Source organism: Streptomyces sp. NPDC037054 (genome assembly GCF_055606745.1).
In genome coordinates, this window is the sequence record NZ_JBVJSJ010000005.1 from 450,781 (window position 1) to 506,779 (window position 55,999).

General features: G+C 72.7%; 51 protein-coding genes (2 of these 51 running past the window's edge). 25 read left to right on the forward strand and 26 right to left on the reverse strand.

The window, feature by feature from the left end; all coding sequences use genetic code 11:
* Positions 1-238, forward strand: the 3' portion of a protein-coding gene (locus tag ACZ7D7_RS15490; RefSeq protein ID WP_470824751.1) for a hypothetical protein. Its footprint begins 74 nt before the window's first position; the window shows 238 of its 312 coding nt (coding positions 75-312); the start codon falls outside the window, past its left edge; it ends in the stop codon at positions 236-238.
* Between the two features lie 9 nt (positions 239-247).
* Here ACZ7D7_RS15490 and ACZ7D7_RS15495 read toward each other — a convergent pair whose 3' ends face one another.
* The 3 genes from ACZ7D7_RS15495 to ACZ7D7_RS15505 all read right to left on the reverse strand — a co-directional run bounded on the left by ACZ7D7_RS15495 (position 248) and on the right by ACZ7D7_RS15505 (position 3,820).
* Entirely contained in the window at positions 248-1,024 is a 777-nt protein-coding gene (locus tag ACZ7D7_RS15495; RefSeq protein WP_470824841.1) for a hypothetical protein, read from the reverse strand.
* A gap of 312 nt (positions 1,025-1,336) precedes the next feature.
* On the reverse strand, positions 1,337-2,557 hold the full coding sequence (locus tag ACZ7D7_RS15500; RefSeq protein WP_470824752.1) for an acetyl-CoA C-acetyltransferase: 1,221 nt from the start codon (positions 2,555-2,557) through the stop codon (positions 1,337-1,339).
* Positions 2,558-2,770: 213 nt separating this feature from the next.
* Positions 2,771-3,820 (reverse strand): SGNH/GDSL hydrolase family protein, encoded by a 1,050-nt coding sequence (locus ACZ7D7_RS15505; protein WP_470824754.1) that lies wholly within the window; start codon positions 3,818-3,820, stop codon positions 2,771-2,773.
* A gap of 162 nt (positions 3,821-3,982) precedes the next feature.
* Here ACZ7D7_RS15505 and ACZ7D7_RS15510 point away from each other — a divergent pair, with 162 nt between their 5' ends.
* Complete coding sequence (locus ACZ7D7_RS15510) at positions 3,983-5,371, forward strand: cystathionine beta-synthase (RefSeq protein WP_470824755.1); 1,389 nt, start codon at positions 3,983-3,985, stop codon at positions 5,369-5,371.
* A 334-nt stretch (positions 5,372-5,705) separates the two neighbouring features.
* Here ACZ7D7_RS15510 and ACZ7D7_RS15515 read toward each other — a convergent pair whose 3' ends face one another.
* Positions 5,706-6,134 carry a hypothetical protein gene (locus ACZ7D7_RS15515; RefSeq protein WP_470824843.1) on the reverse strand — a complete coding sequence of 143 codons (429 nt, stop codon included), beginning with the start codon at positions 6,132-6,134 and terminating at the stop codon, positions 5,706-5,708.
* A gap of 142 nt (positions 6,135-6,276) precedes the next feature.
* On the opposite strand from ACZ7D7_RS15515, the gene ACZ7D7_RS15520 reads away from it, so the two are divergent.
* Both ACZ7D7_RS15520 and ACZ7D7_RS15525 read left to right on the forward strand, forming a co-directional pair.
* Positions 6,277-7,119 (forward strand): MurR/RpiR family transcriptional regulator, encoded by an 843-nt coding sequence (locus tag ACZ7D7_RS15520; protein WP_470824757.1) that lies wholly within the window; start codon positions 6,277-6,279, stop codon positions 7,117-7,119.
* 124 nt (positions 7,120-7,243) lie between these two features.
* The gene (locus tag ACZ7D7_RS15525) at positions 7,244-7,825 is read left to right on the forward strand and encodes a hypothetical protein (RefSeq protein WP_470824759.1); all 582 of its coding nucleotides are present in this window, start codon (positions 7,244-7,246) and stop codon (positions 7,823-7,825) included.
* Between the two features lie 20 nt (positions 7,826-7,845).
* Here the strand turns inward: ACZ7D7_RS15525 and ACZ7D7_RS15530 are convergent, their stop codons facing one another.
* The 5 genes from ACZ7D7_RS15530 to ACZ7D7_RS15550 all read right to left on the reverse strand — a co-directional run bounded on the left by ACZ7D7_RS15530 (position 7,846) and on the right by ACZ7D7_RS15550 (position 11,478).
* Positions 7,846-8,220: a roadblock/LC7 domain-containing protein gene (locus ACZ7D7_RS15530; RefSeq protein WP_470824760.1), complete on the reverse strand. Its 375-nt coding sequence runs from the start codon at positions 8,218-8,220 to the stop codon at positions 7,846-7,848.
* A 14-nt stretch (positions 8,221-8,234) separates the two neighbouring features.
* A complete protein-coding gene (locus ACZ7D7_RS15535; protein WP_470824761.1) occupies positions 8,235-8,648 on the reverse strand; it encodes a roadblock/LC7 domain-containing protein in 414 nt (137 codons plus the stop codon).
* A 34-nt stretch (positions 8,649-8,682) separates the two neighbouring features.
* Positions 8,683-9,519 (reverse strand): transcriptional regulator, encoded by an 837-nt coding sequence (locus tag ACZ7D7_RS15540; RefSeq protein WP_470824763.1) that lies wholly within the window; start codon positions 9,517-9,519, stop codon positions 8,683-8,685.
* A complete protein-coding gene (locus ACZ7D7_RS15545; RefSeq protein ID WP_470824765.1) occupies positions 9,516-9,908 on the reverse strand; it encodes a hypothetical protein in 393 nt (130 codons plus the stop codon). The genes ACZ7D7_RS15540 and ACZ7D7_RS15545 overlap by 4 nt, the downstream gene beginning before the upstream one ends.
* A gap of 139 nt (positions 9,909-10,047) precedes the next feature.
* Positions 10,048-11,478: a type III PLP-dependent enzyme domain-containing protein gene (locus ACZ7D7_RS15550; RefSeq protein ID WP_470824766.1), complete on the reverse strand. Its 1,431-nt coding sequence runs from the start codon at positions 11,476-11,478 to the stop codon at positions 10,048-10,050.
* Positions 11,479-11,607: 129 nt separating this feature from the next.
* Between ACZ7D7_RS15550 and hutU the strand changes: the two genes are divergently transcribed.
* From hutU to hutI, 4 genes are all read left to right on the forward strand, one after another.
* A complete protein-coding gene (gene hutU, locus ACZ7D7_RS15555) occupies positions 11,608-13,272 on the forward strand; it encodes a urocanate hydratase (protein ID WP_470824767.1) in 1,665 nt (554 codons plus the stop codon).
* Between the two features lie 110 nt (positions 13,273-13,382).
* Positions 13,383-14,585, forward strand: a complete 1,203-nt coding sequence (locus tag ACZ7D7_RS15560) for an allantoate amidohydrolase (RefSeq protein WP_470824768.1) — start codon at positions 13,383-13,385, stop codon at positions 14,583-14,585.
* The gene (locus ACZ7D7_RS15565; protein WP_470824769.1) at positions 14,582-15,922 is read left to right on the forward strand and encodes a formimidoylglutamate deiminase; all 1,341 of its coding nucleotides are present in this window, start codon (positions 14,582-14,584) and stop codon (positions 15,920-15,922) included. The genes ACZ7D7_RS15560 and ACZ7D7_RS15565 overlap by 4 nt, the downstream gene beginning before the upstream one ends.
* 20 nt (positions 15,923-15,942) lie before the next feature.
* The gene (gene hutI, locus ACZ7D7_RS15570; protein WP_470824770.1) at positions 15,943-17,115 is read left to right on the forward strand and encodes an imidazolonepropionase; all 1,173 of its coding nucleotides are present in this window, start codon (positions 15,943-15,945) and stop codon (positions 17,113-17,115) included.
* Between the two features lie 139 nt (positions 17,116-17,254).
* Here the strand turns inward: hutI and ACZ7D7_RS15575 are convergent, their stop codons facing one another.
* Positions 17,255-18,826, reverse strand: a complete 1,572-nt coding sequence (locus tag ACZ7D7_RS15575; protein ID WP_470824772.1) for an RICIN domain-containing protein — start codon at positions 18,824-18,826, stop codon at positions 17,255-17,257.
* A gap of 263 nt (positions 18,827-19,089) precedes the next feature.
* Complete coding sequence (locus ACZ7D7_RS15580; protein WP_470824773.1) at positions 19,090-20,016, reverse strand: RNA polymerase sigma factor SigF; 927 nt, start codon at positions 20,014-20,016, stop codon at positions 19,090-19,092.
* Between the two features lie 239 nt (positions 20,017-20,255).
* Between ACZ7D7_RS15580 and ACZ7D7_RS15585 the strand changes: the two genes are divergently transcribed.
* Positions 20,256-20,633, forward strand: a complete 378-nt coding sequence (locus tag ACZ7D7_RS15585) for an STAS domain-containing protein (protein WP_470824775.1) — start codon at positions 20,256-20,258, stop codon at positions 20,631-20,633.
* Positions 20,634-20,876: 243 nt separating this feature from the next.
* On the forward strand, positions 20,877-21,494 hold the full coding sequence (locus tag ACZ7D7_RS15590; RefSeq protein WP_470824776.1) for an ATP-binding protein: 618 nt from the start codon (positions 20,877-20,879) through the stop codon (positions 21,492-21,494).
* A 165-nt stretch (positions 21,495-21,659) separates the two neighbouring features.
* On the opposite strand, the gene ACZ7D7_RS15595 is transcribed toward ACZ7D7_RS15590, so the two are convergent.
* Positions 21,660-23,156: an oligopeptide:H+ symporter gene (locus tag ACZ7D7_RS15595; protein ID WP_470824777.1), complete on the reverse strand. Its 1,497-nt coding sequence runs from the start codon at positions 23,154-23,156 to the stop codon at positions 21,660-21,662.
* A gap of 348 nt (positions 23,157-23,504) precedes the next feature.
* On the opposite strand from ACZ7D7_RS15595, the gene ACZ7D7_RS15600 reads away from it, so the two are divergent.
* Both ACZ7D7_RS15600 and ACZ7D7_RS15605 read left to right on the forward strand, forming a co-directional pair.
* On the forward strand, positions 23,505-24,182 hold the full coding sequence (locus ACZ7D7_RS15600) for a response regulator transcription factor (protein ID WP_470824779.1): 678 nt from the start codon (positions 23,505-23,507) through the stop codon (positions 24,180-24,182).
* Between the two features lie 66 nt (positions 24,183-24,248).
* Positions 24,249-25,526 (forward strand): ATP-binding protein, encoded by a 1,278-nt coding sequence (locus ACZ7D7_RS15605; RefSeq protein WP_470824780.1) that lies wholly within the window; start codon positions 24,249-24,251, stop codon positions 25,524-25,526.
* Positions 25,527-25,547: 21 nt separating this feature from the next.
* On the opposite strand, the gene ACZ7D7_RS15610 is transcribed toward ACZ7D7_RS15605, so the two are convergent.
* Complete coding sequence (locus ACZ7D7_RS15610) at positions 25,548-26,054, reverse strand: GtrA family protein (protein WP_470824844.1); 507 nt, start codon at positions 26,052-26,054, stop codon at positions 25,548-25,550.
* A 163-nt stretch (positions 26,055-26,217) separates the two neighbouring features.
* On the opposite strand from ACZ7D7_RS15610, the gene ACZ7D7_RS15615 reads away from it, so the two are divergent.
* The 4 genes from ACZ7D7_RS15615 (at position 26,218) to ACZ7D7_RS15630 (ending at position 30,375) form a co-directional block, all read left to right on the forward strand.
* Entirely contained in the window at positions 26,218-27,357 is a 1,140-nt protein-coding gene (locus ACZ7D7_RS15615; protein WP_470824781.1) for a 5-(carboxyamino)imidazole ribonucleotide synthase, read from the forward strand.
* The gene (gene purE, locus ACZ7D7_RS15620; protein ID WP_470824783.1) at positions 27,354-27,881 is read left to right on the forward strand and encodes a 5-(carboxyamino)imidazole ribonucleotide mutase; all 528 of its coding nucleotides are present in this window, start codon (positions 27,354-27,356) and stop codon (positions 27,879-27,881) included. Before ACZ7D7_RS15615 ends, purE begins: the two co-directional genes overlap by 4 nt.
* Before the next feature lie 5 nt (positions 27,882-27,886).
* Positions 27,887-29,074, forward strand: a complete 1,188-nt coding sequence (locus ACZ7D7_RS15625; RefSeq protein WP_470824785.1) for a dipeptidase — start codon at positions 27,887-27,889, stop codon at positions 29,072-29,074.
* 143 nt (positions 29,075-29,217) lie between these two features.
* On the forward strand, positions 29,218-30,375 hold the full coding sequence (locus ACZ7D7_RS15630; RefSeq protein WP_470824787.1) for a dipeptidase: 1,158 nt from the start codon (positions 29,218-29,220) through the stop codon (positions 30,373-30,375).
* 39 nt (positions 30,376-30,414) lie between these two features.
* On the opposite strand, the gene ACZ7D7_RS15635 is transcribed toward ACZ7D7_RS15630, so the two are convergent.
* A complete protein-coding gene (locus tag ACZ7D7_RS15635; protein ID WP_470824788.1) occupies positions 30,415-30,804 on the reverse strand; it encodes a VOC family protein in 390 nt (129 codons plus the stop codon).
* A 12-nt stretch (positions 30,805-30,816) separates the two neighbouring features.
* A complete protein-coding gene (locus ACZ7D7_RS15640; RefSeq protein ID WP_470824790.1) occupies positions 30,817-31,176 on the reverse strand; it encodes a VOC family protein in 360 nt (119 codons plus the stop codon).
* Positions 31,177-31,312: 136 nt separating this feature from the next.
* Here ACZ7D7_RS15640 and ACZ7D7_RS15645 point away from each other — a divergent pair, with 136 nt between their 5' ends.
* A complete protein-coding gene (locus ACZ7D7_RS15645) occupies positions 31,313-31,819 on the forward strand; it encodes a CGNR zinc finger domain-containing protein (RefSeq protein ID WP_470824791.1) in 507 nt (168 codons plus the stop codon).
* Between the two features lie 121 nt (positions 31,820-31,940).
* Here the strand turns inward: ACZ7D7_RS15645 and ACZ7D7_RS15650 are convergent, their stop codons facing one another.
* Positions 31,941-33,284 carry a UDP-glucose dehydrogenase family protein gene (locus ACZ7D7_RS15650; protein ID WP_470824792.1) on the reverse strand — a complete coding sequence of 448 codons (1,344 nt, stop codon included), beginning with the start codon at positions 33,282-33,284 and terminating at the stop codon, positions 31,941-31,943.
* A 209-nt stretch (positions 33,285-33,493) separates the two neighbouring features.
* On the opposite strand from ACZ7D7_RS15650, the gene ACZ7D7_RS15655 reads away from it, so the two are divergent.
* Positions 33,494-34,651: an acyl-CoA dehydrogenase gene (locus ACZ7D7_RS15655; protein WP_470824793.1), complete on the forward strand. Its 1,158-nt coding sequence runs from the start codon at positions 33,494-33,496 to the stop codon at positions 34,649-34,651.
* A gap of 64 nt (positions 34,652-34,715) precedes the next feature.
* Here the strand turns inward: ACZ7D7_RS15655 and ACZ7D7_RS15660 are convergent, their stop codons facing one another.
* On the reverse strand, positions 34,716-35,273 hold the full coding sequence (locus ACZ7D7_RS15660) for an acyl-CoA thioesterase (protein ID WP_470824794.1): 558 nt from the start codon (positions 35,271-35,273) through the stop codon (positions 34,716-34,718).
* A gap of 118 nt (positions 35,274-35,391) precedes the next feature.
* Here ACZ7D7_RS15660 and ACZ7D7_RS15665 point away from each other — a divergent pair, with 118 nt between their 5' ends.
* On the forward strand, positions 35,392-36,705 hold the full coding sequence (locus ACZ7D7_RS15665; RefSeq protein ID WP_470824795.1) for an LCP family protein: 1,314 nt from the start codon (positions 35,392-35,394) through the stop codon (positions 36,703-36,705).
* Positions 36,698-37,324, forward strand: a complete 627-nt coding sequence (locus ACZ7D7_RS15670; RefSeq protein WP_470824797.1) for an HAD-IA family hydrolase — start codon at positions 36,698-36,700, stop codon at positions 37,322-37,324. The genes ACZ7D7_RS15665 and ACZ7D7_RS15670 overlap by 8 nt, the downstream gene beginning before the upstream one ends.
* Before the next feature lie 23 nt (positions 37,325-37,347).
* On the opposite strand, the gene ACZ7D7_RS15675 is transcribed toward ACZ7D7_RS15670, so the two are convergent.
* Entirely contained in the window at positions 37,348-38,847 is a 1,500-nt protein-coding gene (locus ACZ7D7_RS15675) for an LCP family protein (RefSeq protein WP_470824798.1), read from the reverse strand.
* Positions 38,848-38,974: 127 nt separating this feature from the next.
* Here ACZ7D7_RS15675 and ACZ7D7_RS15680 point away from each other — a divergent pair, with 127 nt between their 5' ends.
* Positions 38,975-40,000 carry a glycosyltransferase family 2 protein gene (locus ACZ7D7_RS15680; RefSeq protein WP_470824799.1) on the forward strand — a complete coding sequence of 342 codons (1,026 nt, stop codon included), beginning with the start codon at positions 38,975-38,977 and terminating at the stop codon, positions 39,998-40,000.
* Positions 40,001-40,063: 63 nt separating this feature from the next.
* On the opposite strand, the gene ACZ7D7_RS15685 is transcribed toward ACZ7D7_RS15680, so the two are convergent.
* From ACZ7D7_RS15685 to ACZ7D7_RS15700, 4 genes are all read right to left on the reverse strand, one after another.
* Positions 40,064-41,671, reverse strand: coding sequence for an LCP family protein (locus ACZ7D7_RS15685; protein WP_470824800.1), 1,608 nt, complete (start codon positions 41,669-41,671; stop codon positions 40,064-40,066).
* 184 nt (positions 41,672-41,855) lie between these two features.
* Positions 41,856-43,607, reverse strand: coding sequence for an LCP family protein (locus tag ACZ7D7_RS15690; RefSeq protein ID WP_470824801.1), 1,752 nt, complete (start codon positions 43,605-43,607; stop codon positions 41,856-41,858).
* A gap of 232 nt (positions 43,608-43,839) precedes the next feature.
* Positions 43,840-45,048 carry an LCP family protein gene (locus ACZ7D7_RS15695; RefSeq protein ID WP_470824802.1) on the reverse strand — a complete coding sequence of 403 codons (1,209 nt, stop codon included), beginning with the start codon at positions 45,046-45,048 and terminating at the stop codon, positions 43,840-43,842.
* A gap of 121 nt (positions 45,049-45,169) precedes the next feature.
* Positions 45,170-45,925 (reverse strand): TIGR03089 family protein, encoded by a 756-nt coding sequence (locus tag ACZ7D7_RS15700; protein ID WP_470824803.1) that lies wholly within the window; start codon positions 45,923-45,925, stop codon positions 45,170-45,172.
* Between the two features lie 150 nt (positions 45,926-46,075).
* On the opposite strand from ACZ7D7_RS15700, the gene ACZ7D7_RS15705 reads away from it, so the two are divergent.
* Together ACZ7D7_RS15705 and manB are read left to right on the forward strand one after the other, a co-directional pair.
* Positions 46,076-47,434, forward strand: coding sequence for a peptidoglycan recognition protein family protein (locus ACZ7D7_RS15705; protein ID WP_470824804.1), 1,359 nt, complete (start codon positions 46,076-46,078; stop codon positions 47,432-47,434).
* A gap of 146 nt (positions 47,435-47,580) precedes the next feature.
* Positions 47,581-48,663, forward strand: coding sequence for a mannose-1-phosphate guanylyltransferase (manB, locus tag ACZ7D7_RS15710; protein ID WP_470824805.1), 1,083 nt, complete (start codon positions 47,581-47,583; stop codon positions 48,661-48,663).
* A 325-nt stretch (positions 48,664-48,988) separates the two neighbouring features.
* Here manB and ACZ7D7_RS15715 read toward each other — a convergent pair whose 3' ends face one another.
* The 4 genes from ACZ7D7_RS15715 to ACZ7D7_RS15730 form a co-directional block, all read right to left on the reverse strand.
* Positions 48,989-50,008, reverse strand: coding sequence for a DNA-3-methyladenine glycosylase family protein (locus tag ACZ7D7_RS15715; RefSeq protein ID WP_470824806.1), 1,020 nt, complete (start codon positions 50,006-50,008; stop codon positions 48,989-48,991).
* Positions 50,009-50,011: 3 nt separating this feature from the next.
* On the reverse strand, positions 50,012-51,322 hold the full coding sequence (locus tag ACZ7D7_RS15720; RefSeq protein ID WP_470824808.1) for a coenzyme F420-0:L-glutamate ligase: 1,311 nt from the start codon (positions 51,320-51,322) through the stop codon (positions 50,012-50,014).
* Entirely contained in the window at positions 51,319-52,278 is a 960-nt protein-coding gene (cofD, locus tag ACZ7D7_RS15725) for a 2-phospho-L-lactate transferase (protein WP_470824809.1), read from the reverse strand. Before cofD ends, ACZ7D7_RS15720 begins: the two co-directional genes overlap by 4 nt.
* Positions 52,279-52,378: 100 nt before the next feature.
* A complete protein-coding gene (locus tag ACZ7D7_RS15730) occupies positions 52,379-52,891 on the reverse strand; it encodes a cysteine dioxygenase (protein ID WP_470824810.1) in 513 nt (170 codons plus the stop codon).
* 655 nt (positions 52,892-53,546) lie between these two features.
* On the opposite strand from ACZ7D7_RS15730, the gene ACZ7D7_RS15735 reads away from it, so the two are divergent.
* Together ACZ7D7_RS15735 and ACZ7D7_RS15740 are read left to right on the forward strand one after the other, a co-directional pair.
* Positions 53,547-53,810, forward strand: a complete 264-nt coding sequence (locus ACZ7D7_RS15735; RefSeq protein WP_010034659.1) for a WhiB family transcriptional regulator — start codon at positions 53,547-53,549, stop codon at positions 53,808-53,810.
* A gap of 195 nt (positions 53,811-54,005) precedes the next feature.
* Positions 54,006-55,999, forward strand: partial view of a glycosyltransferase gene (locus tag ACZ7D7_RS15740; RefSeq protein WP_470824811.1) — the 5' portion only. The gene runs 1,687 nt beyond the window's last position; only the first 1,994 of its 3,681 coding nucleotides appear in the window; its start codon is at positions 54,006-54,008; its stop codon lies off the right edge, out of view.

A 55,999-nucleotide genomic window follows, 5' to 3' on the forward strand; every position in this document is an offset into this window, starting at 1 on the left:
GCTCCAGCGAGGGGCCGCCGCCGAGGCGCTGGCACTGGCGCGGGAGTTGGCCCGGCGGGCCCAGCTGCGGGAGTTCCCCGGCGCGGAGCCGCGGGAGATGCCGGACGCGGGGATGTTCGCCGCCGCCGACCAAATCACCGTCGCGGGGCACGACTTGGCGCTGGTGCTGACGACCGGGGCCGACGTCGAGGAAGCGGTGCGGCTGGTGGAGGAGGCCCGGCAGCGGGCCGGGGTGTAGCCGGTCTTCTCAGAGCGACGCGATGACGCGGTCGGCCAGGATGTAGACGTTCTCCTCGCCGCAGGCGAAGGTCAGCGTGTAGGCGCCGGAGATCCCGGAGCCGCCGAGCAGGTACGGGCTCTCGCCGGCCCGGAGGGCGGCGGCCAGCCGGTCCGCGGTCTCGCGGTGGCCCGGCGTCATGCACAGGGTCGTGCCGTCGGCGAAGACGTACACGTCGAGGGTGCCAAGCGGGCCCGGGCGGACGTCGGTCAGCTCGACGCGGGACGTGGCCAGCTCCTCCAGCGTGGCGACCGTGCGCTCGTGGTCGTTCACGACGGGTGAGGGGGCCGGGACGAAGTCCGGGTGCGAGGGGTGCCGGCGGCGGGCCGCGGCCAGCTCCGCGGACTCACCCGCGGTCTCCTCGGTGTCCCCGCCCGGCTCGGTCACCGGCTCCAGGTGCTCGAGTCCGGCGAAGTCGGCCTGCCGGGGCAGGAACAGCTCGCTGTCGGGCAGGCCCAGCAGCGTCGGCGTGTCGGCGGCGTCGCGGGCCTCCTGCGCGGCCCAGAAGGCACGCGCCTCGGCGAGCTCGCGCTCCCGCTCCTCGGCCAGCGCCTCGGCCACGGCCGTGCGTATCTCATCGGCCTCGGCGGTGGCGCGGGCGGCGGGGATGGCCGCACGCGTGGCGCGGCTCTCGGCCAGCTCGGCGTGGAGCGCCGCGACCTGGCGGCGCAGCACCACGAGGGTGCGCAGGACGGCGACGCCCACGGCGCCCGTGGCGGCCGTGGTGATCAGCAGGGCGATCGGCATGGCGCTCACTGACGTACTCCCGGTTCAAAGTCGACCCCCGACTTCCTACATCAGCTTGAAGGGCGGACTAACCCCCTGTCAGTGCGTAACGTCACGAAAGGGACGGGACTTTGGCCCCGCACCCACCATGGCAGCGGCCCTGACCTGCGGGAATCGCCGGGCGGAGGGAGATAGGTCACATCCTGAGGGAGATTGGATCACAAAACGGCCCGGCGCCCCGGTGGTTCCGGGGCGTCGGGCCGATGCGGTGACGCTGGGTTCAACTCCCGTCACGCGGACGGGATCAGATGCCCGGTGCGGGCGCGCGCTGTCTCAGCTGAGGCGCTCGATGACCATCGCCATGCCCTGGCCGCCGCCGACGCACATGGTCTCCAGGCCGAACTGCTTGTCGTGCCACTGGAGCGAGTTGATCAGCGTGCCGGTGATGCGGGCGCCGGTCATGCCGAAGGGGTGGCCGACGGCGATGGCGCCGCCGTTGACGTTCAGCTTCTCCAGCGGGATGCCGAGGTCGCGGTAGGAGGGGATCACCTGGGCGGCGAACGCCTCGTTGATCTCGACCAGGTCGATGTCGTCGATGGTCAGGCCGGCCCGGCGCAGAGCCTGCTGCGAGGCCTCGACCGGGCCGAGGCCCATGATCTCGGGGGACAGGCCGGAGACGCCGGTGGAGACGATCCGGGCCAGCGGGGTGAGACCGAGCTCGCGGGCCTTGGTGTCGCTCATGATGACGAGCGCGGCGGCGCCGTCGTTGAGCGGGCAGCAGTTGCCGGCGGTGACCAGGCCGTCGGGGCGGAAGACCGGCTTGAGGCCCTGGACGCCCTCCAGGGTGACGCCGGGGCGCGGGCCGTCGTCCTTGGAGACCACGGTGCCGTCGGGCAGCGTGACCGGGGTGATCTCCCGCTCCCAGAAGCCGTTCTTGATGGCTTCCTCGGCGAGGTTCTGCGAGCGGACGCCGAACTCGTCCATGTCCTGGCGGGTGACGCCCTTCCAGCGGGCGAGGTTCTCGGCGGTCTGGCCCATCGCGATGTACGGGTCGGGCAGCAGGCCGTCCTCGCGCGGGTCGTGCCAGGTGGTGCCCTCCTGCTGGGCGACCTCCGCCGTGCGGGCCTCGGCCTCGGCGAACAGCGGGTTGCGCGTGTCCGGGAGGCTGTCCGAGTTGCCCTTGGCGAAGCGGGAGACGGTCTCGACGCCGGCCGAGATGAAGACGTCGCCCTCGCCGGCCTTGATGGCGTGCAGGGCCATGCGGGAGGTCTGCAGGGACGAGGAGCAGTACCGGGTGACCGTGCAGCCGGGCAGGTGGTCCATGCCCATCTGCACGGCGACGACGCGGCCGAGGTTGTTGCCCTGCTCGCCGCCGGGCAGGCCGCAGCCCAGCATCAGGTCGTCGATGTCCTTCGGGTCCAGCTCGGGGACCTTGGCGAGGGCGGCCTGGATGATCGTGGCGGTGAGGTCGTCGGGGCGCAGGTCCTTGAGGGAGCCCTTGAAGGCGCGGCCGATGGGGGAGCGGGCGGCTGAGACGATCACGGCTTCGGGCATCACGGCTCCATTGGCATGCGTACGGGATCGGCAGGGTTGTCTGGGAAGTTACCCGTACGTATGGCCCGGGTCACGGGTCGGGCGGTGTGACCCGCGCCGCAGTTTTCTAAGCGCTTGCTTTTCCCGCTTGCGTGATCCGCCCGCTCCGCACCGTCACGACACCCGTCACGACACCCGTCACGGCGACCGGGACGACACCCGTCACGACCGCCGTCACGACGACCGGGACGACGACTGCCCGGAGGGCTGCCCCGTCGGTGCCGGCTCCGCCTCCGGCACCCGGCGCCTGCGCCGCCGCTTGAGCAGCGCCCACGGGCCCCGGGGGCCGCTCGGCATCGCCGCCGCGACCTCCGTACCGGCCTCCGAGGCGGCCTCGGCCGCCGCCCGCGCCACCGGCAGGAAGCCCTCGCGGCGGGAGACGTCCGGACGCTCCTCCTCCGCCGGCCACAGCCCCAGCGCCGCGCACACCGTCGGCAGGACCGCCATCGCGGCCGTCGCGTACCCCTCGGCCGACGGGTGGTAGTTGTCCGGGCCGAACAGCTCGCGCGGGTTGGCCGCGAACTCCGGGCCCAGCAGATCGCCCAGCGACACCGTGCGACCGCCCTGCTGGACGGCGCCGATCGTCTGCGCGGCGGCCAGCTGCCGCGAGGCCCGGCGGGCCAGCCAGCGCAGCGGCTGCCGCACCGGCTCGATCGTGCCCAGGTCGGGGCAGGTGCCGACCACGACCTCCGCCCCGGCCGTCCGCAGCCGCCGTACCGCCGCCGACAGACAGCGCACCGAGCGGGTGGCCGGCATCCGGTTCGTCACGTCGTTGGCGCCGATCATGATCACGCAGACGTCCGGCAGCCCGCCCGTGTCCGCGAGCACCTGCGACACCTGGCGCTCCAGATCGTCGGAGCGGGCCCCGGGAACCGCGACCGAGCGCAGCATCACGGGGCGCTCCGCGACCGCGGAGAGCCCCGCCGCCAGCAGCGCGCCCGGCGTCTGCCCCGCCCGGTGCACGCCCTGCCCGGCCGCCGTGGAGTCGCCCAGCATCGTCAGCCGCAGCGGCGGCTCACCGGAGGCGGGCAGTGACGCGCCGTACAGGCCTTCCGCGTTCGGCACCCGGGGCGGCGTGCCGTTGCCGACACGGCGCCGGGCCAGCTGCATCTCGGCCACCAGCAGCCCGACCGTGGCCGCGCCCGCCAGGCCGATCCCGCCCCCGCCGTACGCCGCCCCGGCCGCGATCCGCCGGGCCGCCCTCGCCCTCGACATGCTCGTCATGCGTCGCCGCCACCTCCTCGATGCCCTACCTCCTGCTTGCCCCGTACGGCCCGTCGGTCAATCGCAACAACCTGTGAACAGCCCGTCCGAGTCGCCCGAGGCCATAGGCTGGCTGCACATCACGACCACACCATTTGCCATTTGCAGCATCCGGAGACAACGGTGCAATTCCACGACTCGATGATCAGCCTCGTCGGCAACACCCCGCTGGTGAGGCTCAACAGCGTGACCAAGGGCATCAGGGCGACCGTCCTGGCCAAGGTGGAGTACTTCAATCCCGGCGGTTCGGTGAAGGACCGCATCGCCCTGCGCATGATCGAGGCCGCAGAAAAGAGCGGCGAACTGAAGCCCGGCGGCACCATCGTGGAGCCGACCAGCGGCAACACGGGCGTCGGCCTGGCGATCGTGGCCCAGCAAAAGGGCTACAAGTGCATCTTCGTGTGCCCCGACAAGGTCTCCACGGACAAGATCAACGTCCTGCGCGCCTACGGCGCCGAGGTGGTCGTGTGCCCCACCGCCGTCGACCCCGAGCACCCCGACTCGTACTACAACGTCTCCGACCGGCTGGTCCGCGAGACGCCGGGCGCCTGGAAGCCGGACCAGTACTCCAACCCCAACAACCCGCTCTCCCACTACCACTCCACCGGCCCGGAGCTGTGGGAGCAGACGGAGGGGCGGATCACCCACTTCGTCGCGGGCGTCGGCACCGGCGGCACCATCTCCGGCACCGGCCGGTACCTGAAGGACGCCAGTGACGGCAAGGTGAAGATCATCGGCGCCGACCCGGAGGGCTCCGTCTACTCGGGCGGCTCCGGCCGGCCGTACCTGGTCGAGGGCGTAGGCGAGGACTTCTGGCCGACCGCCTACGACCGGACCGTCGCCGACGAGATCGTCCCGGTGTCCGACAAGGACTCCTTCCAGATGACCCGCCGCCTCGCCAAGGAGGAGGGCCTGCTGGTGGGCGGCTCCTGCGGCATGGCCGTCGTCGCCGCCCTGCGCGTCGCCGAGCGGCTCGGCGAGGACGACGTGGTGGTCGTCCTGCTGCCGGACAGCGGCCGCGGCTACCTCAGCAAGATCTTCAACGACGAGTGGATGGCCGACTACGGCTTCCTGGAGGACACCGGCCCCAGCGCCCGCGTCGCCGACGTGCTCGACGACAAGGTGCACGGCGCCATCCCGTCCCTCGTCCACATGCACCCCGAGGAGACCGTCGGCCAGGCCATCGAGGTGCTGCGCGAGTACGGCGTCTCCCAGATGCCCGTCGTCAAGCCCGGCGCCGGCCACCCCGACGTCATGGCCGCGGAGGTCGTCGGCTCGGTCGTGGAACGGGAGTTGCTGGACGCGCTGTTCAACAAGCGGGCCTCCCTGGACGACCCGCTGGAGAAGCACATGTCGGCCCCGCTGCCGCAGGTCGGCTCCGGCGAACCCGTCGAGGACCTGATGTCGGTGCTGGGCTCGGCCGACGCGGCGATCGTCCTCGTCGAGGGCAAGCCGACCGGCGTCGTCAGCCGGCAGGACCTGCTGTCCTTCCTCGCGACGAACGGGAAGTGACGGCAGACGTCCGGTGAACCACGAGGGCCGGCGCCGAACTTGCGGTGATCAACGACCTTCGTGGACTTCGCGGAAGTGGTACGAGCGCGTCACGTCCGCGCAGCACCCGCTTAACACGTGTAGGGCACATTGGAGGTGTCGGCAAGGGCGGGAGCGGCTCCCCGCTCGGGCCGGCACCGAACGGCGCCAAGGACCTCCGGAGCGGCTCCCGGACCTCCATGGACGCCACGGACGCGCAAGCCCGGCCCTGACCCGGCCCGCGTCCCACGCGGGGACCGCCGTCGTCCCGCCCCCCGTCACAGGGGGTGCGGCGGTCCCCGCCTACTCCTTCCGCTCACTCGGTCCAATCGGTGTCTTCGGACCGCTTCTTCCGCCCGCCCCCGAACAACGCCGGGTTCTGGCGGGCCGCCTGGACCACGTTCACCCCGGCGATGCCCGCCCAGGCGACCAGCAGGCCGGGCAGTTCCGCGACGCCGCCGCCGATCGCCGACAGCGGGACCGCGAGGACCAGCGAGACGATGCCGAAGCCGAAGCGCTCGCCCCAGGAGTCCGTCGGCCGCGGCGAGCGCGCGTCCCGGGCCACCACCATCTGCTGCTCGGCGAACTGCCGGCGCACCCGCCGCTCCACCGCCCCGTCGATGCGCTGATCGACCTTCTCCAGGAACGACTCGACCAGCGCCGACTCATACTCCTCGCCCAGCTCCCTGCGCGCCTGCAAGGTGGCGTCGAGTTCCTTCTTCAGATCGGTGTCCCGCGCGTCCATTCCGGTCATGCTCACCACGCTAGGCAGCGGCCCGGCCCGACGCACTGGGGCTAACCCCCCTCTCCGCACGGGGGCCGGCTCGCGTCTCTGTATAACGGCATGCAGACTTCTGATGGCTGAAGAGGATGAGGGGGAGCACGTCATGAGCGGGACCGACAGCCCTGCGGCTCGATTGCAGGCGCTCTTCGAGGGGCACCGGCTGACGCCGACCCAGCGGCGCATCGCGCACAGCATGGTGCGCCGGGCCGCCGACGTGCCGTTCCTGTCCAGCGTGGAACTCGCCGAACTCGCCGGGGTCAGCCAGCCGTCCGTCACCCGCTTCGCCGTCGCCCTCGGCTTCGACGGCTACCCCGCGTTGCGCCGCCACCTGCGCGAGGTGGCGCCCCCCGAGCAGACGGCGGACACGGCGTCGTTCAACGAGTTCCAGCAGGCCGTCGAGGCCGAGATCGAGAACCTCCGCCATCTGTCGGAGGCGCTGGCCGACCCGCGTCCGGTGCGCCGGGCGGGCCAACTGCTCGCCGCCTCCCGCCCGTTGCCCGTCCTCGGACTGCGCGCGGCGGCGGCGCAGGCGTACGGCTTCGCGTACTTCGCCGCCAAGGTCCATCCCGACGTACGGCTGCTGGGCGAGGGCGGCACGATGGTCCAGGACCGCATCGACGCCGCGGTCCGGGCCGGCGCCACGGCGCTGATCTGCTTCGCGCTGCCCCGGCACCCCCGCGAGGTCGTCGACACGCTCACCTACGCCAAGGAGGCAGGCCTGGCCGTGGTCACGGTGGCCGACTCCGCGTTCGCGCCGGTCGCCAAGGTGTCCGACCTGCTGCTGCCCGCCGCCGTCGGCACGGCGCTCGCCTTCGACACCGCCTGCGGCCCGATGCTGCTGGGCCGGGTGCTGCTGGAGGCCATGTGCGACGACCTGCCGGACGCGCAGGCGCGGCTGGAGGAGTTCGACGCGCGGGCGGCGGCCCGCGGCCTGTTCGTGGAGTGAGCCTCCGCGGATTCTCAGATTCGTCTCACCTTGCCCCGCTAGCGTGCGTGTCCTAAAACTCCGTTACATCCTTCGGACACTTCGCACTGCGCGAACTTCGACAGACGTGAGACGGGAGGCTGACGTGGCGCGCGGAGGACAAGGGCTTGCTCGGGTGGCCGTCGTTCTACGGGCCGGGGCGGCACCGCTGTGGTGGCTGGGCGTCCTGGCGGCGGGCATCGGCATGGCGGTGCCCGGACTGACCGGACGCCGGATCGGGACACTGGCCGGGGCCGCGCTGTTCCTGGTGGCGGCGGCCGTCGTGGCGTACGCCCGCCGGGGCAGGTACCGGACGCTGGCCCGCTCGGCGGTCCGCGCCGGCAAGCATGACGTGCTCCAGGACCGGGCGGTGACCGGCCGCACCTGGCGCCGGGGACACCGCTGGTGGCTGCTGCTCGCGTTCCTGGCGGCGCTGGGCAGCGCGTTCGCCGTACCGGTCGCGGGCGGCATGCTGCTGGCCGGGACGGGCGTCGGACTGTGGCTGAAGGCCGCGTGGTTCGGGCGCCTGGAGCGGGCCGACGACGTCCTGCTGTGGGCCCGTGTCGACTGGCTCGCCGCGGGTGGCAGCCCGGCCGGCAAGGCCGTGAAGGGCTACCGCAGCACGGGCATCGCGGCGGGCGACGCGGCCCCCGGAGGAGCCCGCCGCCGCACCGCCGCGCTGGTCTGATCCCGGCCCCGGACCGGGCCTCAGACCTCCAGCTCCTCCTCGATCCTCTTCAGCTGGTGGCGGGCCATCGCCAGGTTGGCCCGCTTGGCGTCGAGGACGAGGTAGAGGAAGAGGCCGTTGCCGCTGCGCCCGCTGAGCAGGCGGATCAGGTGGTACTGGTCGGAGAGCGTGATCAGGATGTCCTCGATGCTGCTCTTGAGCCCGAGGTGCTCGATGGTGCGCATCTTGGCGCGCACGACGTCGGTGTTGCCCGCGGCGGCGACGTTCAGGTCGAAGGTCTTGCCGCCGCCCATCGTGCCCAGGGCCATGCCGCTGGTGTAGTCGACGAGCGCGACTCCGGTCGCGCCCTCGATGGAGGCGAGGGCTTCCTTCAGCGCGGTCTCGGTGTTGGCCATGACGGTGGTTCCTCTCAGTTCTGGACGTGTTCGGTGTGCTGTGCGGGTTCGGGGTTCGGTGCGGTGTCGACGAGTTCGCCGATGCGGGCGCCCGCGCGGCGGCCCTCCAGGTGGAGGCGCCCGACGTTCACGCGGTCCTCGGCGAGGAGCGTGAGGACGGCGGAGCGGCCCGCCGCGTACGTCGCGACGTAGCCGCGCGCGCCGCGCACCAGCAGTTCGCGGAAGCCGCCCTGGCCGGTCGCGTCGGTCAGCCGCGCGGTGACGCCGAGCGCCGCCGCGGTGAGCGCCGCCACGCCCTCGGGTTCGACGCCGGGGGCGTCGTGGGCGATGACCAGGCCGTCGACGCTCGCGGCGAGGGCGCCCGTGAGCTGCGGCACCCGGGTCTTGAGGCGCCGCAGCTCGTCCAGGACGTCGGCCTCGGTTGCCATCAGGTTTCTCCTCTCGGCACGCGTCCGCTGCCGTTCACAGCGCCTCCAGCGCATCCCTGAGCCTCTTCAGCAACGTGATGTCGGGGTCGGTGACCACGGGCAGACCCGCGCCCACGGCGGTCGGGGCGTTCGGGGCGTTCGGGCCGGGGTGGGCGGCGGGCGGTGTGGTCGGGGCGGACGTGAGGATGCCGGCCGCCACCAGCCGGCGTACGTCGACCAGCGTGTGGAACGCCGGCCGGCTCAGTTCCCGCGCGATGTCCTGTGCCGTGCGGACGCCGTCCACGAGGGCCAGCACGGCCCTCTGACGGGGCGTCGGCGCGGGCGCGCGGGCGGCGTCCCCGGCGCGGAGCAGGGGCGCGGTGTCCGGCGCCGGGTCGGGCCACACGCGGCGCAGCAGCGCACGGCGGCGCAGGACGCCGCGCTCCAGGTCCTCGACCGGCACCGGCGGTACGACGCCCGGCGCGTGCGGTGTGCCGTGGTGGAAGCGGCCCGGCGTCCGGCTGGGGGCGAGTGCGAAGTAGGCCGCGTCGTGGAAGGCGGTCAGGTGGCAGACCTCCAGCGCGGCCCGGGTGACGAGGTGCGCACCCCGGGGCCCGGCGGCGGGTCCGGAACCGGTTGAGGGCCCGGGCCCGGCGGCGCGTCCGGAACCGCCGGACAGCAGCGCGTCGGCGTCGGGCGCGGCGGGGCTCTCGGCGTGCACCACGTGCCCGTCGGCGAGGTGCAGGGTGCCGCCCTCGCGGACGAGGGAGCCGGTGGCCCGGTCGGCGGCGAGGCGGGTCAGCATCGGCGAGAGGTGGCCCGGCCCGGCGGTGGGCGCCGTCGACTTCTCGCGTATCGGCAGGCGCGGCGGAGTCGTCATGACCGCCGTCATCCCAGGACCAGCCGTCCGGCCATCTCACCGAGCCGGATGCGGGCCAGCGCGAGGTTGCCGTCGGCGCGGCCCATCCACAGGTGGAGGAAGACGCTGCTGTCGAAGGACGTCCGCACGAACCGCAGGACGTGATAGCTGTCCCGGTTGCTGACGATCACGTCCTCGACCGGCGGGTCCACCTCGCCGCCGGTGTCGTCGGCCGCGAACGCGCGGTGCTCGGCGGCCAGCCGCGCGAACTCCGCCGCCTCGGCGGCGGCCGTCTCGTGGTCGCCGCCCGGCGCCTCACCGACGGTGCCCAGGGCCAGCCCGCTCGTCCAGTCCACCAGAGAGGCACCCCGGGCACCGGGCAGACGCATCGCTTCGAGCAGACACTCGTCGATTCCGGGCACGGCGACGTCCCCTCCCCATGGGCTTCGGTTGAGTAACCCCGAAACTACGCTCCGTGTGAGTCCCAGGTGGAGGTTCTGGCATTTTCCCGTGGAACATGCGTGAAGCGGCTAGCGTGGACCAATTGGCCGCCCCGTCACGTCAGTCGGCGGTGCCCTCCGTGAGGGCGGTGAGGGACGCGGCGTGTGCGCCGCCGGACTCCGCCACGATCTCCTCCACCGTCTGCGGCTCGCGCACCGTCGCGAACGCGACGCCCCCGCCGCCGTCCGGGGCGAAGCCGTAGATCCCGGGCCGCGCCAGCGAGTTGTACGCGTAGTGGTGCGCGAAGTAGTACGCGCCCGTGTCCAGCGCTGCCGCGTAGTCGTCCTGCTCCAGCAGTGGCAGCGCCCGCCCGGCCGCGAGCAGGTCGCCCGCGAAACAGGCCGGTCCGGCGACGTCCTGCACCACGTCCGGCCCGGACTTGGGCCGGCCCTTGGCGTCGTAGGCCGCTATGCGCAGCGGCCAGGCCGCCGGCGCGTACACCGTCCGCGTCGCGATCTGCACGCCCGCGTGCGTCACCGCCACCGGCCGGCCGCCCGCCGTCTTCGCGTACTCGACCCGCGCCACCACCGTCCCGTGCTTGGCCAGCAGCGACCGCCCGAACTCGGTGACCAGCCCGTACCGCCCGTCGAACAGCCCCGGCACCACCTCCCGCAGCAGCCGCGCGTACTGCGCGTACGTCGGTGTCGTCTCGTCGGAGGCGAAGTTCACCGGCAGTCCGCCGCCGATGTCGACGGTGTCGATCCGCCGCTCGCCCGCGCGCCGGTTGATCTCCTCCGCGAGCGCGTACGTCTCCGCCACGCCCTGGGCCATCAGCGACAGCGGGATGCCCTGCGAGCCGGTGTGCGCGTGCAGCCGCGTCAGCCACGGCCGGTCCAGGCACGCCCGCACGACCCACTCGCGGGCGCCGTCGTCGCGCAGCGCCACCCCGAACTTCGAGGTCGCCGTCGCCGTGGACAACGCCTCGATGGACCCCGCGCCGACCTGCGGGTTCACCCGGATCCCGACGGGGGAGCGGCTGGTCGCGGAGGCCATGAGGGCGTCCACGCGGTCCAGCTCCTGGGGGTTGTCCACGTTGACGGCGATGCCGAGCGCCAGTGCCTCGCGCAGTTCCGCCGGGGTCTTCGCCGGCGAGTCGAGGACCGTGCGGTCCGGCGGCAGCCCCGCCGCCCTCGCCAGCGCCAGCTCGCCCGGGCTCGCCACCTCCGCGCCGAGGCCCGCCTCGCGCAGCAGCCGCAGCACCGGCACCAGCGGGGTCGCCTTCACCGCGAACGCGTGCAGCACGGGCGTGCCCGGCGCCGTCACCGCCTCGAACGCCGCCCGCAGCCCGGCCGCCGACTCCCGTATCCCGTCCACGTCGAGGAGCCCCACGATGGGCCGGTCCGGTCCCAGCAGGCCCTGGTCCACGGCGGCCCGCACCGCCTCGTCCCGCCGCGCCGCCCGGTCCGTGACGTCGCCGGTGCCGCTCCGCCGGGTGCTGTCCTCGTGTCCGTCGCTCACGCCGTCCCCCGTCATGCCGTTGCTCGACCGCATGGGTCCAGCCAAACATCCGCGACGCGCCGCCGCTGGCGCACGACCGTATTGACTAGCTCTATTCATCGAGTCAAGATGTGAATATCTCTAGCAAGGCCCGCCGCATCATCGTCCGCTGGGAGGCAACCCGTGTCAGGACCCCGCCCCGTACGCTCGCCGCGCGGTACGGAACTGAGCGCCCTGGGATGGCAGCAGGAGGCCGCCCTCCGGATGCTGCAGAACAACCTCGACCCGGAGGTCGCCGAGCACCCCGACAAGCTCGTCGTCTACGGCGGCACCGGCAAGGCGGCCCGCGACTGGCGGTCCTTCGACGCCATGGTCCGCACCCTCCAGGGCCTCAAGCAGGACGAGACGATGCTCGTCCAGTCCGGCCGCCCCGTCGGCGTCATGCAGACCCACGAGTGGGCCCCGCGCGTGCTCATCGCCAACTCCAACCTCGTCGGCGACTGGGCCACCTGGGAGGAGTTCCGCCGCCTGGAGCAGCTCGGCCTGACCATGTACGGCCAGATGACCGCCGGCTCCTGGATCTACATCGGCACCCAGGGCATCCTCCAGGGCACCTACGAGACCTTCGCCGCCGTCGCCGCGAAGAAGTTCGGCGGCACCCTCGCCGGGACCATCACCCTCACCGCCGGCCTCGGCGGCATGGGCGGCGCCCAGCCCCTCGCCGTCACCATGAACGACGGCGTCGCCCTCTGCGTCGACTGCGACCCCCGCGCCATCGACCGCCGCATCGAGCACCGCTACCTCGACGTGAAGGCCGACTCGCTCGACCACGCCCTCCAGCTCGCCGTCGAGGCCCGCGACCAGCGCCGGCCGCTGTCCATCGGCGTCCTCGGCAACGCCGCCGAGCTCGTCCCGCAGCTGCTCGCCATGGGCGCCCCCGTCGACATCGTCACCGACCAGACCTCGGCCCACGACCCGCTGTCCTACCTGCCGCTCGGTGTGGCCTTCGAGGACATGGCCGAGGCCGCCGCGAAGGACCCGGCCGGCTTCACCACCCGCGCCCGCGAGTCCATGGCCCGGCACGTCGAGGCCATGGTCGGCTTCATGGACGCCGGCGCCGAGGTCTTCGACTACGGCAACTCCATCCGCGGCGAGGCCCGACTCGCCGGGTACGACCGGGCGTTCGCCTTCCCCGGCTTCGTCCCCGCCTACATCCGGCCGCTGTTCTGCGAGGGCAAGGGCCCGTTCCGCTGGGCCGCGCTGTCCGGCGACCCGGCCGACATCGCCCGGACCGACGAGGCGATCCTCGACCTCTTCCCGGAGAACGAGTCGCTGGCCCGATGGATCAGGATGGCCGGCGAGCGGGTGCACTTCCAGGGGCTGCCCGCGCGCATCTGCTGGCTCGGCTACGGCGAGCGGGACAAGGCCGGCGAGCGGTTCAACGAGATGGTCGCCGACGGCACGCTGAAGGCGCCGGTCGTCATCGGCCGCGACCACCTCGACTGCGGCTCCGTCGCCTCCCCGTACCGGGAGACCGAGGCGATGCTCGACGGGTCCGACGCGATCGCGGACTGGCCGCTGCTGAACGCCATGGTGAACGTGGCGTCCGGCGCGTCGTGGGTGTCCCTGCACCACGGGGGCGGTGTGGGCATGGGGCGGTCGATCCACGCCGGTCAGGTCACGGTGGCCGACGGGACGGCGCTGGCGGGGGAGAAGATCCGGCGGGTGCTGACGAACGACCCCGGGATGGGGGTCGTCCGGCACGTGGACGCGGGGTACGAGATCGCGGACGCGGTCGCCTCGGAGCGGGGGGTCCGGGTGCCGATGCGTGAGGGCGGGTCGGCGTGAGGGGCGGCAACTCCTCGGTGGGGGCCGATGGTTCGTCGCCGTCCGCCGGTCCGGCTGTGCCCACCCTCCCGCACTCCCCCCTTCGGTCGAGTGGATCGTCCTTCCAGGAGATGTGGCGGGAACTGGCGCCCCTCGGGCGGCACTCCGCGTCCCAGGGCTACCGGCGGTTCGCCTGGACGTCCGCCGATGCCGACTGCCGGGCCTGGTTCGAGGCCCAGGCCCGGAGCCGGGGACTGGACTACGAGGTCGACCGGAACGGGAACCAGTGGGCCTGGGCCGGTGATCCCGCCGACGGGGACGCCGTCGTCACGGGGTCGCACCTCGACTCCGTGCCCGACGGAGGCGCCTTCGACGGCCCCCTCGGCGTCGTGTCCTCCTTCGCCGCCCTCGACGAACTGCGCGGCAGGAACGCGCGGTTCACCAGGCCGCTCGGCATCGTCAACTTCGGTGACGAGGAAGGCGCCCGCTTCGGCCTGGCCTGCGTCGGATCGCGGCTCACCGCCGGGCAGCTCACCGTCGAGCAGGCCCACCTGCTCACCGACGGCGACGGGGTCACCCTGCCCCGGGCCATGGAGACCGCCGGATACGACCCCGAGGCCATCGGGCCCGACCCGGAGCGCCTCGACCGCATCGGCGCCTTCGTGGAACTCCACGTCGAGCAGGGCCGCGCCCTCGACCTGAGCGGCGATCCCGTCGGCATCGCGAGCGCCATCTGGCCGCACGGGCGGTGGCGGTTCGACTTCCGGGGCGAGGCCAACCACGCCGGCACCACCCGCCTCGCCGACCGGCGCGACCCCATGCTGTCGTACGCCGAGACCGTGCTCGCCGCCCGGCGCGAGGCCGAACTCGCCGGTGCCGTCGCCACGTTCGGGAAGATCGCCGTGGAGCCGAACGGCGTCAACGCGATCCCGTCCCTGGTGCGCGGCTGGCTCGACTCCCGCGCCGCCGACCAGGCGAGCCTCGACACCGTCGTCGGCGGCGTCGAGAAGGCCGCCCGCGAGTACGCCACGGCGCACGGCGTCGACCTCGACGTCGTCCGGGAGTCCTTCACGCCCGTCGTCGAGTTCGACCACGCCCTGCGCGACGAACTCGCCCGCATCCTCGGCACGGACACCGACCTCACGGTGCCCGTCCTCGGCACGGGCGCGGGACACGACGCCGGGATCCTGTCCGGACGCGTCCCGACCGCCATGCTGTTCGTGCGCAACCCCACGGGCGTCTCGCACTCCCCGGCCGAGTTCGCCGCCGAGGACGACTGCGTGGCCGGGGTGCTCGCACTCGCCGACGTACTGGAAGGGCTGGCCTGCCGGTGACCTCCCCGACGACCTACTGGCTCGAACACGCCTGGCTCGGCACGCACGTCGAGCCGGGCGTCGCCCTGGACGTGGCCGACGGCCGCGTCGCCGCCGTCCGCACCGGCACCCCGGCCCCGCCGCCCGGCGCCGAGATCCTGCGCGGACTCACCCTCCCCGGCCTCGCCAACGCCCACAGCCACGCCTTCCACCGCGCCCTGCGCGGCACCGTCCAGGTCGGCTCCGGCACCTTCTGGACCTGGCGCGAGGTCATGTACTCCGTCGCCGACCGGCTGACCCCGGACACGTACCACGCGCTGGCCCGCGCCGCGTACGCCGAGATGGCCCTCGCCGGCATCACCGCCGTCGGCGAGTTCCACTACGTCCACCACGCCCCCGGCGGCACCCCCTACGCCGACCCGAACGCCATGGGCGAGGCGCTCGTCGCGGCCGCCGCCGAGGCCGGCGTCCGCATCACCCTCCTCGACACCTGCTACCTGTCGTCCGGCTTCGGCGAGCCGCCCACCACCCATCAGCTCCGCTTCTCCGACGGCACCGCGGACGCCTGGGCAGAACGCTGTTCACTTCTCAAGGAACGGGATCACGCGAGGATCGGCGCGGCGATCCACTCCGTACGGGCCGTGCCCGCCGGCCAGTTGGCGATCGTGGCGCGCTGGGCGGAGGAGCGGCGGGCCCCGCTGCACGTGCACCTGTCCGAGCAGACCGGCGAGAACGACGCCTGCCTCGCGGCCCACGGCCGCACCCCCAGCCGGCTCCTAGCCGACCACGGCGTGCTCGGACCGCGCACCACAGGCGTCCACAACACGCATCTCACCGACGAGGACGTCGCGCTGCTCGGCGGCAGCGGGACCGGCACCTGCATGTGCCCCACCACCGAACGCGACCTCGCCGACGGCATCGGGCCCGCCGCCGCCCTTCAGCGCGCCGGATCCCCGCTGTCGCTCGGCTCCGACAGCCACGCCGTGGTCGACCTGCTCGAAGAGGCCCGCGCGATGGAGCTGAACGAGCGCCTGCGCACCCGCACCCGCGGCCACTGGACCGCCGCCGCGCTGCTGCGGGCCGCCACCGCCGACGGGCATGCCGCGCTCGGCTGGCACGAGGCGGGCACCATCGAACCCGGCGCGCTCGCCGACCTCACGACGATCGCGCTCGACTCGGTCAGAACAGCGGGACCACTGCCCCGGCTCGGCGCCGAGACGGCCGTATTCGCCGCGACGGCAGCGGACGTACGGCACACGATCGTGGCCGGGCGGCACGTCGTACGCGACGGGGCGCACACGCTCGTCCCCGACGTGCCGCGAGCCCTGTCGCGAGCCGTCGAAGCACTCCGCGCCTGACGACCACCCACGAGGACGCCATGAGCAGCACTGTCATCACCAACATCGCCACGCTGGTCACCAACGACCCCTCCCTCGGCGACGGATCCCCCCTCGGTCTGATCCAGGACGCGGCCGTCGTCGTCGACGGCGACCGCGTCGCGTGGACCGGTGAATCAAGCAAAGCACCCGCCACTGACAACCGGGTCGACGCCGAGGGCCGCGCGGTGCTCCCGGGCTTCGTGGACTCCCACTCCCACCTCGTCTTCGCGGGCGACCGGACGCGGGAGTTCAACGCCCGGATGTCGGGGCGGCCCTACAGCGCGGGCGGTATCCGCACCACGGTCGCCGCGACCCGGGCGGCGACGGACGCCGCGCTCGAGGCCAACCTCACCCGCTACCTCGCCGAGGCCCTCCGCCAGGGCACCACCACCTTCGAGACCAAGTCGGGCTACGGCCTGACCGTCGAGGACGAGGCCCGCGCCCTGCGCATCGCGTCCGCCCACACCGACGAGGTTACCTTCCTCGGCGCCCACATCGTCTCCCCGGACCACGCCGACGACCCCGCCGCCTACGTCGCCCTCGTGACCGGCGAGATGCTCGACGCCTGCGCCCCGTACGCCCGTTGGATCGACGTCTTCTGCGAGAAGGGCGCCTTCGACGGCGACCAGGCCCGCGCGATCCTCACCGCGGGCAGGGCCAAGGGCCTGCACCCCCGCATCCACGCCAACCAGCTCTCCCACGGCCCCGGCGTGCAGCTCGCCGTGGAACTCGACGCGGCCAGCGCCGACCACTGCACCCACCTCACCGACGCCGACGTGGACGCCCTGGCCAGTGGGAACACGGTCGCCACGCTGCTGCCCGGCGCCGAGTTCTCCACCCGCGCCGCATGGCCGGACGCGCGCCGGCTGCTCGACGCCGGTGTCACGGTCGCGCTGTCGACGGACTGCAACCCCGGCTCGTCGTTCACGTCCTCCGTGCCGTTCTGCATCGCGCTCGCCGTGCGGGACATGGGGATGACGCCCGACGAGGCGGTGTGGTCGGCCACCGCGGGCGGCGCCGCGGCCCTGCGGCGCACCGACATCGGCCGCCTCACGCCCGGTGCCCGCGCCGACCTGACCGTCCTCGACGCCCCCAGCCACGTCCACCTGGCCTACCGGCCGGGCGTCCCGTTGGTCACCCAGGTGTGGCGGGCCGGCGCGCGGGTCGCCTGAACGCCCCGATGGGCGGCCCGGATTGCCGCCACCGGGCCCGGCCACGGCCGATTCACCGCGCCTCCGCCCGTGACGCGACTGGTCACCGGGTCCGGCCGGGCAGGGCCGCTTCACCGAACTCCGCCCCGGCGACGGCCGGTCACCGCGCCCCGGCCCTCCACCGCTGATCGCCGTCCCCGTCCAGCGTGCGCAGCGCCACCCCGTACCCGTCCGGTTCCGCCGCCGTGTCGAAGGCGATGGCCGGGCGGATGCGGCCCTCGTCGTCCACGGCGAACCGCAGGTTCGCGCCGTTGCGCCCGTCGACCGAGTCGCACTCCCAGATGCCGACGCCGCGTTCCACCGAACCGCGGCTGTCCAGGCAGTAGTCGGAGTCGGCGTACGACTGCACCACGCCCCGCCCGGAGTCGACCCGCCAGCGCTGCGTCGGCGAGGACGAGCAGGGCGCCGTGATCACGTCCGTGCCCTTCTCCATGTGGCCGTCGCGGATGTCCAGGCAGAGACCGGTCGCGACGTTCACCACCTGCGCGTAGGAGCTGCCCGGCGGGTGCGTCGGCGCGGGCGGCTTCGGAGTGGGCCGCGGGCGGGCGGTCCGCGTCGGCGTCGGACTCTTCGACGGCGAGGGGGACGTGGAGGTCTTCGAGGCCGACGGTGACGGGGACCGCGAGGGCGACGGGGAGGCCGTCGGCGACGGCGGAACCGTGGCCGTCACCGTCACGGGCGGCGGTCCGGACGGGCTGCTGTCCGTGCCCACCGGCTCCTGGTCGGGGGCGCCGCCGCCCAGCAGGAACAGCAGCAGCGGGGCCAGGGCCACGCCCAGGGCGGCGGAGGCCAGCGCGAAGCGGCGCGACGGGGGCCACGCCTCGTCCGAGGCCCGGATCGCGGGCGGCGCCGCGGGCTCGGTGCCCTGCGCGTAGGCCGTGCCCGCCCACGGCAGCAGTCCCTCGGCCAGCGTGGTGCGCGGGTTGTCGCGCAGCGCGCACTGCTCCTCGTAACCGGCGGTGCAGTGCGGGCAGCGTGCCATGTGGGTGTGCAGGTCGGCGCCGCCCCGGGGACCGTCGGGCCGTACCGCCTCCTCGATGAGCCGCTGGTAGTCCGCGCAGCGCACGTCGTGGGAGGCGGCGAGCCGCGACCGCAGGCACGAGCGCGCCAGGGTGTGCAGCGCCGTCGAGGTGCCGTACGTGACGTCCTCGCGGTTGACGCCGAGCAGTACGGCGGTGCGGTCCGCGCTCTCCTGCTCGACGACGCCGTACCAGACGAGGCCCTGCGCGCGGGGCGGCAGATTGCGGAACGCGGTGAGCAGCGGCGGGACGGGGCCGCCGGGGCCCGCGGTGTTCAGCACGAGCAGCAGCCCGGGGTCGAGCCCGCCCGACCGGTCGTCGGCGGCCCACTCGCGCGTCAACTCACCGGCCAGCAGCAGGAGTCGGTGCCGCAGAGGGCCCCCGGCGTCGGTACCGCGCGCGATCTCGCGGGCCGCCCGCGTGAAGGCGTGGGCGGGGAGCTGCCGGGCGGAGGACTCACCGGCCGTGCACAGGCGGGCGTAGGCCAGCAGGGCCGCACTGTGCCTGGCCCGCAGCTCCTGGAGCGCGGGATAGGCGGTGGCGGTGTCGGCGCGCAGCAGCTCGGTCAGCCGGGCGTCGGACGCGTCGGTGTGTGTGCCGGTTCCGGGCCGGGCGTCGTGGTCGGTCCCGTCGGTCCCGTCGGCCCGAGCCATCCAGCTGCCTCCTCTTCCGCCCCGCCGTGCGCGGCGTCACACGCGCCGGCCTGACGTACCGACCGGTTGGGCGGTGCCCATAGTGGAGGAAGCCGTGAGGGGAGGAAAGGGTTTCTCCGGGTAACTCCGACGGGTTTCGCGGGGTAAGCGCATTCCCCGCCGGGGAGGCCGGAGTTCCGCGCGGGCGGAGCGCCAAAGGAACAACCCGGCCCGCGTCGGGCCGGGTTGTTCCGAAGTCTGGGGCGCCCACCGCGGGCGGGGTGTCAGTCCTCGACGGTCAGTCCCTTGCGCAGCCGCACCAGGGTCCGTGACAGCAGCCGCGAGACGTGCATCTGGGAGATGCCGAGTTCGTCGCCGATCTCCGACTGGGTCATGCCCGCGACGAAGCGGAGGGAGAGGATCTTCCGGTCCCGGGGCGGGAGCTCGGCGATCAGCGGCTTCAGGGACTCGACGTACTCGATGCCCTCGAGTCCGTGGTCCTCGTAGCCGATGCGGTCGGCGAGGGCGCCCTCGGCATCGCCCTCCTCCGGCTGCGCGTCCAGGGAGCTGGCGGTGTAGGCGTTGGACGCCGCCATGCCCTCGACGACCTCGTCGTTGGAGATGCCGAGCCGTTCCGCCAGTTCGGGCACCGTCGGCGCGCGGTCCAGCTGCTGGGCGAGCTCGTCCCCGGCCTTGGCCAGGTCGAGCCGGAGCTCCTGCAGACGCCGCGGCACGCGCACGGACCACGACGTGTCGCGGAAGAAGCGCTTGATCTCGCCGATGATGGTCGGCATCGCGAAAGTGGGGAACTCGACACCACGGCTGAGTTCGAAGCGGTCGATCGCCTTGATCAGGCCGATGGTGCCGACCTGGATGATGTCCTCCATCGGCTCGCTGCGGGAGCGGAACCGGGAGGCGGCGAACTTGACGAGCGCGAGGTTGAGTTCGACGAGCGTGTTGCGCACGTACGAGTACTCGTGCGTGCCTTCCTCCAGCGACTCCAGGCGCTCGAAGAGGGTCTTGGACAGGGCTCGCGCGTCGTCCGGTGCGACCTCGTCGTACGGGGGGATGTCCGGAAGTCCGGCGAGCAGGTCGTCCGCCAGGGCGCCGACGTCGTCGCGCTCGATGGGATCCAGATGTTCCGGAGGGGATGTCGACGTCGCTTTGTGGGTAGGCGATCCGTCGAGCCGGGGTGACATGATGTCCTCCATCGTTCTCGGCATATGGCTGCCGAAGCCAATACGTGCACTGCGGTGTGCGGCGCCTCCAAAGCCGGCCGTGTTCGGGTACGTGTCCTTACTAGCCCTACCCGCTTTACCAGGGCGATCGCAAGTGCGTTCTATCCTGGTATGTCCGGTTTCAGGGGTTGTTCGGCTGTCGAAGCCCTGCCGGAAGGCGTAGTGTTCGAGGGCGTCAGCAAGCAGCCACGACGTCGGGAGAGAGAGACGGCATGGACCGCGGGACGGTCGGCAGCGCACAGTCGGGCCGGCTCTTGGTAGAGGTGCGGGAAGAGGGCCCCAGTGCCGTCGTGACCCCGGCGGGTGAGTTGGACCACCACACCGCCGATCTGTTGCGCGAGCCACTCGAGGCATGCATCGCCAAGGGCTTCACAAGGCTGGTCATCGACTGCTCGCGCCTGGAGTTCTGTGACTCCACGGGGCTCAACGTGCTCCTCGGCGCGAGGCTGAAGGCGGAGGCCGGCGGCGGCGGGGTGCACCTCGCGGCCATGCAGCCGGTGGTGGCCCGGGTGTTCGAGATCACGGGTGCGGAAGCGGTCTTCACCGTTCACGACACCCTCAAGGACGCCCTGGCCGGCGAGGCCGGCTGAGCCGGCGGCCGGGTCGTGGCCATGCCCCGCTCGTCACCATGTGACCGGCGTATCTCTTCTGTCACGTCATCCGTGCCGAAGACAGGGGTGTTCTGCTGCAACGGCAGGGCAGGAGACAACCTGGGCCGGTCGGCCGCCGAGGCGGCCCGGACGCCGTGGGGTGACATGGGACACGGGCCGCGCGACCGGCAGTGCAGAGACGTTGAGAATCGTGAACTGGTGAATCGGTGAGGTGAAGCGCTGATGAGCACCACCCGGCCTTACCCGCCGGGCGACCGCGGTCCGGAGCCCAGCGGCGCTTCCGGGGCGTCCGACGGGGGCGTACCGGCGACCGGGGCGCCCGAGCGCGGCCTGTCGGCGACGGCTCAGGGGGGCCAGGACGGAGTGCCGGCGGCCGGCGGCTCCGACCGGGGCCCGGTCGCCGCCGTGCCGTCCGTGGCGTCCGAGGGGCGGCGGCAGGTCCGCAGGCTGAGCTTCGAGGGCCAGAGCGGGGTGGTGCCGCTCGCGCGCGACTTCACCCGCCAGGCGCTGTACGCGTGGGGCTGGCTGCCCGCCGCGACCGCCGACCAGCGGGCCGCGGCGGAGGACGTGCTGCTGGTCGTCTCCGAACTGGTCACCAACGCCTGTCTGCACGCCGAGGGCCCGGACCAGCTGTGGATCGCCTGCGACAACAAGGTGATCCGCCTGGAGGTCTCCGACCGCGGCACGGGCCAGCCGGCGCCGCGCACTCCGCACCGCGCCGGGCGGCCCGGCGGCCACGGCATGTTCATCGTCCAGCGGCTCTGCCTGGACTGGGGCGTCGTACGGACCCCCGGTGTCGCGGGCAAGACCGTGTGGGCGGAACTCGGGGCACCCGCGTAACAGCCGCCGCCCGGGCGCCCGAGAGCGCACGCCGCGACGAGCGCGTACGGGGCACGCGGCACAACGACGAAGGGTTACTGCACGCACGCGGCACAACGACGAAGGGCCGCCGCACCACGAGGTGCGGCGGCCCTTTCCCGTCGGGCGGGTCGGGCGGGGCGTGCGTCAGCGGACGTCGCCCATGAGTGCCTTGACCTTGTTGCGGTACATCCACACCGCGCCACCGGCGACCACGGCGAGCGTGGCCTCCAGGGCGACGATGCCCGTCTTGTTCAGGTCCACCCCGGCGATGGAGAGCAGGCCGGTGGTGGCGTCACCGGCGGTGACGGCCAGGAACCAGACGCCCATCATCTGCGAGGCGTACTTCGCGGGCGCCATCTTCGTGGTGACCGACAGGCCGACCGGGGAGAGCAGCAGCTCACCGACGGTCTGCGTGAAGTAGATCGCCACCAGCCACAGCGCGGCCGCCTTGTGGCCGCCGTCGGCGATGGACAGCGGGGCCAGGAAGAGGAAGAAGGACACGCCGACCAGGACGAGGCCCGAGGCGAACTTCACGATCGTGCTCGGCTCCTTGCCGCGCCGGTTCAGCGCCAGCCAGAACCAGGCGAACAACGGGGCCAGCGCCATGATCAGGACCGGGTTGACCGACTGGTACCAGGAGACCGGGAACTCCCAGCCCAGCACGCTGTTGTCGGCGGAGGAGTCGGCGAAGATCGACAGGGTCGAGCCGCCCTGGTCGTAGATCATCCAGAACACGGCGGCGGCGACGAAGAACCAGATGTACGCGGACATCTTCGACTGCTCGGCGCGGTCGAGTTCCTTGTCGCGCTTGATGTTGACCAGCACCATCACCGGGATGATCACGCCGAGCAGGGTCAGCGGGACCAGGATCCAGTTCAGCGTGTACGAGCCGGAGAAGCCGACGATCGCGTAGAAGACGGCGGCGATGCCGGCCCAGATCGCGGCCTTGCGCAGCGTGGACGTCTTCTCGGCCGCCGACAGCGGCTTCGGGACGACGCTGGAGCGGTCGGCCAGGTGGCGGCTGCCGAGCAGGAACTGCACGAGGCCCAGCGCCATGCCGAGCGCGGCGAGCGCGAAGCCCAGGTGCCAGTTGACGCTCTCACCGACGGTGCCGATGATCAGCGGCGCGGCGAAGGCACCGAGGTTGATGCCCATGTAGAACACGGTGAAGCCGCCGTCGCGGCGCGGGTCGTCCGGGCCGTCGTAGAGGTGGCCGACCATCGTGGAGATGTTGGCCTTCAGCAGACCCGAGCCGATCGCGACCAGGCCGAGGCCGGCGTAGAAGGTGCCGGAGGCGGGCAGGGCCAGCGTCAGGTGGCCCAGCATGATGACCGCGCCGGCGACGGCCACGGTCTTGCGGGGGCCCCAGACGCGGTCGCCGAACCAGCCGCCGGGCATCGCCAGCAGGTAGACCAGCGACACGTACACGGAGTAGATCGCCGTCGCCGTGCCGGCGTCGAGGTGCAGGCCGCCCGGTGCGACGAGGTACAGCGGGAGCAGAGCCCTCATGCCGTAGTAGGAGAAGCGCTCCCACATCTCGGTCATGAAGAGAGTGGCCAGTCCGCGGGGGTGGCCGAAGAAGGTCTTCTCGGACCCGGGGGTGCCCGGGGTGACCGAGTCCTTCGTCAGGCTGGACGCCATGGTCGATCCTTGCTGGTCGGGACGCGCTCCCGGATGTGATGCGCGCCCGGTGGGGGGAGCACATAAAAGTGACCTTCGGCGTCAAATGGCTCGCCAAAGGACCTCAGGTGCTACAGGCGGTGATTCACCCTACGTCAGGACACCGCCTGGTATGGAAGGGCTTGAGACACGGATCACAGGTGGCAGGGGAACCGCGGCCACTCATTCCAAGGTCCTTCTCAGGATCGCACCCCATACCCACAGGTCCGCCCACCGGCCCCCGAAGGTAAGAAGTCGGTGTGCCGGGGGTAAGGAACGACCTTGGCGATCACACCCCGGCTCTTGTCGTCGCGGGACTACCATCGCTCCATGACCCGTGTACTGCTCGCCGAGGACGACGCGTCCATCTCGGAGCCGCTGGCCCGCGCACTGCGCCGCGAAGGGTACGAGGTCGAGGTCCGCGAGGACGGACCCGCCGCACTCGACGCCGGGCTGCAGGGCGGCGTCGACCTGGTCGTGCTGGACCTCGGACTGCCGGGCATGGACGGCCTGGAGGTCGCCCGGCGGCTGCGCGCCGACGGCCACAGCGTGCCGATCCTCATCCTCACCGCGCGCGCCGACGAGGTCGACACCGTGGTGGGCCTGGACGCGGGCGCCGACGACTACGTCACCAAGCCCTTCCGGCTCGCCGAACTGCTCGCCCGGGTCCGCGCCCTGCTGCGGCGCGGCGCCGCCGAGCCCCACCAGCCCCCCGCCACGCACGGCGTGCGCATCGACGTCGAGTCGCACCGCGCCTGGATGGGGGAGGAGGAGCTCCAGCTCACCGCCAAGGAGTTCGACCTGCTGCGGGTGCTCGTGCGCGACGCCGGCCGGGTCGTCACACGGGACCAGCTGATGCGCGAGGTCTGGGACACCACCTGGTGGTCCTCCACCAAGACCCTCGACATGCACATCTCCTGGCTGCGCAAGAAGCTCGGCGACGACGCGGCGAACCCCCGCTACATCGCCACCGTCCGCGGCGTGGGCTTCCGCTTCGAGAAGAACTGAGCCCCGCCGGGGGCCTCACCGTCCGGGTTCCGTGAGGCCCGGCCCCGCACAGGCAAGTAAGAGGTCATGCGCCGCCGACTGATCCAGTCCACGCTCGCCGTGGTCCTCGTCGTGATCGCCGTCTTCGGCGTCTCCCTCGTCATCGTCGAGACCCGGACGATCAGCAACAGCGCCCAGGAGCGCGTGGAGTCCGAGGCGCTGCGCCTGGCCAGCATCGTCGACAGCCGGCTGCTCACCGCCGAGCGCGTCGACACCGAGGTGCTGCGCGCCCAGGTCGAGCAGGTCGCCCAGCAGCGCTACGCCGTGATCCGCATCCCGGGCGAGCGGCCCATGGTGATCGGCTCCAGGCCGGAGGGCGACGTCATCGAGGGCAGGGCCCTCGGCGAGGGCGGCGAGACCGTCGTCGTGGCGGAGCCGCGCTCGGAGGTGACCCGCGAGGTCGCCCGCACGCTGCTGATCATCGCAGCGGTGGCGCTGCTCGCGGTCGTCGCGGCGGTGCTGCTCGCGGTGCGCCAGGCCAACCGGCTCGCCTCCCCGCTCACCGACCTCGCCGAGACCGCCGAGCGCCTCGGCTCCGGCGACCCGCGACCCCGGCACCGGCGGTACGGCGTGCCCGAGCTGGACCGGGTGGCGGACGTGCTGGACGCCTCCGCCGAGCGCATCGCCCGCATGCTCACCGCCGAGCGGCGCCTGGCCGCCGACGCCTCCCACCAGCTGCGGACGCCGCTGACGGCGCTGTCGATGCGGCTGGAGGAGATCACCCTCACCGAGGACCTGGAGACGGTGAAGGACGAGGCGACGATCGCGCTGGCGCAGGTGGAGCGGCTCACCGACGTGGTGCAGCGGCTGCTGACGAACTCCCGCGACCCGCGCACCGGCTCCGCCGTCACCTTCGACCTGGACGAGGTCATCCAGCAGCAGCTCGCCGAGTGGCGGCCCGCCTACAGCAAGGCCGGCCGGGCGATCGTCAGCTCCGGCAAGCGGCACCTGGAGGCGGTCGGCACCCCGGGCGCGGTCGCGCAGGTACTGGCCGCGCTGATCGAGAACTCGCTGATGCACGGCGGCGGCACGGTCGCGCTGCGCACCCGCGTCACCGGCAACCAGGCCGTCATCGAGGTCACCGACGAGGGCCCCGGAGTGCCGCCGGACCTCGGGGCGCGGATCTTCGAGCGGACCATCAGCGGCCGCAACTCCACCGGCATCGGCCTGGCCGTGGCCCGTGACCTGGCGGAGGCCGACGGCGGGCGCCTGGAGATGCTCCAGACCAAGCCGCCGGTGTTCGGCCTGTTCCTGTCGCGGACGCCGCCGTCGAAGAAGGGCGCGGACGAGCCGACCGTGCGCTGAGCGGCCCGCGGGCGCCCCGGCTCAGGCCCGGACGCGCTGCTGCCGCTTCGCCTTCTCCCGTTCCTTCCTCAGGAGCGCGTCCACCTCGGCCGCCGTCCCGTGGGCGGGCAGCGCGCGAAAGACCCAGGTGCGGTACGACCAGAAGCGGAACAGGGTGGCGACGCCGATGCCGACGAACTTGAAGATGTTGTTCTGCAGCGGCGTGTTCCAGCCGAAGCCGTACGTCGCCACGTACAGCACGCCGTTCTCGATCACCAGGCCGACGGCGCTGAACAGCAGGAACAGGGTCAGTTCCCGGGTGCGGCCGCTCTTGTCGCGGTCCCGGTAGGTGAAGTAGCGGAAGCCGACGTAGTTGAAGGCGATGGCGACGACGGTCGCGATGACGCCCGCCCGCACCACCTGGAGGTCGGTCAGGTGCCGCACCAGGTTGAAGACGAGGAGGTTGACCAGCACACCGGCTCCGCCCACGGCGCCGAACTTGGCGACTTCGTGGACGATCCGTCGGAGCCCCGAGGAGCCGCGTTCCATGGTCGTGCAGGCCCCCGTCTTGTCGGTTGCGTCAACCAAGCCATGCTATCCACCCCTCCGCGCGATCTTCCTGGTGGACGACGCGGGGCGGGGCCGCACGGCCGGTTCTGGGCCCTGGTGGTCCGGAAACCGGTCATGCCGGCGTGGCCGATACCCTAGGGGTGTGACGTTCCCCGTAGTCGGCATGGTCGGCGGTGGTCAGCTCGCTCGTATGACGCACGAGGCGGGCATCCCGTTGGGCATCAGGTTCAAGCTCCTCAGTGACACTCCCCAGGACTCCGCGGCACAGGTCGTGAGCGACGTCGTCATCGGCGACTATCGCGACCTGGACACGCTGCGTGACTTCGCGCGCGGTTGTGACGTGATCACCTTCGATCACGAGCACGTGCCCACCGAGCACCTCAGGGCCCTGGAGGCGGACGGCATCCCCGTGCGCCCCGGCCCCGACGCGCTTCAGCACGCCCAGGACAAGGGCGTGATGCGCGCGCGGCTCACCGCGATCGGCGTGCCCTGCCCGCGGCACAGGATCGTCTCCGATCCGCAGGACGTGGCCGCGTTCGCGGCGGAGGGCGACGGCTTCCCCGTCGTCCTCAAGACGGTCCGCGGCGGCTACGACGGCAAGGGCGTGTGGGTCGTGGACTCCGCCGAGGAGGCCGCCGAGCCGTTCCGGGCCGGCGTCCCGGTCCTCGCCGAGGAGAAGGTCGACTTCGTGCGCGAGCTGGCGGCCAACGTGGTCCGCTCCCCGCACGGCCAGGCCGTGGCGTACCCGGTCGTGGAGTCCCGGCAGGTGAACGGCGTGTGCGACACGGTGATCGCGCCCGCCCCCGACCTCGACGAGGGCCTCGCGCTGCGCGCCGAGGAGATGGCGCTGACCATCGCGAAGGAACTCGGCGTCGTCGGCCACCTCGCCGTCGAGCTGTTCCAGACCCGCGACGGCCGCGTCCTCGTCAACGAGCTGGCCATGCGCCCGCACAATTCCGGCCACTGGTCGATGGACGGCGCGATCACCAGCCAGTTCGCCAACCACGTGCGCGCCGTCCTCGACCTCCCGCTCGGCGACCCGCGCCCGCGCGCGAAGTGGACGGTCATGGTCAACGTCCTCGGCGGCGACTACCCCGACATGTACTCCGCGTACCTGCACTGCATGGCCCGCGACCCCCAGCTCAAGATCCACATGTACGGCAAGGACGTGAAGCCCGGCCGCAAGGTGGGCCACGTCAACACCTACGGCGACGACCTGGACGACGTGCTGGAGCGCGCCCGTCACGCTGCCGGCTACCTGAGAGGCACGATCACCGAATGAGCAGCCCCGTTGTCGGCATCGTCATGGGTTCGGACTCCGACTGGCCCGTCATGGAGGCCGCCGCCAAGGCCCTGGACGAGTTCGAGGTCGCGTACGAGGTCGACGTCGTCTCCGCGCACCGCATGCCGCGCGAGATGGTCGCGTACGGCGAGCAGGCCGCCGAGCGCGGCCTGAAGGTGATCGTCGCGGGCGCGGGCGGCGCCGCGCACCTGCCCGGCATGCTCGCCTCGGTCACGCCGCTGCCCGTGATCGGCGTGCCCGTGCCGCTGAAGTACCTCGACGGCATGGACTCCCTGCTGTCCATCGTGCAGATGCCGGCCGGCGTGCCCGTGGCGACGGTCTCCGTCGGCGGTGCCCGCAACGCCGGTCTGCTCGCGGCCCGCATCCTCGCCGCGCACGACGAGGAACTCCTCGGCCGCATGCGGGAGTTCCAGCAGGACCTGAACGACCAGGCCACCGAGAAGGGCAAGCGGCTGCGCGCCAAGGTCGAGAGCGGCTCGGCCGGCTTCGGCTTCGGGAAGTGACGCGGATGGCCACGCCGTCCGCCCTCGGCCGGGCCCGGGAACTCCTTCGCGAGTTCCCGGTGGCCGACGGTCACAACGACCTGCCGTGGGCCCTGCGCGAGCAGGTCCGCTACGACCTCGACGCCCGCGACATCGCCGGCGGCCAGGCCGCCCACCTGCACACCGACATCCCCCGCCTGCGGGCGGGCGGCGTCGGCGCGCAGTACTGGTCCGTGTACGTCCGCTCGGACCTGCCCGACCCGGTGCCGGCGACCCTCGAACAGATCGACTGCGTACGGCAGTTGCTGGCGCGCCACCCGAAGGACCTGGCCCCGGCGCTGACCGCGGCCGACATGGAGGCGGCCCGTGCCGAGGGCCGTATCGCCTCCCTCATGGGCGCCGAGGGCGGCCACTCGATCGCGAACTCCCTCGCCACCCTGCGCGGCCTGTACGCCCTGGGCGTGCGCTACATGACGCTCACCCACAACGACAACGTGGCGTGGGCGGACTCGGCGACGGACGAGCCCGGCGTCGGCGGCCTGTCGGCCTTCGGCCGCGAGGTCGTGCGGGAGATGAACCGCGTCGGCATGCTCGTCGACCTGTCGCACGTCGCCGCGACGACCATGCGGGACGCGCTGGACACCTCGACGGCGCCGGTGATCTTCTCCCACTCCTCGTCCCGCACCGTGTGCGACCACCCGCGCAACATCCCGGACGACGTGCTGGAGCGGCTGCCCGCCAACGGCGGCGTCGCGATGGTGACGTTCGTGCCGAAGTTCGTGCTCCAGGCGGCGGTCGACTGGACGGCCGCCGCGGACGAGAACATGCGCGCGCACGGCTTCCACCACCTCGACACCACCGCCGAGGCGATGAAGGTGCACCGCGCCTTCGAGGAGCGCCACCCCCGCCCGGTCGCCACGGCGGCCACGGTCGCCGACCACCTGGACCACATGCGCGAGGTCGCCGGCATCGACCACCTCGGCATCGGCGGCGACTACGACGGCACGGCGTTCACCCCCGAGGGCCTGGACGACGTCGCCGGCTACCCGAACCTGATCGCCGAACTGCTCGACCGCGGCTGGTCGACCACCGACCTGGCCAAGCTGACCTGGCAGAACGCGGTTCGGGTGCTGGGCGCCGCCGAGGACGTGGCCCGCGACCTGCGGACCACCCGCGGCCCGTCCAACGCGACGCTGGAGGAACTGGACGGCTGATCGGCCGGGGCGGGGCGGCCGGACGTGCTCGACGCCCCCCGGGTCGCTGAACCGGGTGACGCCCGGACGGCGCACCCACCAGGAAGCCCACCGGGCTCCGTGCGACGGTGACCGTACCGCGATCACGACGTACGGAGCCCGCCATGGCAGATCTCCAGGACGACCTGCACACCGCCGGCGAGGTCGGCGAGTTCGCCGAGCTCACGGAGCCGTTCCCTGCCGAGCCGTACCCGTCCGGATCCCCCGCGCCGGCCCCCGGCGAGGACCACGAGGACCATGCGGGCGCGGACCACGAGGGCACGCTGCGCCGGGCCCGGGCGCTGCTCGCCGCCCACCCCGTCGCCGACGGCTACAGCGGACTGGCGTGGACCCTGCGCAACCTGCACTGGTACGACCTGGAACTTGGCGAGAGCGCCGTCGACACCGACATCCCCCGGCTGCGCCGGGGCCACGTCGGCGCCCTGTTCTGGTCGCTGCACCTGCCCGACGGACGCCGCGGCGACGGCGCCGTCGCCGGGACCGTGGAGCAGATCGACCTCGTGCGGGCCGTGACCCGCTCCTACCCCGAAGGCCTGCGCCTCGCGTACAGCGCCGGCGAGGTCACCGACGCCCGCAACTGCGGGCGCGCCGCCGTCCTGCTCGGTCCCGCCGACGCCCCCGCCCTCGGCGACTCCCTCGTCGTACTGCGCGCCCTGCACGTCCTGGGCCTGCGCGTCCTCACGCTCAGCGGCGTCTCCTGGGCGGGCGAGGCGGGCCTCACCCGGTTCGGCGAGGAAGTCGTGCGCGAGATGAACCGGCTCGGCGTCATCGCCGACCTCACCGGCGCCTCCGAGAAGACCGTGCGCCGCACCTTCGCCGTCTCCAAGGCGCCCGCGCTGTGCACCCGGTCCGCCGCCCGCGCCCTGCGCCCCCACCCGGCCAACCTCCCCGACGACCTGCTCGCCGAGCTGGGCGCGGCCGGAGGCCTGTGCATGGTGCCGCTGACCGCCGAGCAGACCGGCCCGACCGTGCGCGACGTCGCCGACCACCTCGACCACGTGCGCGCGGTCGCCGGCCCGCACGGCGTCGGCCTGTCCGGCACGTTCGACACCGGCACCGCCCACCCGCAGGAGCTCGGCGACGCGTCCTGTTACCCGCGCCTCGTCGCCGAGCTGCTGGGCCGCGGCTGGAGCGACGCGGACGTCGCGCTGCTGACCTGGGGCAACGTCCAACGGGTCCTGTGCGGCGCGGACTTCACGGCCCGGGCCGCACAGGAACGCCGCCCGCCGTCCACGGCGAGGATCTCCGAGCTCGACGGCTGACCACCGGCCCGCGAGCGGTGCGCGAAGGGGCGCTCGCGGCTACCCGTGCTCGATGCGGCACAGACAGAACGGGTGTCCCGCCGGGTCCGCGTACACCAGGAAGTCCTTCTTCTCCCGGTCCTCCAGGTCGAGCGGCCGCGCTCCCAGCGCCAGCACCTTCTCGTGCGCCGCGTCGATCTCCTGCCACGTCGACCCGGCGTCGAAGTCGAGGTGGAACTGCTGCGCGTTCCGGTCGGAGCGCGGCCACTCCGGCGGGGTGAGCCCCGGCGCACGCTGGAAGGCGAGCCGGGGCCCGCCCGGCACCTGGAGCACCACCCAGTCGGGGTCCTCCTCCTCGGGCGTGCCGCCCGCGACCTGCGCGTAGAAGCGGGCCAGCTCACGCGGCTCGGGACAGTCCAGGACGACGGAACGGAGAGCGGCGACGGGCATGTTTCCTCCTGGTCAGCAGGCGCAGAGACAGAACGGGTGCCCGGCCGGATCCGCGTAAACCCGGAAGGTCCGCGCGCGGTCCTCGGTGTCCAGCGGCTTCGCCCCGAGCGCCAGCACGGCCTTCTCCGCCTCGTCCAGGTCCGGCACGTTCAGGTCGAGGTGGAACTGCTGCGAGTGGTCGGGGGCGGGCCACTGCGGCGGGACGAAGCCGGGGGCGGCCTGGAACGCCAGCTTTTTCCCGTCGGGGAGCTTCAGGTCCACCCAGTCCCCCTGATCCTCCACCGTGCCGCCCAGCACGCCGGCGTAGAACTCGGCCAGCGCGCGGGGGTCGGGACAGTCCAGGACGACGACGCCCAGTTCGGCGACAGCCATGACTTCCTCCTTGAAGTCCGCGGTTTCCCATGGAACCGGTCACTCATGGAACCGGTTACCCATAGAACCGAGTAACCAGTAACGGTTACTGCATGCTCCAGCATAGGGGGTAACGTCGCAAGCATGAGGTCGCACCATGAGTGAGAGAACGCCCGCCCCCGGCGGGCTGGCGCTGATCGAAGCCCTGGTCAACACGCTGGACGTGGAGACGGGCGCCGACTCGCTCGACACCCCGGAGGGCCGCGCGCCCTTCGCCCTCACCGAGGACGAGCTGCCCCGGGCCCGCGCCCTGCGCGAATCGCTGCGCGCCGCCCTCCTCGCCCACGCGGGCCACCCCGCCCACCGGGAGGTCACCCCCCTCGGCGACCTCCTCGCCCACGCGCCCCTGCACGTCGCCGTCGACGAGCACGACGGCTCGGCCGCCCTGGTCCCCGCCGACGGCCGGCCCCTGCTCTCCCGCGTCGCCGCGGCCGTGGCCGAGGCCCTCGTCGCCGGCACCTGGACCCGCCTCAAGGCCTGCGAGGCCACCGACTGCCTCTGGGCGTACTACGACCGCAGCCCCGCCGGCCGGGGCCGCTGGTGCTCGATGCGGGTGTGCGGGGCGCGCGCGAAGATGCGCCGGTACCGCGCCAAGGGCGCGTGAGTGCCGCCGAGTTCGCGGCCGGGCCCGGCCGGGGTGCGGCAGAATGAACGAAGACGCCGGTTCGGCCGACTGAGCCTCGGCCGAACCGGCGTCGCCCCGCCTCTCCGGGCGGGCCGGGGGATCAGGCGGTGGGCCGCCCCATCGCCCGGTACGTCCAGCCGGCCTTCCGCCACCGCTCGGCGTCCAGCGCGTTGCGCCCGTCGAGGACGACCCGGGCCGCGGCGACCTCGCCCAGCTCCGCCGGGTCCAGCTCGCGGAACTCCCGCCACTCCGTCAGGTGCAGCACCACGTCCGCGCCGCGCACCGCGTCCCGCGCGGTGTCCGCGTAGCCGAGCGTCGGGAAGATCCGGCGGGCGTTGTCCATGCCCTTCGGGTCGTACACGGTGACCTGGCCGCCCTGGAGGTGGATCTGCCCGGCGACGTTCAGCGCGGGCGAGTCCCGCACGTCGTCCGAGTCCGGCTTGAAGGTCGCGCCCAGCACGGCCACCCGCTTGCCCAGGAACGGCCCGCCGCCCAGCGCCTGCCGGGCCAGCTCCACCATCTGCCCGCGCTGGCGCATGTTGATCGAGTCGATCTCGCGCAGGAACGTCAGCGCCTGGTCCGCGCCCAGCTCACCGGCGCGGGCCATGAACGCCCGGATGTCCTTCGGCAGGCACCCGCCGCCGAAGCCGATGCCGGCCCGCAGGAACTTCTTGCCGATCCGGTCGTCGTACCCGATGGCCTCGGCCAGCTTCGCCACGTCGCCGCCGGCGGCCTCGCACACCTCCGCCATCGCGTTGATGAAGGAGATCTTCGTGGCCAGGAAGGAGTTCGCGGACGTCTTCACCAGCTCGGCGGTCGGGAAGTCCGTCACCACGAACGGCGAGCCCTCGGCGACCGGCGTGGCGTACACCTCGCGCAGCAGCTTCTCCGCCCGCTCGCTGCGCACGCCGACGACGATCCGGTCGGGGTGCAGCGTGTCCTGGACGGCGAAGCCCTCGCGCAGGAACTCCGGGTTCCAGGCCAGCTCGGCGTCCGCTCCGGCGGGCGCGTGCGCGGCCAGGTAGGCGGCGAGGCGGTCGGCGGAGCCGACGGGCACGGTCGACTTGCCGACGACCAGGGCCGGCCCGGTCAGGTGCGGGGCCAGGGAGGCGATCGCGGAGTCGACGTACGACATGTCGCAGGCGTACTCGCCGTGCTTCTGCGGGGTGTTCACGCAGACGAAGTGCACATCGCCGAACGCGGCCACCTCGGCCCAGTCGGTCGTGAACCGCAGCCGCCCGGTGGAGCCCTCGATCCCGGCCACGTGCCGGCGCAGCAGGTCCTCCAGCCCCGGCTCGTACATCGGGACCCGGCCGCGCTGGAGCGTCTCGATCTTCTCGGGCACGACGTCGAGGCCCAGCACCTCGAAGCCGAGCTCGGCCATGGCCGCCGCGTGGGTGGCGCCGAGGTAGCCGGTGCCGATCACGGTGATCTTCAGGGCCATGGGTGCTCCAGGGGTACGGCAGGGCGGGGCGTGCGATGCGCTGCACGAGCATAGTCGGGGCTCGCACGAGCCCCCACCGGGCCACTTCACCTCCGGCGATTCGCCCTGTCGCCAAGCTCACGTATCCCTGAAGTGAGCAGCGCCATAAAATTTGAGTTACTTAACGGTAGTTAGCACAGGCATCACAGCGATTTGGAGCGTGAGAGACCTTGGCCGGATCGGCTGATTTCGACCTGTACCGCCCGTCCGAGGAGCACGACATGCTCCGTGACGCCGTCCGCTCGCTGGCCGAGGCGAAGATCTCGCCGCACGCCGCCGCGGTGGACGAGGAGGCCCGCTTCCCCCAGGAGGCGCTGGACGCCCTGGTCGCCAACGACCTGCACGCCGTGCACGTGCCCGAGCAGTACGGCGGCGCGGGCGCCGACGCGCTCGCCACGGTCATCGTGATCGAGGAGGTGGCCCGCGTCTGCGCGAGCTCCTCCCTGATCCCGGCCGTGAACAAGCTGGGCTCCCTGCCGGTGATCCTGTCCGGCTCCGAGGACCTGAAGAAGAAGTACCTGGCGCCGCTCGCCAAGGGCGACGCGATGTTCTCGTACTGCCTGTCCGAGCCGGACGCGGGCTCCGACGCGGCCGGCATGAAGACGAAGGCCGTCCGCGACGGCGACCACTACGTCCTCAACGGCGTGAAGCGCTGGATCACCAACGCGGGCGTCTCCGAGTACTACACGGTGATGGCCGTCACGGACCCGTCCAAGCGCTCCAAGGGAATCTCGGCGTTCGTCGTCGAGAAGTCCGACCCCGGCGTGTCCTTCGGCGCCCCGGAGAAGAAGCTCGGCATCAAGGGCTCTCCGACCCGCGAGGTCTACCTCGACAACGTCCGCATCCCCGCCGACCGCATGATCGGCGAGGAGGGCACCGGCTTCGCCACGGCGATGAAGACCCTGGACCACACCCGCATCACCATCGCGGCCCAGGCCCTCGGCATCGCCCAGGGCGCCCTCGACTACGCCAAGGGCTACGTCCAGGAGCGCAAGCAGTTCGGCAAGCCGATCGCCGACTTCCAGGGCATCCAGTTCATGCTCGCCGACATGGCCATGAAGATCGAGGCCGCCCGCGCCCTGACCTACCAGGCCGCCGCCAAGTCCGAGCGCGGCGACAGCGACCTCACCTTCCAGGGCGCCGCCGCCAAGTGCTACGCCTCCGACGTCGCCATGGAGGTCACCACGGACGCCGTCCAGCTCCTCGGCGGCTACGGCTACACCCGCGACTACCCGGTCGAGCGCATGATGCGCGACGCCAAGATCACTCAGATCTACGAGGGCACCAACCAGGTCCAGCGCATCGTGATGGCGCGCAACCTGCCGTAACGGGACGGGACATGGGCGGGCCCCGGCGCGAACGCCGGGGGCCCGCCCACGTTTTGAGAGGGGCTCAGTCCTCGAAGCCCTCCGCCGCCCGCTTCTCGCGGAGTTCCATGATCGCCCGGCGGCGGGCCAGCCGGTGGGTGCGGCGGATCTGGGCCTCCTGGTAGCGGCGCTTGTCCTGTTCGGTCTCCGGGAGGACCGGCGGGACGCGGCGCGGCCTGCCGTCGGCGTCGACCGCCGCGAAGACGAGGTAGGCGGAGCCGACCTGGGTGGGCGGCGCGGACTCGTTCCAGCGCTCGGCCAGCACCCGTACGCCCACCTCCATGGAGGTCCGGCCGGTCCAGTTGACCTGGGCCTTCACATGGACGAGGTCGCCGACGCGGACCGGTTCGAGGAACGCCATCTCGTCCATCGACGCGGTGACGGCGGGGCCGCCGGAGTGCCGCCCGGCCACGGCGCCCGCCGCGTCGTCGACCAGCTTCATGATCACGCCGCCGTGCACCGTACCCAGGAGGTTGGTGTCGTTGTGGGTCATGATGTGGCTGAGTGTGGTGCGGGACGCCGACGTCGGCTTGCCCGGAATGTCCTGGGTCTCCGAATTCGCGGCTGAGGCCTGGTCTGTCATGGCCTCCACCATATGCCGAACTGACATCCGGGAAATTTGTGTCAGCTTGGCAACAGCACTGCCCCTATTTTCGGCTGAACCTTGTAAGGCACACAGCGGGGACCTGCACACTGAGCCCATGAATGATTGGCCCCAGGGATGGTCCGACGGCAACCGCGGTCCCGGCTACGGTCGCGGCAGCGCAGGCGCGCAGCCCGAAAGCGCGCGTGTGATGCGGCAGGTCCGCCGCGGTCAGGCGGCACCGCCCGGCGCGGGCCACCCCGCCGCACCGCCGTACGCGGCCGGCGTTCCGCAGCAGCCGTCGTACGTCGACGGGAGCGAGGAGCCGTCCCGCTACGACAGCGGCTACAACACGGGCCAGGTCTACGGGGGCGGCGGCAGACGCGGCGGCGGCTTCGTGCCCAACGACAACGACGTGGACCCGGACCACGGCCGGTACCGCGAGCGGCCGGACTGGCGGCGCCGCCTCAAGGTGACCTCCCTCACCGTGGTGGTCGTGCTGCTCGTCACGACGGTCGGCACGTACTTCTGGGCCGACTCCAAGCTCAACCGCGAGGTGGACCTGTCCACCGTCATCGACCGGCCCGAGGCCGGCGAGGGCACGAACTATCTGATCGTCGGCTCGGACAGCCGCGAGGGCATGTCCGACGAGGAGAAGAAGAAGCTGCACACCGGGTCCGCCGAGGGCAAGCGCACGGACTCGATGATGATCCTGCACACCGGCAGCAACGGCCCCACCCTGATATCCCTGCCCCGCGACTCCAACGTCAACATCCCGGAGTTCAAGGGCTCGGAGTCCGGCAAGACCCGCCCCGCGATGGGCGCCAACAAGCTCAACGCGGCCTACTCCATCGACGGCCCGACCCTGCTGGTGCGCACCGTCGAGTTCAACACCGGCCTGCACATCGACCACTACGTCGAGATCGGCTTCGGCGGCTTCGCCAGCATCGTCGACGCGGTCGGCGGCGTGGAGATGGACATCCCGCAGGACATCAAGGACACCAAGTCCGGCGCCGACTTCAAGAAGGGCAAGCAGACGCTGAACGGCGAGGAGGCCCTCGCCTTCGTCCGCACCCGGTACGCGCTGGCCGGCTCCGACCTGGACCGCACCAAGAACCAGCAGAAGTTCCTGTCCGCGCTCGCCAACCAGGTGGCCACGCCGAGCACGATCCTCAACCCCTTCCGGCTGTACCCGACCATGGGCGCGGGCCTGGACTCCCTCATCGTCGACAAGGACATGAGCCTGTGGGACCTGGCGTCCATGTTCTGGGCGATGAAGGCCGTCAGCTCGGAAGGCGGTGACGGCAAGTCGATGAACATGCCGATCTCGGGCAGCGCGGGCAACGGCAACCTCCAGTGGGACATGGACAAGGTCAAGACCCTCGTCAACCAGCTGAAGAACGACGAGAAGGTCACGGTCTCCGGTGACTGACCGCCCGGCCGGGCCGGCGTTCGGCGCGGTCCTGTGCGACGTCGACAACGTCGTGCGCCACTACGACCCGGCCGGGGTCCACGCGCTGGAGCGCGCCGCCGGCCTGGCCGAGGGCACCACGATGAAGGTGGCGTTCGCCCCGGAGACCGACCTGCCGCTGCTGCTCGGCCGGATCGACGCCCAGGAGTGGGTGCGGTCCATCGCCGAGGGCCTGGCCGGCATGGTGCCCGAGTCGACGGCGTGGGAGCTGGGCACGGCCCTGCTGGAGTCGCCGTTCGCGGCCGACGAGGCGGTGGTGGCGCTGCTGCGCCGGGCCCGCACCCGCGTCCCGCTGGTCCTCGTGAGCAACGCCACGCTCCGCCTGGAGGACGACCTCGCCGTCCTGGGGCTGGCCGACCTCGCCGACCACGTGGTGAACAGCGCCCGCGTCGGCCTCGCCAAGCCGGACCCGCGCATCCTGCGCCTCGCCGCGTCCCTCGTCGGCGTGCCCCCGCAGCGCTGCCTCTTCGTCGACGACACCGCCGAGAACGTCGACGCGGCCGGGGCCCTGGGCATGCGGACCGTGCACTTCCGGGAGGCGGCCGACCTGGAACGGGCGCTGGCGCCGCTCTTCCGCTGACGCTCGGGCCCCGGCGGCCGGCCTCAGGACGAGCAGACCACCTCGTCGCCCCGCACCACGGTGCCCTCCTGCCGCGCCGGTTCCTCGGGCCGCACCGTGCGGACCCGCGAGAAGTCCGAGCCGACGATCACCTTCAGCGTCGCGCCCTGGCCCTTGACCGCGCGCAGTTCGCTGCCCGGCAGCGCCGCCGCGAGGGACCTCGCCGAGCGGTCCCAGCGCGGGTCGTAGGCGACGACGGTCCGCCGCACCGTGCGGTCCGCGGCGTTGGACGGCGTCCGGGTCGTGCGGAAACCGGTCGCCGCCAGCGCCGTGTCCACGCGCCGGCCGAGGCCCGCGCGCGCCGTGCCGTTCTCCACCTGGACCCGGATCTGCCGCGGCGGGACCTCGACGCGGGGCGCGGTGCCGCGCGGCCGGTGCGCGGCGAGCGGCTTGTCCTCGCGGAGTGCGTCGAAGAGGCGCTCGGCCTTGGCGGTGTCCCATTTCAGGGTCGAGCCGACGCCCTCCACGGGAAAGCCCATGCGGCCGATCGGCACGGTCGTGAACTCGGACGACGAGGGCGAGAAGTTCCGCATCGCCCGGCCCAGGTCCAGCAACTCGTCGGTGCCGAAGCCCTTGTCGGCCCGCACCGACCCGAGCACCGCCCGGGTCACGTCCCGGAACTTCATCGGGTTCAGCAGGATCCCGGAGGACGTCGCCCGGTCGATCAGCGCCGCGAGGAACTGCTGCTGGCGCTGCATCCGGCCCAGGTCGGAGGCCCCGTCGACATGGCGGGCGCGCACGTACTGCAGGGCCTGACCGCCGTTCATCCGGTGCGTGCCGGCCGGCAGGTCGAGGCCGGTGTAGCTGTCCTTCAGCGGCTTCGGGGTGCACATCTCGACGCCGCCGAGGACGTCGACCGTCTTCATGAAGCTGGTGAAGTCGACCTCCAGGTAGTGGTCGATCTTCACGCGGGTCATGCTCTCCACGGTGCGCACGGTCAGCTGCGGCCCGCCCTCGGCGTACGCGGCGTTCAGCTTGACCGGGTGGCCGCGGTGCCTCTCGCGCGTGGTCCGGTCGGTGTGCGGCGGCGTCATCGCGTACGAGTCGCGCGGCAGGCTCACCACGCTGGCCCGCCGCCGGTCCTGCGAGATGTGCACGATCATCATCGTGTCGGTGCAGTGGCAGGGCGCGCCGCCCAGCCGGTACCTGCGCCGCTCCTCGGGCGTGATGCGGTCGCGGCCGTCGGTGCCGACCAGCAAAACGTTCATGCCGTCGCCCGCCCGCGGACGGTTCTTCATGTCCTTGAAGGGGTCGACGCGGGCGATGTCCGCGTCCAGCGTGGTGACCACCGCGTGCCCGATGCCGGCCGAGGCGAGAATCACCACGGAGAGCGTCGTCACCGCCCGCACGGCCCAGCGGGGCCGCTTGCGCCGGACGGGGGGCCGCCGCCCGCCGGACGGCCGCGGCCGGCGCTGCGGACCCGGCCGTCCCCCGGACGTGGCCGACGACCTGGGGGAGGGGGACCGAGGCGGCGTGCTGGGCATCGGGGGACACCTCCGCTGGGGCCGTACGTGGGAACCGTGTCACCGTAGGCCGATACGATCGGGTGCCCGGGGCAGCGCCCCCGGCGGGGCGCGGGCGTGTCCCCCGTTCGCGGTAACGTGAGCACCGATGAACGCCAATCCCGACATGCGGCCGCCCGCCGTTTCCGTGATCATGCCCGTCCTCAACGAGGAGCGGCATCTGCGCGGCGCCGTCCAAGCGATCCTCGCGCAGGAGTACGCCGGCGAGATGGAGGTCGTGATCGCCCTCGGTCCGTCCACGGACCGCACGGACGAGATCGCCGCCGAACTCGTCCGGGAGGACCCGCGTGTGCACACGGTCCCCAACCCGACGGGCCGCACCCCCGCCGCGCTGAACGCCGCGATCAAGGCCTCCCGCCACCCGGTCGTCGTCCGCGTCGACGGGCACGGCATGCTCTCGCCGGACTACATCGCCACGGCCGTACGGCTGCTGGCGGAGACCGGCGCGCAGAACGTCGGCGGCATCATGCACGCCGAGGGCGAGAACGACTGGGAGCACGCCGTCGCCGCCGCGATGACGTCAAGGATCGGCGTCGGCAACGCCGCCTTCCACACGGGCGGTGAGGCGGGCCCCGCCGAGACGGTGTACCTCGGGGTGTTCCGCCGCGAGGCGCTCGAACAGCAGGGCGGGTACAACGAGGAGTTCATCCGCGCCCAGGACTGGGAGCTGAACTTCCGCATCCGTGAGGCCGGCGGCCTGATCTGGTTCTCGCCCGAGCTGAGGGTGTCGTACCGGCCCCGGCCGAGCGTGCGGGCGCTGGCCAAGCAGTACAAGGACTACGGCCGCTGGCGGCACGTGGTCGCCCGCTACCACGCCGGCTCCATCAACCTGCGCTACCTCGCCCCGCCGACCGCGGTGTGCGCGATAGTCGCCGGTCTGGTGGCCGGCGTCGCGCTCACGCCGTGGGCGTTCGTGGTGCCCGGCGGCTACCTGGCGGCGATCGTCGCCGGTTCCGTCCCCGCGGGCCGGGGACTGCCGCTGAAGGCCCGCCTCCAGATCCCCGTGGCGCTCGCCACGATGCACATGTCGTGGGGCTGGGGCTTCCTCACCAGCCCCAGGTCCCTCGCGAAGAAGGTCATCGCGTCCCGCCGTCCGGCGGTGCTCTCCGCGTGAGCGCGGCGGCCCGGCGGCCGGGGCTCCAGGTGAGCCGCCGGGCCCGCCGGGCCGCGCCGCCCGTCACCAGGTGAACGCCGGGTTCACCTTCATGCACGCCTTGTCGTCCGCGCCGTTGAGCGCCTCGGCCGACTCGGGCGTCTCGTCGTTCTCGGCGGGCGCCTCGTACGTCGTGCCCTCGCGCCAGTCCGCTCCGACGACGAGCGTCACCCCGGTCACCTCGGTCGACCGCTTCACCGAACTCAGGGGGATCCCGAGGGACTTCGCGATCCGCTGGGCGTCGCCCTCCAGGTCCGCGCTCGGGTAGCGGACCACCGTGCGCTCCTCGACCGGCGCCACGCTCTGATCGGCGACCGCCGCGGTGAAGCCCTTCTCCACGAGCAGCCCGGCCACCGTGCCGGCCCGTCCGCGCACCGGGGCCAGGGTGTCGGTCCGCGTGCCGTTGCGCACCTGGACCGCGATCTCCGCGTCCGGCGCCGCCGGATCCTCCGAGGCCTGCTCCGGCGCCTTCTTCTTCTTGTCCTTGCCGTCGAGGGCGATGTCGTCGCGCACCAGCCGGAACAGCTGCTCGGCGTCCTCCGTGGGCTCCACGCGCGCGCCCACGTACCGGTTCGGCATCGTGGTCATGGTGATGCGCTCCGGCTTCACCTGGCGCAGCTCGTTGCTGAGGTCGTAGAGCTTCTTGACGGTGTCGAGGCCCGGGTCGACCGTGAGGGCCTCGGTGGCCTTCTCGGCCAGCCTGCGCAGCTTGTTGGGGCTGCTGAGGGTGGCGTTCTCGCGCAGCTCCCGCACCATCGCGTTCATGTACATGTGCTGCGCCTTGGCGCGGGCGAGGTCGCTGCCGTCCTCGAAGCCGTAGCGGGTGCGCAGCCACTGCAGGGCCTGCTCGCCCTTGATGTACGTGGTGCCCTTCTCCAGCTTCAGGCCGGAGCCGTGGCCCGCGCTGTCGCGGGAGTGGATGTTGCGGTCGACGCACACCGGGACGCCGCCGATCGCGTCCGCCATCGACACGACACCCGCGAAGTCGACCATGATGAAGTGGTCGATGTGGATGCCGGTGAGCTCCTGCCAGGTGGCCACCGTGCAGCCCGGACCGCCGTGTCCGAGGCTCTGGTTGGTCATCGTGCGGCCGTTGCTCGCCTCGTACACCTTGCCGTCGTCCGGGTCGGTGCACCTGGGGATCTGGACGAGCGTGTCGCGGGGCATGCTGATGACGGACATGTTGGTGCGGTCCGCCGACAGGTGCAGCAGCATCTGCACGTCGGCCAGCGGAGTGGAGCCGAACGTCTCCTTGGCGCCGCCGAGTTCCTGGTTCTCCTTGGTGTCCCGGGCGTCGGAGCCGATGAGCAGGATGTTGAGCGGGGTCTGGCCCGCCGCGTTCGGCGTCGGCGCGGCGACCTTGTTGTCGCCGAGGTTCAGTTCGTCCTTGCGGATGTTGTCGTTGAGGTGCTGGTAGTAGAGATAGCCGGCACTCGCGGTGCCCAGTATCACCACGGCCAGGACCGTCGCCGACCAGCGCAGCACGCGCCGTCTGCGCCGCCGGGTCCCGGCCGCGCGTCGTCCCTCGCCGCCGTCGTTCCCGCCGGACGGTTCCCGCCGTCGCTCCCGTGGTTCCGGGGACGTGAAGTCCTCGGCCGCGGGCGCCTCCCCCCGCACACTGCTACGCGCCACGTGCCTGCCCTTCCCCACCCTGCTCCTGAGACGGGTCCGCCCCGCGTCAAGTCAGACGCACGACGGACCCGTTGGGTTACCCCCCAAGTCACTGCAGCCCGGTCGGTACCGGTTCCTTCGGCCCTGTGGGCGTGGTGCGGAAGTCCCGCACGAGCCGCCCGCGGCCCGGCCTCCCCGCCGGTGCCTACTGGGCGCACTCCACCTTGTCGGCCGTCGACTTCTCCACGTCCGGCGCCTTTGCCGGAGCGGAGACAGGCGTGCCCGCGCCCTCGAAGTCCTTGCCCAGGGTCAGCGTCATCGTGGGCAGCCCCTGGGAGTTGGTCACGCTCTCGCCCTCCTTCATCGCGGACCCGGACAGGCCCATGATCTCGGCGAGCCGCCGCGCCTCGGCGGCCTGCTCCGGCGCGTACTCCAGCGTGGTTTTGCTCAGTTCCTCCGGCGCGTTGCCCGCGTTCTCGGACTTCGTCACGCCCTCTTCGGTCTGCAGCCAGGTCAGCGTCGCCGACGCGCTGCCCGCCTCGGCGCCGCCGTTCAGGATCCGCACCCGCACCTCGGACGGGTCGGCCTTCTCGCCCTTGAGACGGGCGGCCACGGCGGCCGCCTCCTTCTTCTTCTTTTGCTTGACCTCGGTGAAGGAGACGTCCTGCTCGATGGACCGGAACACCTGCGGCGCCTTGCTCGGGTCGGGGACGACCGTCGCCTTGACCGTCTCGGCCGGGTTGTCGCGCACCGGGACCGTGACGAACGTCAGGTTCTTGACGTTCAGCTTGCCCAGCTCCAGACCGAGGTCCTTGAGCTTGCTGATGCTGTCGAGCTGGGAGTCGACGGTCAGCGCCTCCGTGCCCGCCTCCGCCAGCTTCACCATCTTCGACGGGCTGGTGAGCGTGTCGTTGGACTTCAGCTTGCGCATCAGCGCGCTGAGGAACTGCTGCTGGAGGCCGATGCGGCTCAGGTCGCCGCCGGTGCCCACCGAGTGCCGGGTGCGCACGAAGGCCAGCGCCTGCTCGCCCTCGACGACGTGCTTGCCCTTCTTCAGGTTGAGCTTGGAGTCCTTGTCGTTGATGTCCTTCGCCAGGCACACCTCGACACCGCCGACCGCCGTCGTCAGCGTCTTGACGGCGTTGAAGTCGGCGACCATGAAGTTGTCCAGCTTGATGCCGGTCAGCTCGGTCACGGTGCGCATGGTGCAGCTCGGCGTACGGCCGTCCTGGCCGAGGCTCGTGTTGAAGCGGACGCCCTGCGAGCCGGGGATCAGCTTCTGGCTGCCGTCCTCCTGTGTGGTCGGGCAGTCGGGGACGTCCACGATGAGGTCGCGCGGGATGCTGAGCGCGGTCGCGTTCGAGCGGTCCTTGGCGACGTGCAGCAGGATCGTGGTGTCGGCGTGCCCGACGCTGCCCGCGTCGCCGTAGGACTCGTTGCCCTCGCCGGTGCGCTTGTCGGTGCCGATCAGCAGGATGTTGATCGCTTTGTCCTTGCTGAACCCGCCGGTGCTCGCGCCGTCGTCGGAGACGGAGTCGATGTTGCCGTTGAGGTGCTCGATGTAGAGGTAGGCGGCACCCGCCGTGGCGAGCACGACGAACGCCATCACGCCGCCGGTCCACAGCAGCGCCTTCTTGGCCTTCCCCTTCCCCTTCTTCTCCGGCCGCCGGCCGCGCCGCCCGGCGGCCGGCGGTTCGGCGGGCGCGCCCCGGCGTCTGCGCGGGGACGGCACGTCCCGGTCCGGGGTTTCGGGCGCCGGGCGGCCGGGCGCCGCCGTACGGCCGCGCGACGCGGTCCCGGCCCGGCGCGCGGCCGAGGCGGAGCGTCGGGGTCCGGGGACCGGCGATTGCGCTGCGGAGGTATTCAGTCGCAGTTCGTATTCGCCGGTATTCGGATTGAGTACCCACTGGTCTGCGGGGTCGATGTTCTCCGCCCGCCCACGGCCTTGCGCGTCCACGGTTGTCCGAATCCTCCGTCGGGGCACGCGGCGCCTTACCCCCCAAGGCGCCCGGGTCTCGTACATGCAGTGCACGACCGAAGGAAGGACCTCATGCGGCCGGGTGCACCGGATCGCTCACACTATCCGCCCAGTTCAGCGTGGAGCGACGGCGGTGACAAATTCCACGTCCCTACAACCGGGCAATCCGGCGCATTTCTTTGAACCGGTGTTCGCCGAGTTGGTGAGCGCTTTACTCGCAGACGTCCTCGGCGGCCGTGTTCCCCCGGAACGTCGGTGCCGGCGACGCCGACGGGCCCTCCGGTGAATTGTCGCTCTTTGCGGTGGAATCCCGGGATGCCTCCCGCGCGACCGCCACGGGCGCGTCCGTGCGCAGCCGTTGGAACAGCCGCTCCGCCTCGGGCTCCACGAGTTGATCGCGATTGGCGTTGTAGAGGTACGACTCCCGTGGAACGGTGAGGAATTGCACACGTTCGGTGGGGATGTCGCGCAGGCCCCGGACGAGTTCGTACAAACCACGCAGGTTGGCCAGTTTCGGGTCGGTCGTCAGCGACGACGTCGCCGCGTCCAGGACGGGATACAGCTTCACCGGATTGAGCAGGACGTCATTGCTCTGCACCTTGTTGACGAGCGCCCCGAGGAAACGCTGCTGCCGCTCCATCCGGTCGGTGTCGCTGCCGTCACCGAGCGACTTGCGGGCCCGCACGTACCCGAGCGCCTGCTCCCCGTTCAGCTTCACGCGGCCCGCGGGCAGCCGCAGCTTGGCCGCCTTGTCGGTGACGGGCCTGCGGAGGCAGACCTCGACGCCGTCGACCGCGTCGACCATCTCCTTGAAGCCGTGGAAGTCGACGACCACGTGGTGGTTGATGCGAATCCCCGTCAGCCGCTCCACCGTGCGGATCGTGCACGCCGACCCGCCCGCCTGGAAGGCGTAGTTGAACATCGCGAACGTCGGCTCGGTGCGCGTGCCGTCCCGGCGCAGACAGCCCGGCACGTCCACCATCAGGTCGCGGGGCAGGGAGACGGCGGTGGCGCTGCGCCGGCCCGCCGCAAGGTGCAGCAGGATCGCGGTGTCCGACCGCTCCGTCCCGGAGTCCCGCCCGTAGCGGGCGTTGTCGTCACCGGAGCGCGAGTCCGACCCGATCAGCAGGATGTTCTGCGCGTCCTTGACGAGCGCGGTCGGCCGGTCCTTCTCGTACCGGGCGAGTTCGGCCGCGGCCGCCTCGTCCGGCGTGATGTTGCCGTCCAGCTTCGCGTACACCGCCCAGCCGGCCCCGGCCGCGACGACGAGGAGCACGGCGGCGCCGAGCCCGCCGCGCCGCAGCCACCGCCTGCGGCGCAGCCGCACCGCCCCGTCGCCGCTCGCCGACGCCCCCGCACCCGGCCCGAGCGTTCCCTCGGTGGTCCGGCGTCCGGAGGGCGAGCCCGCGGTGTCGGTCACGTCTGGTCCACCCCTCACGACGTACGAGCGTGTGGTGCGTGCTCCTACGACGATGACGCGGAAGCCGGACGGGGGACGGGTCGGCGTGGGCCGATCGGGTGAGGGGGCGGGGCCTGGGCGGTCAGTGGGCGACCGCGGTGACCCGCTCGCTCTCGATGCGCTTGTCCAGCGCGTCCGCGCCCAACTGGTCCACGTTCCGGCACAGCACGACCGAGCCGCCGGTGGCCAGCGGCGCGTAGAGCCCGGCGTTCAGGCCCTCCCACGTGTCGTACGGCAGCCCCGACAGGATGCGCGAACCCGGCCCCGTCAGACCGAGCGCCGTGGCCTCCGCCCGCGCCCGCTCGACGACCTCCGCGCCGCTGAACTCCCGTCCCGCCACGATCAGCGCGGGCTCCTCCGGGTCGACCGGCGCGTACGGCACGAAGCGGTCGCCCTGCCCCGGCACCTCCACCGCGTAGTCGGCGAAGCCCTCCGGCAACTGCGGGAAGCGTCCGCCGAGCGGGCGCAGCGCGAGCGCGACGCGCGCGCCGGAGCACGCCCGCGCCGCCTCCAGCGTGCCGGGGCCGCTCACCACGAGGTCGGCCGCCGCCGGATCCCCGCCGACGTCCGCGAGCACGCCGACCGACGAGCACGCCAGCAGCCACACCGCCGTCTGCCAGTGCGCGGGCAGCAGCAGCGCGACCCGGTCGCCCGGTTCGGCGGACAACTCGTCCTGGAGCAGGTTGGCGGTCTTGGCCACCCAATTGGCGAAGGTGGCCACGGACAATTCCACGCGCTCGCCCGTGGCGTCGTCGTAGAAGGTCACCAGGGGGCGGCCCGGGTCCGCGGCGAGCGCGGAAGCCAGCAGGTCGGCAGGGGTGCGGTCGGTGGCGTTCACCCGGGCAAGCGTACGCGGGCCGCGGCGCGTGGGCAGCGGTGCGGTCGCGCGGACGGCCGTCCGCGCGCCACCGGTTCGGCGGACAGCCGGCCGACAGGCCGTCAAGTCCCGGATGGACAGATAAGTGTGTATATGTCCACGATCAGTTGCATGCGTGGATTCCTTGCTTCCTCGATCGGTGTCACGTGTGCGGCGGCTCTCGCCCTCCCGCTCACCCCGCCCGCTGCCGCGGCGACCGCCAGACCGGCGCCGAACGCGGAGGTGGCCGCCGCGGCGGCCGCGGAGGCCGCCGGGCCCTACGTCCCCGGCGGCACCCAGTCGCTGCCCCTCGAACCCCTCGCCCGCGACCGCGCCGCCGGCTCCGACGCCGCCGCCGAACAGGGCCTGCCGCGCCGCGCCGTACGGCACTTCTCGCTCGTCGGCCTCGTCTGGGACGACCCCGAGGCCGAACTGCACGGCCGCGTCCAGGTCCGCACCCGCTCCGTCGACACCGGCGCCTGGTCCGGCTGGCAGGACCTGGAGACGCACAACGCCGACCACGCCGCCGACCCGGACACCGCCGAGCGCGCCTCCGGCCGGGTGCGCGGGGCCACGGCACCGCTGTGGGTGGGGGAGTCGGACGGCGTGGAGGTCCGGGTGCGGGCCGAGGCCGACGGCACCCGGAGCCTGGGCGCCATGGGGCTCCGGCTCGAACTCGTCGACCCCGGCGCGGGCGACCCGCCCTCCGGCACGCCCGCGGAGGGCCCGCGCTCCGGCGGCGCCCTCGACGCCGCGGCGAACGCGGCGTCCGCCGCCAACGCCGACCTCGCACCCCTCGGCGCCACCGAGATCCCGGCCCTGAGCCGGGCGCAGACCGAGGCGGAACTGCTCCGCACCACGGAGGGCGCGCAGCGGGCGAAGCCGTACATCGGCCCGCGCCCGCGCATCGTCACGCGGCGCGGCTGGGGCGCGAACGAGCGGCTGCGCGAGCGGAAGTTCGTCTACACGAAGAAGGTCAAGGCCGCCTTCGTGCACCACACCGCCTCGGGCAACAACTACCGCTGCTCCCAGGTGCCTTCACTCATCCGCAGTATCTACCGCTACCACGTCAAGAGCATGGGCTGGCGGGACGTCGGCTACAACTTCCTCATCGACAAGTGCGGAAAGATCTACGAGGGACGCGCGGGCGGCGTGGCGAAACCGGTCCTCGGCGCCCACACCCTCGGCTTCAACTCCCGCAGCATGGGCATCGCCGTCCTCGGCTCCTACGGCTCGTCGAAGCCGCCGGCCGCAGCGGTGCGGGCCGTCTCCCGGCTCACCGCGTGGAAGCTCGGGCTGTACGGGATGAACCCGCGCGGCAAGACGTGGCTGAAGTCCGGTGGCGGCAACCTCTACCGAAAAGGCAGGAACGTACGACTTAATGTCATCTCCGGTCACCGTGACGGCTTCGCCACGGAGTGCCCGGGCCGCAAGCTCTACGGCAAGCTCGGCACCGCCCGCTCGACCGCGGCGCGCTACCAGGGGCGCTGACAGAGGGCGCCGACAGAGGGCGCCGACAGGGAGCTTCGACACAGGGCGCCGACAAGGGCGCTGGGGGCGGGTGCTTCGGGGGGCCTGCATACACTGACCGGCCGAAACACAGTTCGGCCGGTCCCGGCAGGAAGCAGAGACGACAGGTGACAGAAGCGATCCTCCTGGTCGGCGGCAAAGGCACCCGGCTGCGCCCGCTCACGGTGCACACGCCGAAGCCCATGGTCCAGGCGGCGGGGGTGCCTTTCCTCACCCACCAGTTGGCGAGGGCCAAGGCGGCGGGCGTCGAGCACGTCGTGCTGGCCACGTCGTATCTGGCCGAGGTGTTCGAGCCGTACTTCGGCGACGGCTCCGCTCTGGGGCTGCACCTCGAGTACGTGACGGAGGAGGAGCCGCTGGGGACGGGCGGCGCCATCCGCAACGTCGCCTCGCGGCTGCGGTCGGGCCCCGACGAACCGGTGCTGATCTTCAACGGGGACATCCTGACGGGGCTGGACATCAGGGCCCTGGTGCGCACGCACGAGACGACCGGAGCGGACGTCTCGCTGCACCTGACCAAGGTGACGGATCCGCGGGCGTACGGGCTGGTGCCGACGGACGACTCGGGCCGCGTGCTGGCGTTCCTGGAGAAGCCCCAGACGCCGGAGGAGATCGTCACCGACCAGATCAACGCGGGGGCGTACGTGTTCCGGCGGTCGGTGATCGACACGATCCCGGCGGGGCGGCCGGTGTCGGTGGAGCGGGAGACGTTCCCCGAACTGCTGGCGGCGGGGGCGCACCTCCAGGGCATGGTCGACTCGACGTACTGGCTGGACCTCGGGACGCCGGCGGCGTTCGTACGGGGCTCGGCGGACCTGGTGCTGGGCCGGGCGCCGTCGCCCGCGGTGCCGGGGCGCTGCGGCGACCGGCTGGTCCTGCCCACGGCGACGGTGGCCGCCGACGCGAAGCTGGCCGGCGGCACGGTGGTCGGGGAGGGCGCGTTCGTGGCGGAGGGCGCGCGGGTCTTCGGCTCCACGATCCTGCCGGGCGCGGTGATAGAACCGGGCGCGGTGATCACGGACTCCCTCATCGGCGAGCGGGCCAGGGTCGGCTCCCGCTCGGTCCTCACGGGCACGGTCATAGGGGACGGCGCGGTGATCGGCCCCGACAACGAACTCCGCACGGGAGTCCGGGTCTGGTGCGACGCCCGCATACCGCGGGGCGCGGTGAGATTCTCCCCGGACACGTAACACCGCCCGACGTCAGCAGCGGGGGGGGGCGTGCCCTTGGGCCGGCGATCGCGTCCTGCCTCGGGTAGCTGCGGGCAGTCGTCGCCGCAGGGGCAGCGGGGGGTGGGCGGGCGCCATTCCGCGTAGCTGCGGGCAGTCGTGCCGCAGGGCGGCACGGGTGGGCGCAGCGGCACCCCGCAACGCCGGGCAGCGCAAACGCCGTAACGCTCACCGCAACGCCGGTCACCGGCCAACCGGCGTCCCCGCGCCCGCGGTCACCGCAACGCCGGTCACAGGCCAACCGGCGTCCCCGCGCACCCGCGTCCCCGCACCGGCGTGCGAGCCGTCAAAGCCCCCGAATGTCCCCCACCGGCATCCGCGGCGCCCGCCGCCCCGGCACCCGCCCACTCAACAGAATCAACCGCGCGGCCCGATGCCGCTGCCCCGCATACGGAGCCAACAACTCCAGCATCACCGCGTCATCGGCCCGCCGATCCCCCGCCAGCGCCCACCCCACGATCCCCGGCAGATGCAGATCCCCCACGGTCACCGCATCCGGCGCCCCATGACTGCGCTGCACCGTCTCCGCCGACGTCCACGGCCCGATCCCCGGCACGACCTCCAGCCGCGCCTGCGCCTCCACCGGCGCCATCCCCACCGCCTGCTCCAGCCGCGCCGCGACCCGTACCGCACGCAGGATCGTCGACGCCCGCTTGTTGTCGACACCCGCCCTGTGCCACTCCCACGACGGGATCAGCGCCCACGTCCGCGGCTCCGGCATGACGTGCATCCGCCCCGCCGCGGGCCCCGGCGCCGGCTCACCGAACTTGCGCACCAGCAGCCGCCACGCCCGGTACGCCTCGTCCGTGGTGACCTTCTGCTCCAGGACCGACGGGATCAGCGACTCCAGCACCAGCCCGGTGCGCGTCAGCCGCAGCCCGGGCCTGCGGTGCCGCGTGTGCGCCAGCAGCCGGTGCCGCGGCGTGAACAGCGACGGGTCGTCCGCCGCGCCGAGCAGGTCGGGAAGCCCGTCCAGCAGCCACTCCGCTCCCGGCCCCCAGGCCTCGCCGCGGATCTCGTCGCCGTGCCGGGTCACCCGCAGCGTCCCCGGCCCGGCCGGTGTCCGGCTCGCCCGCCACACCGAGCCGTCGGGCATCGCGCGGAACGTCGGGTCGCCCGGCCCGCGCCGCAGCGGACCGAGCACAAGACCCAGGTCGAGCGGCCACTGAGGCGTCCACGTACGCACCCGCGGCGGCGCCGGCGCCTGCCGCGGCACGCCCCCGGGCACGCCGCCGCCCCCGGGCACGCCGACCTGGCCGCCGCGCACGGTCGTCCGCGTGGTCCGGGGTGGGAAGCGTCCGGCCACGGCTCAGCGCACCTCGATGAACGCGTCCGGCCGCCGCTCCGGCCGCGGACGCGGTTCCCCGGCCGGATGCCCCACGGCCACGGCGCCCATCGGGTCCCAGTCCTCCGGCAGGTCCAGCACGCCGCGTACGACGTCGCGGCAGAACATCGTCGACGACACCCAGGCCGAACCGAGCCGCTCCCCGGCGAGGGCGACGAGGAAGTTCTGCACGCCCGCCCCCGCGGCGACGACGAACATCTCCCGCTCGGCCCCGTCCCGGCGCGGGTCGCCGTACGCGTGCGAGCCGTCCATGACCAGGCAGGGCACGACGAGGTACGGCGCGTCGCGCAGCACGTCCCCGCGGCGCACCCGCTTGGCGACGGACTCCTCGCTCTTGCCGTCCCGCCGCAGGTCCGCGATCCACGCGTCCCGCATCGCGTCCAGCAGCCGGGTGCGGGACGCCTCGGACTCCAGGAGGACGAAGCGCCACGGCGTCGTGTGGTGCGGGGCGGGCGCCGTCACGGCCGCGGCCACCGCCCGGCGCACCGCGCCCGGGTCCACGGGCTCGTCCGTGAACGACCGGACCGTACGGCGCTGGGTCACCGCCTGCCGTACGGCCTCGGACGTGCCGAGCCGGAACATGTCGTCGCGCGCGCCGCGCAGCAGCGCCCGTGCCCCGTCGCCGTCGGTCTCGGCGACCGCGTGCGGCAGCCCCCGTACGACCGCCACCGGCAGTCCGGCGGCCTTGCCCTTCACGAGGTCGCCGGCGGCGGCCAGTTCGTCCGCCGTGGCGACGACGGTCGCGGTCAGCGGGTTGCCGTGGGCGTCCGTGCCGCCGCGCAGGTCGTCGAGGACGCGCACACCGGCCGCGCCGATCGCCACGTCGGTGAGTCCGGCGCGCCAGGGGCGGCCGGAGGTGTCGGTGACGATCACGCCGACGTCCACACCGAGGGCGTCGCGCAGCCCCGCGCGGATCGCGCGCGCCGAGGCGTCGGGATCCTCGGGCAGCAACAGGACCGTGCCGGACGGGGTGTTGGAGGCGTCGACGCCCGCGGCGGCCATGACCAGGCCCTGCCGGTTCTCCACGATGCGCAGCGCGCCGCGCCGGGCGACCACCCGTACCGTCTCGGCGTCGATGGCGGCCTCCCGGTCGGCCGCCCGGACGGTGCGGCCCTCGGCCTTGGACACGATCTTCGAGGTGACGAGCAGTACGTCGCCGTCCGCGAGGCCGGGCTCGGCGGCCGCGATCAGCTTGGCCAGGTCGTCGCCCGCGGTGATCTCGGGGAGGCCGGGCACGGCCCAGACCCGGTAGCCGTCGGCGAGGGCTGCGCTCACGGCGTCCGTACCTCCTCCGCGAGGGCGAGTGCCTCGCGGGCCATCAGCGTCGTCGCGTCCAGGTCGGTCATCATCAGCGGCACCGCGCGGCAGCGGATCCCGGCCGCCTCGACGTGCTCGACCGCGTCCGCGTCGACGGAGTCGACGAGCCAGCCGTCGAGCAGGCCCGAGCCGTAGTGCCGGGCGACCGCGGCGGCCGTCGCCTCCACGCCGACCGCCGCGAGGACCTTGTCGGCCATGCCGCGCACGGGCGCGTCCCCGACGATCGGCGAGAGGCCCACGACCGGCACCCCGGCGTCGGCGATCGCCTCGCGGATGCCGGGCACGGCCAGGATGGTCCCGACGGACACGACGGGGTTGGACGGCGGGAAGAGGATCACGTCCGCCTCGGCGATGGCCTCCAGCACGCCGGGCGCGGGCTTGGCCTGCTCGGCGCCGACCGGCACGACCGCCTCGGCGGGCACCGAGGCCCGCAGCCGCACCCAGTACTCCTGGAAGTGGATCGCCTTGCGCTCGCCGTCCAGCTCGACCGCGACATGCGTCTCGACGCGGTCGTCGGACATCGGGATGAGCCGGACGCCCGGCTTCCAGCGGTCGCACAGCGCCTCGGTGACGGCGCTCAGCGGGAATCCGGCGCCCAGCATCTGCGTCCGCACGATGTGCGTGGCGAAGTCCCGGTCGCCCAGCCCGAACCACTCGGGCCCGACGCCGTACGCCGCGAGTTCCTCCTTGAGGTGGAAGGTCTCGTCGGCACGGCCCCAGCCCTGCTCCTCGTTGATGCCGCCGCCGAGCGTGTACATCACCGTGTCGAGGTCCGGGCAGACCTTCAGACCGAAGAGGTGGATGTCGTCGCCGGTGTTGCCGATGACCGTGATGTCGGCGTCCGGCGCGGCCCGCTTCAGACCGCGCAGGAACCGGGCACCGCCGATGCCGCCTGCCAGAACCACAATGCGCATGGAAACAGTGTGTCAGCCGCCGGGGCGGCGCGGTGCGGGGTGTGGACAGTGCCCGCCCGCCGGTCCGGCACGACGGCCCGGCGGGCGGGTCGCCGCCGCGTCACGCGGTCAGCGCGTCCGCCGGGTCGTGCGGCGCGGCGGCCGTGCAGCGGGCCGCGTGCATCGTCATCTCCGTCAGGCCCGGGTAGTAGACGTGCAGGCTGACGGCCGGCTCCAGGGTGTCGTTGACCACCTCGTGCACATAGCCCGGCGCGAACACCCGCTGGGCTCCCGGGCCCCACGCGCGCGTGCCGTGCCCGGTGCGCTCGGTGAGGGTGCCGTCGAGGACGGTCAGCACCCCGGACGAGGGGCCGTGGTCGTGCAGTCCGCTGCCCTGACCGGGCAACCAGGACAGCAGCCACACCTCGTAGCCGGGGCCGGTGCGCAGCCGGTGGTACCAGCGCGTCGTCGCGTCGTAGCGCACGAGGTGCTCCCACTGGGAGCGGTCGGCGGCGACGGAACGGGCAAGGCCGGCGAACTCGGCGACGGTGGCCGGGTGCTCGCGCGGGGGCTGCAGGAGATGCGGGACTTCGAGGATGTCACCGGCGATCTGGAGGTCGCTGTCGCTGTTCATGGATGCGTGGGTCCTCGGCGGAGAAGTGAGGCAGGGGGAGAGGGAGGAACAGCGCCGGAGTCGGTCGGACTCGGCGTCGGCGGGAGCGCGTGGGGCTCAACAGCCGGGACAGCGACAGCTACAGCGAGCGCGGGCAGCACCGTGGGACCCGGCGGTGCGGGTCGAGGTGAGTGCCAAGTTCGCGAGCATGCCCACAAGGACAGCGGCTCACACCTTCACTGTCAACTCGACGCCGGTATGTGGGACGGGGTTCACCCGATCCGGTCCATCTGCGTGGCGAAAGGTTTGTTCAGCCGTCTGCCGGGACACATGGCGTCCATCCGGGTGCGCGTGCGCCGTTGCGATCCCGTGATCCGAATGTGATCCGGTTCGCTTCGTCGCCGTCGTCGGAACGAGATCGAACAACCGGGCGTCTTTCTCCGTACAGGATCTGTGGGGAGGCGGAGCCCGCCCCGGCTCTCGTCTGCGTGTCAAGGTTTATGCCGATTTGAACACTTTCCGCATGGCCTTGGTTCCGCAGAGTGAATAAGGGGCTCAATAGCAGATCTCGGCTTGACTCGCCCGGAGCAGCACACTTGTAATTTCACTCGTGTCGTTCAGCCGAAAACGGTAACGGCCGCATCACGGGGACGCGAAAGACGGACGAGGGGCGTACATGACCGAGACGGTGCAGCAACTGCTGGTCGACGACGCGGACGAGGAGCTCGGCTGGCAGGAGCGCGCACTGTGCGCCCAGACCGACCCCGAGTCCTTCTTCCCCGAGAAGGGCGGCTCCACGAGAGAGGCCAAGAAGGTCTGCCTCGCCTGCGAGGTCCGCTCCGAGTGCCTCGAGTACGCCCTCGCCAACGACGAGCGCTTCGGCATCTGGGGCGGACTCTCCGAGCGGGAGCGCCGCCGGCTCAAGAAGGCCGCCGTCTGAACCGGCGCCACGTGCCCGACCGGCACGGACACTTACGGACAAACTTCATGAACGGCCCGTCGCGGGTGGGTTGTCCACAGGCGGCGGGCCGCTTCGTTGCCCAGCCGATAGTGTGGTCGCTCGTCCGAGACGCCCCGTCGCCCCCTCGGGGCCGAGGCGTCCACCGCAGTCCACCGAACCGGGGCCCGTACCTCGATGTCCGTGCACAGCCACCCGGCAGACCGGCAAGACACCGCTGCTGCCGCCCCTGAGTTTCCGCGTCATGTGGTGACCGCGGTCCTCGTCTCCCACGACGGCGCCCGCTGGCTGCCCGACGCCCTCTCCGCGCTGCTCGGCCAGGAGCGCCCCGTGCAGTACGCCATGGCGGCCGACACCGGCAGCGCGGACGACTCCGCGCGCCTGGTCACCGACGCCCTCGGCCCCGACCGCGTCCTGCACCTCGCCCGCCGCACCGGCTTCGGCCAGGCCGTCGAGGAGGCCCACCGCAGCGCGCCCCACCTCACCCCGGACGAGCTCCCGTACCTGCGCCGCCCCAGCGGCTGGGACCCCGTCACGCGCACGTGGCGCGACGACGCCTACGACCTGCCGGAGCTCCCGCACGGCGAACCCGTCCAGTGGCTCTGGCTCCTGCACGACGACTGCGCCCCCGAACCCGACGCCCTGGCCCACCTGCTGCGCGTCGTGGAGAACGAGTACGAACTCGGCCGCACCGACGTCGCCGTGGTCGGCCCCAAGCTCCGCGGCTGGTACGACCGCAGGCAACTGCTCGAAGTCGGCGTCACCATCGCCAACTCCGGCCGCCGCTGGACCGGCCTCGACCGTCGCGAACAGGACCAGGGCCAGCACGACCACGTCCGGCCCGTACTGTCGGTGTCCACCGCCGGCATGCTCGTGCGCCGCGACGTCTTCGAGCAGCTCGGCGGCTTCGACCGGCGACTGCCCCTCATGCGTGACGACGTCGACCTGTGCTGGCGCGCCCACGCGGCCGGCCACCGCGTCCTCGTCGCCCCCGAGGCCGTCGTCCGGCACGCCGAGGCCGCCTCCCGCGAGCGCCGCACCGTCGACTGCGTGGGCCGCACCGCGGCCTCCCCGCACAAGGTCGACAAGGCCGGCGCCGTCTACACCCTCCTCGTCAACACGCCCACGGCCACGCTGCCCTGGGTGCTGCTGCGCCTCGTGCTCGGCACCCTCCTGAGGACCCTCGCCTACCTCGTCGGCAAGGTCCCCGGCCAGGCGCTCGACGAGATTCGCGGCCTCATGGGCACCCTGCTGCGGCCCGAGCGGATCATCGCCGGCCGGCGCCACCGCGGCCGGCCCCAGGTCGACAGGGCCGGGATGCGCGAGCTGTTCCCGCCGCCCGGCGCGACCGTCCGCGTCACCGTCGAACAGGTCGCGAGCAACCTCGTCGGCCGCTCCGACCCCGAGGTCGCCTCCGGCGCCGGACGGCACGGCGGCGCGATCGAGTCCGGACCCGGCGGCGACGACGCCGACTTCATGCAGGTCGAGCAGTTCGCCCGGCTCAAGCGCATCGCCCGCAAGCCCGGCCCGGTGCTCTTCCTGGTGCTGCTGTTCGTCTCCCTCGTCGCCTGCCGCGGACTCCTCGGCGGCGGCGCGCTCGCGGGCGGCGCCCTGCTGCCCGCCCCGGCCGACGCCGGCGAACTGTGGTCCCGCTACCTGGACTCCTGGCACGCCGTGGGAGCGGGCGGCACCGCGTCCGCACCGCCGTACCTCGCGATCGTCGCGCTGCTGGCCTCCCTGCTGCTCGGCTCCACCGGCCTCGCCCTCACCGTCCTGCTCGTCGCCTCCGTGCCGCTGGCCGGATTCACCGCCTACTTCGCCTCCCGCCCGCTCGTCGAGTCCCGGCTGCTGCGCGCGTGGGCCGCCGTCGCCTACGCTTTCCTGCCCGCCGCCACCGGCGCGCTGGCCGGCGGCCGCATCGGCACCGCCGTCCTCGCCGTCCTGCTGCCGCTCCTCGCGCGCGCGGGCATCGCGGCGAGCGGCCTCGCGAACGACTCGGGCGCGCGCGGCAGTTGGCGCGCCACCTGGGCGTACGCGCTGCTGCTGACGATCACCACCGCCTTCACGCCGATCGTCTGGCCCGTCGCGCTGCTCCTCGGCATCGGCCTGCTCGCGCTGCGCCGCACCGACATCACGGCCCACGGGCTGCGGCTCCTCGCCCAGCTCGGCAC

Excerpts from the sequence above, each read along its gene's own strand:
- ACZ7D7_RS15540 (WP_470824763.1), bottom strand. The coding sequence starts at position 9,519 with ATGACGGCGGTCATGACGACTCCGCCGCGCCTGCCGATACGCGAGAAG.
- ACZ7D7_RS15660 (WP_470824794.1), bottom strand. The coding sequence starts at position 35,273 with ATGACAGACCAGGCCTCAGCCGCGAATTCGGAGACCCAGGACATTCCG.
- hutI (WP_470824770.1), top strand. The coding sequence starts at position 15,943 with ATGAGCAGCACTGTCATCACCAACATCGCCACGCTGGTCACCAACGAC.
- ACZ7D7_RS15630 (WP_470824787.1), top strand. The coding sequence starts at position 29,218 with ATGGCAGATCTCCAGGACGACCTGCACACCGCCGGCGAGGTCGGCGAG.
- cofD (WP_470824809.1), bottom strand. The coding sequence starts at position 52,278 with ATGCGCATTGTGGTTCTGGCAGGCGGCATCGGCGGTGCCCGGTTCCTG.
- ACZ7D7_RS15650 (WP_470824792.1), bottom strand. The coding sequence starts at position 33,284 with ATGGCCCTGAAGATCACCGTGATCGGCACCGGCTACCTCGGCGCCACC.
- ACZ7D7_RS15500 (WP_470824752.1), bottom strand. The coding sequence starts at position 2,557 with ATGCCCGAAGCCGTGATCGTCTCAGCCGCCCGCTCCCCCATCGGCCGC.
- ACZ7D7_RS15635 (WP_470824788.1), bottom strand. The coding sequence starts at position 30,804 with ATGCCCGTCGCCGCTCTCCGTTCCGTCGTCCTGGACTGTCCCGAGCCG.
- ACZ7D7_RS15610 (WP_470824844.1), bottom strand. The coding sequence starts at position 26,054 with ATGGAACGCGGCTCCTCGGGGCTCCGACGGATCGTCCACGAAGTCGCC.
- ACZ7D7_RS15675 (WP_470824798.1), bottom strand. The coding sequence starts at position 38,847 with ATGCCCAGCACGCCGCCTCGGTCCCCCTCCCCCAGGTCGTCGGCCACG.
- ACZ7D7_RS15645 (WP_470824791.1), top strand. The coding sequence starts at position 31,313 with ATGAGTGAGAGAACGCCCGCCCCCGGCGGGCTGGCGCTGATCGAAGCC.
- ACZ7D7_RS15530 (WP_470824760.1), bottom strand. The coding sequence starts at position 8,220 with ATGGCCAACACCGAGACCGCGCTGAAGGAAGCCCTCGCCTCCATCGAG.
- ACZ7D7_RS15640 (WP_470824790.1), bottom strand. The coding sequence starts at position 31,176 with ATGGCTGTCGCCGAACTGGGCGTCGTCGTCCTGGACTGTCCCGACCCC.
- ACZ7D7_RS15580 (WP_470824773.1), bottom strand. The coding sequence starts at position 20,016 with ATGGAGGACATCATGTCACCCCGGCTCGACGGATCGCCTACCCACAAA.
- ACZ7D7_RS15625 (WP_470824785.1), top strand. The coding sequence starts at position 27,887 with ATGGCCACGCCGTCCGCCCTCGGCCGGGCCCGGGAACTCCTTCGCGAG.
- purE (WP_470824783.1), top strand. The coding sequence starts at position 27,354 with ATGAGCAGCCCCGTTGTCGGCATCGTCATGGGTTCGGACTCCGACTGG.
- ACZ7D7_RS15735 (WP_010034659.1), top strand. The coding sequence starts at position 53,547 with ATGACCGAGACGGTGCAGCAACTGCTGGTCGACGACGCGGACGAGGAG.
- ACZ7D7_RS15595 (WP_470824777.1), bottom strand. The coding sequence starts at position 23,156 with ATGGCGTCCAGCCTGACGAAGGACTCGGTCACCCCGGGCACCCCCGGG.
- ACZ7D7_RS15505 (WP_470824754.1), bottom strand. The coding sequence starts at position 3,820 with ATGACGAGCATGTCGAGGGCGAGGGCGGCCCGGCGGATCGCGGCCGGG.
- ACZ7D7_RS15575 (WP_470824772.1), bottom strand. The coding sequence starts at position 18,826 with ATGGCTCGGGCCGACGGGACCGACGGGACCGACCACGACGCCCGGCCC.
- ACZ7D7_RS15585 (WP_470824775.1), top strand. The coding sequence starts at position 20,256 with ATGGACCGCGGGACGGTCGGCAGCGCACAGTCGGGCCGGCTCTTGGTA.
- ACZ7D7_RS15730 (WP_470824810.1), bottom strand. The coding sequence starts at position 52,891 with ATGAACAGCGACAGCGACCTCCAGATCGCCGGTGACATCCTCGAAGTC.
- ACZ7D7_RS15550 (WP_470824766.1), bottom strand. The coding sequence starts at position 11,478 with ATGCGGTCGAGCAACGGCATGACGGGGGACGGCGTGAGCGACGGACAC.
- ACZ7D7_RS15590 (WP_470824776.1), top strand. The coding sequence starts at position 20,877 with ATGAGCACCACCCGGCCTTACCCGCCGGGCGACCGCGGTCCGGAGCCC.
- ACZ7D7_RS15515 (WP_470824843.1), bottom strand. The coding sequence starts at position 6,134 with ATGGACGCGCGGGACACCGATCTGAAGAAGGAACTCGACGCCACCTTG.
- ACZ7D7_RS15600 (WP_470824779.1), top strand. The coding sequence starts at position 23,505 with ATGACCCGTGTACTGCTCGCCGAGGACGACGCGTCCATCTCGGAGCCG.
- ACZ7D7_RS15665 (WP_470824795.1), top strand. The coding sequence starts at position 35,392 with ATGAATGATTGGCCCCAGGGATGGTCCGACGGCAACCGCGGTCCCGGC.
- ACZ7D7_RS15680 (WP_470824799.1), top strand. The coding sequence starts at position 38,975 with ATGAACGCCAATCCCGACATGCGGCCGCCCGCCGTTTCCGTGATCATG.
- ACZ7D7_RS15520 (WP_470824757.1), top strand. The coding sequence starts at position 6,277 with ATGAGCGGGACCGACAGCCCTGCGGCTCGATTGCAGGCGCTCTTCGAG.
- ACZ7D7_RS15560 (WP_470824768.1), top strand. The coding sequence starts at position 13,383 with ATGTGGCGGGAACTGGCGCCCCTCGGGCGGCACTCCGCGTCCCAGGGC.
- ACZ7D7_RS15705 (WP_470824804.1), top strand. The coding sequence starts at position 46,076 with ATGCGTGGATTCCTTGCTTCCTCGATCGGTGTCACGTGTGCGGCGGCT.
- ACZ7D7_RS15535 (WP_470824761.1), bottom strand. The coding sequence starts at position 8,648 with ATGGCAACCGAGGCCGACGTCCTGGACGAGCTGCGGCGCCTCAAGACC.
- ACZ7D7_RS15495 (WP_470824841.1), bottom strand. The coding sequence starts at position 1,024 with ATGCCGATCGCCCTGCTGATCACCACGGCCGCCACGGGCGCCGTGGGC.
- ACZ7D7_RS15605 (WP_470824780.1), top strand. The coding sequence starts at position 24,249 with ATGCGCCGCCGACTGATCCAGTCCACGCTCGCCGTGGTCCTCGTCGTG.